This is a genomic window from Leptospira tipperaryensis, assembly GCF_001729245.1.
GTDB lineage: Bacteria > Spirochaetota > Leptospiria > Leptospirales > Leptospiraceae > Leptospira > Leptospira tipperaryensis.
In genome coordinates, this window is sequence record NZ_CP015217.1 from 2,563,034 (window position 1) to 2,620,704 (window position 57,671).

Genomic DNA, 57,671 nt, shown 5'->3' on the forward strand with positions numbered 1-57,671 from the left:
CACAAAGTAAAGTCTGACTTATTGACAAGAATGTGGGCTTAAACTGGAAAAGCCCCTCTTTTCAGAGAATTCTTCTAAGGGCTTAGGCTTCCAAAGTCAACTTTGGTTGAAGGAGAAAAGTTGGAATTCTTTAAGAGACCGGCGGGTAATCCAAAAGAGTTATTTCCGGATTCTTCTTTTGAAAGTATCCTTTGTCCCATTCCGTATCAAAGAGAAGCGCGGCGCGACCGCCCCGATCGGAGACAAGATTCGCCGAAGAAGGAACTTTCGAAAGATCTTCCTGCGCAATCCAACAAGAGATCGCATACGGAAGAATCGTGATCGTGGACGGTGCGTTGTATTCGTCCATAAGTCTTCTCTTAAAAACTTCGAACTGGAGTTGCCCCATCGCTCCGATGATCGGCAATCCTCCACCGACGGTCTGCGAAGAAAAGAGATGCAGAATTCCCTCTTCCGCGAGCTGATCGATTCCTTTTCGAAAACTCTTCATACTCGCGGTATCGGAAGACGAAATCGTTGCAAAGAGTTCCGGAGCAAACACCGGAAGTCCTTTCAGATCCGGAACCTTGGAAGTCGCGACGATATCTCCGATCGCATAGGTTCCGGGATTTACAAGCCCGATGATATCTCCGGGATACGCTTCGTCGACCGTGTTTCGATCCTGTCCAAAAAACGCAAAAGAAGAAGAGAGTTTAACAGATTTTCCTAATCTTCCGTGAAGGACGTTGAGTCCTCTTTCAAATTTTCCGGACGTAACTCTTAAGAATGCGATTCGATCCCGATGTTGACGATTCATGTTCGCTTGGACCTTAAAGATAAATCCGCTAAAAGGAGTATGAATCGGATCGAGTTTGGATCCGTCTTTTAGCGGAAAAAACATCGGAGGTGGTGCGATTTTTATAAATTCATCCAAGAACAATTGAATTCCAAAGTTGTTCACCGCCGAACCGAAGAATACGGGTGTGATCTTGGATTCTAAAAAGTCTTCTTTGTTAAACTCGGAGATGCCGCCTTCTACGAGTTCTAATTCTTCTCGGAACGCTTTGATGACCCAATCCTCAAATCGAGAATCCAACTCGGGGTCGTTGATTCCGGATGTTTGGAAGGAAGATTTTTGACTTCCTCCGGGAGTTTTGTCATAGGTAAGAATGGATTTATCTTTTCGAGAATAGACTCCGCTGAAATCAACTCCAGTTCCGATCGGCCATACCATCGGAACCGCTGCAATTCCGAGAACCTTTTCGATCTCATCCAAGAGTACAAAGAGATTCTTTGTAGGTCTGTCCATCTTGTTGATAAAGGTTACGATCGGAATTCCTCTGTCTCTACAAACCTTGAAGAGTTTGATCGTCTGAGGTTCGACCCCCTTTCCGGCGTCGAGTACCATCACTGCAGTATCCGCTGCGATGAGAGTTCGGTAGGTATCTTCGGAGAAGTCTTCGTGACCGGGAGTATCTAAGAGATTGAGAACGTGTCCGCTGTATTCAAATTGAAGTGCGGCGGATGTGATGGAGATTCCTTTCTCTTTTTCCATCTCCATCCAGTCGGAAGTAGCGGCCTTCCGATTCTTTCTTGCCTTTACGGCTCCGGCGAGTTGGATCGCGCCTCCGTAGAGGAGAAGTTTTTCAGTGAGGGTTGTTTTCCCTGCATCCGGGTGAGCGATGATCGCGAAGGTTCTTCTTCGCCGGGTTTCTTCTTCTATGCTTTGATTTTGTTTCTGCGCTATCGTCTCGCTCATAGAATTTGCCCTACCCAATTCCAGATTTTTCTTTCAAATCGGAGTGTCAGCAACTAAACTCCGATTCGAAACAAGCGAACTTTTATTGGATAGAAGGTTTGAAAGAATCAGAGCTTGTATTCTAAGAGTGGCACATTGTCGTAGTTCCGACGCTCCTCCGTGAAAGACGCGGGCCCCACCCGCGTGGGGTGGAGGAGGAGAGGTGGCGGGAAAAAATCGGGAGACTTTCCTCTATCACAAAAAAGCAAGTTCTGCAACCAAATTTCGAACCTCAAAGATTTTGTCGGAACTCCGACAAAATTCTCCAACAGCGCTTTTCCATTCTTAGAAGCACCTTTCTGATTTCAACTCCCTCGATTCTTTCAAAGAATTTCCAATGCCGACTTTTCTTTTTTTCTCACGTTCGTATTGATCGGGTAAATCGATTGTAACAGGAATCGACTACATTCTTTTTTATCTTACAAAGACAAAGGTGTTTTATGGAAGGGATTCCCCTCACTCCATCCAGAGTTCTCAAAGGATTGAAACTTCATATCGACGGACTCGAAGAATCTTTCGATATCTTAAAAATCAGAGAAGACGGAATCACGATCTCTTCTCAGAAAGAGTTGAACCTCCTCGTCGGATCTCCCTTGAGCGGCCAGATCGCTACCCCCAACTTAAACCTTCAGTTTCGATTTCACGGAAGTTTACAAAGACAGGTTCTCAGACCGGATCAAAACGGATTTATCTTAGGAATTCAATTTCATCAAACCACAAGATATCCGGATCTCCTCATCGCACTGGAACTGGCTTCCTAGTTTCCTTTTTTCTTTTTTGCATTCGTTCCCGACAAACCATGAACCTTAAAGGGGCGTTTTTGGCCCCGTTTTTTTAATCCCAACCCCCTAAACTGCCTCGCTCCCTACGGGCAAGTTCGGCGTATCCACATTCATCTATTTTCATTTACGAAACAACTTCCGTTTTGTTTTCTGTACATATCTCGTATGTCTGAAAGTAACGTGAAACATCTGATTTCCTGGGAAGACTGGTCGGATTCTGAAATCGTCGATTTGCTCAACTTTGCAATTCATGTAAAAAAGAATCGGGTCAACTACGCGGGTCATCTCAGCGGAAGAACTCTCGCGATGCTCTTTCAAAAAACTTCCACAAGAACCAGAGTTTCCTTTGAGGTCGCGATGACCGAGATGGGAGGTCATGGAATCTATCTGGATTGGATGGCGTCTAACTTTCAACTTTCCGACATCGATCTGGAAGCGAGATATCTTTCTAGAAACGTCTCCGTCATCATGGCTCGTCTCAAAAAACACGAAGACCTCTTGGCGATGAGAAACGGATCTCAGGTTCCGGTCATCAACGGTTGCGACAATATGTTTCATCCTTGTCAATCCCTCGCCGATGTCATGACGATCGCCTTGGACAAACCGGATCGTCCCTTAAACCAAGTAAAACTCACTTACATCGGAGTTCACAACAACGTAGTCAACTCCCTCATCGGGATCACGGCGGCCTTGGGAATTCATCTTACCCTCGCGACTCCGATCGCGGAAAAAGAAAACATCCACGAAGGCACCGTGGAAAGGGCCAAGTCAAAAGGAACCCTCGCTTGGGAAAAGAATCTCGAGAAGGCAGTGAAAGACGCGGATTATATCTACACGGATACCTGGCTCGACATGGAATTCTTCAACGATCCTTCTTACGCCGATAAGAAAAAAGAAAGAATGGAACTCATGATGCCGTATCAGATCAATTCTTCTCTTATGGAAAAAACAAACGCAAAGGTCATGCACGATATGCCGATCCACGCAGGTTATGAGATTACAAGAGACGTCGTCTTGAGTCCAAGATCCATCATCTTTCAGCAGGCAGAAAATCGTCTGGACGCTCAAAAAGCAGTCATTCTAAAACTTCTCGAAGCGTAACCTTTCCGAAAATCGGTTTACCAGAGGCCTGTGCTTCCGAAACCTGTATTTAGAGCCTTTTCACCCTCACTTGCGGGCTCGAATAAGAATTAAAGGTATCTCTATGTCTAAATTGACTCATCCAAGAGAGGCGCTCTTCGAAGGAGAAAAGCCTTTCCCTATCATTCCTGCCTGCGAACACTTCGCCGGTTCCGAAAAGCTAATTACAAAAGCCCTTGAACTCCAGAACAAACTCGGCGGTCTCTTCGACATTACAATGGACTGCGAAGACGGAGCTCAAACCGGGAAAGAAAAAGAACACGCAGAATTGATCGTTCGTCTTCAGAACAGCGAGCTCAACAAACACAACATGAGCGGCGTGAGAATTCACGATTATACAAACGCATACTGGAAACAAGACGTAGACATCATCGTTCCGGGCGCTGGCGCAAAAATCGCATACATCACAATTCCAAAACCGACTCGCGCGGCCCAAGTGGAAGAGATGATCTCTTATATTCAAAAAGCGGTTCAGAAAGCGGGAATCAAAAGAGAAATTCCGATTCACGTTCTAATCGAAACCAACGGAGCCCTTCAAGAAATCGAAAAGATCGCGGCCCTTCCTTGGTTGCAAGTTCTTGACTTCGGTTTGATGGACTTTATCTCGGGACACCACGGAGCGATTCCGGCTTCCTGTATGAAAAGCCCTGGTCAGTTCGACCACGAACTCTTAAGAAGAGGAAAGGCTAACTTAGTGGCAGCCGCTCTTGCAAACGGAGTAATTCCAGCTCACAACGTAACCCTGGATTTGAAAAATCAGTATCAAACTTACAAGGACGCAAAACGCGCCCACGACGATTTCGGCTTTTTAAGAATGTGGTCCATCTACCCAACTCAGATCCAAGCGATCCTCGACGCGATGGCTCCGGATTACAGCGAAGTGCAAACTGCGTCTGAAATTCTCATCCAAGCTCAAAATGCAGAATGGGGACCGATTCAGTATGCGGGCGATCTTCATGACCGCGCGACTTACAGATACTTCTGGGAAATTCTTCAAAAAGCAAAATTGACCGGAATTCCGGTTTCGGAAGAAGCTTCCAAAAGATTCTTTAGCTAATCGGATTTTACAAAAACCGATATTCAAAAAGCCGCAAGTGATTGCGGCTTTTTATTTCTTGGATGAGGTTTGGAAAAAGAGAAGCGGGATGGAATTCTTTACTGATTATTTAAGGAACTTTTCCAAAAGTTTAGCGATCAGTTCGTTTAAACTTTTTTCAACGTAATCCCAGGATTTTTTATTCATGGGTTCGAGAGGCATTTTTTTATTGAGTTGTTTGAAACGATCAAAACTTTCTCTCGCGTATTCCAGATACTTTCTCGGGTCGATTCCGAGACGGTCGAGATGACCTTCGCTCTTATTATAGATTCCGGCTACTTTATCTCTGTATTCGTCTTCCAAAAAATAATAACGAATATCCAATTTGATTTCGTCCATTGCCTTATAAATCTTCATTCCCTGCCCTTCTTTTTTTTCTATTGGAGCAGTCTTATCATCGAAATTTTCCGAGCCTGAAGATTTCTGATTTTCTTTCGAACCGGCGACCTTGGAAGCGGAGTTTTGATTTCCCTTAATCAACTTCTCAAGTTTTTCACGTTTTAAAATATCAAATAAAGCGCTCTTCTTATGCTTAGTCACGATCAAAACCTATCTCTTGCTTAATTATGCCGACCCAAAATCAGATCTAAACCTTCGATAAAACCAAAGGTCGGATTCCGTTTTTAGGAAAGAATCTATTATTCTTATCGGAAGATACACGTATCCCGTCCATTACTAACAGTTCATGAGACGTTTTTTATTATAAAAAACGAAGGTTTTCGGAGGGAACAACAAGTTTGAAAGAATTGGAAACAATTAATTCCCTGAATTCTGCTCCATTTGATTCCTTCTCAGCGCGCAGTTTGGTAGCCACTCGCAACGAAGACAAAAAGGATCTTCCGGTTGAAAAGTCGGCGGAGGACACAAATTCACGTTCGTTTGTTGCAAAGGAGTCAGAAATGTTTCCTTCTCGGAAAAGGAATTGATCTTTGCCAGTTCGCCTAACAAATCACGATTCTTTCGACTCTGAGTATCCAAATCCTCGGTCATCGAACGTGCCGTTGGAACGGACGACGGAGCGGATTCTCTCTGAGTTTGTTTTGGAAAGATTTTTCCAGCGTCCAAAAGATTTCCTTTTAAGATCCAAGGCGCGACCAGAGTCGCACCGATCGCTCCGCCTAAGTGACAAGAGTTGCTGATAAAAAATGGAGAATGAAAATAATACATGGAAATGAGGTCCGCTGTGTAACCCACTCCGACGATGATCCAAGGCGCATAACGGGCTTTCATTCGAAAGAAGATCAGAAAGACTTCGGTCTCAGGAAATAAAATTCCAAAAAGAACAAGAAGCCCCGTGATTCCACCGCTCGCTCCCAAGGTCATCGTTTGAAAAAGATCCATCGGATACGGAATTCCTAAAACCTGGAGAAGAACCGGAGCCAACGCAACCGTAATACCGCCGACCAAAATCGAAACCGTATAAATGACAGAGAATTTCCAAGCGGGAATGTATTTGCAGATCAAACCGCCAAACATCACCAAAACATACATATTTAAAAAAAGATGAACGAAAGGAGTTCCATGAACGTCGTGTAAAAATCCGTAAGTGAAGATCTGCCAATATTCACCGTGAAAAAAACGGGCGGGAGTCAGTGCGAAATAGTATTCAAGAATTCCAGTTCCACCCGCAAAAAGTTGAAGAATGTATATGAGTACGTTTGCTAAGAGGAACAGATTGATCGGATGAAAAATGGAATAACCGAAAAGCGAGATTCCGTTTCGGTATTTTCTTTTTGCCATATAGGATAGAATACGAACTGTGGTCAGAGAGTCAAGCAGGCAAAGCCGGGGCAAAAAATCACCCCGGGTTTCCCCATTCTCCGGGAGAAAGAGAATGATTTTCAATCACTCTCTTTAAATCGAAAAAAAAGCCCCCATCCTTTATAGCCGGCAACAAAAAAATGCAAGAATCAGGATTAAAACCAATTCTTTGGAAAAACCGAGAACTCACCCTTTTGGATCAAAGAGTTCTTCCCGGCACGACATCGTTTTTGATCGCGAAAACGATGGAAGATTGTATTTTTGCAATCCGAGAAATGGTAGTCCGAGGAGCTCCGGCCATTGCAATTACGGGGGCTTTTGGAATCGCCCTCTATCTCAACGGACTTTCTTCCAAACCTACTCTTTCCGAATTGAAAAAAAAACTCGGAGATCTCTTAGAATCAAGACCGACGGCAGTAAATCTCAGACTCGCGATCGAAGAATTTTTATCCCGCTTTCCGGAAACTGAATATTCCTCTTTTCAGTTGGAAGATCTACAAAGAGGCGCGGAAAAGTTCGCGCTCTTTATGCTCGAAGAAGATTTGAATAACAATCTCGCTCTTTCTAAAAATGCGCTGAGTCTCTTTCCAAAAAATCCTTCTTCCTTAAACATCATCACTCATTGTAATACCGGAGCTCTTGCAACGGCGGGTCATGGAACCGCGTTAGGTGTTATACGATCTCTCCGAGACGCGGGACATTCTCTCACAGTATATGCAGATGAAACCAGACCTTATCTCCAAGGCGCAAGACTTACGGCCTGGGAACTCAAAGAAGAAGGAATTCCTGCGTATCTGATCACGGATAGTATGGCCGGCTGGGTCATGGCGTCTCGTAAGATCGACGCGGTCGTAGTCGGCGCCGATCGAATCGCATCGAACGGAGACACCGCGAATAAGATCGGAACTTATCCTTTGGCGATCGTCGCCAAACATCACGGAGTTCCTTTTTACGTAGCCGCGACGGAAAAGAGTATGGATTTTAGAATCCCAGATGGAACTCATATTCCGATCGAGATGAGAAAGGAAGAAGAAGTAACTTCCTTTGGATTTTTAAAAGACGCGGATGGAAAACCTTTTTTGAGCGAGGGTGTCATCGCTCCCAAAGGAATGCCGGCCCTCAATCCTTCTTTCGACGTGACACCCGCTTCTTTGATCACGGGGATCATCACCGAAAGAGGAATTATCTCTCCGGTTACGGAAGAAAATCTAAAAAAAGTTTTCGGCTCTTAAGAATCGCTCCCGCTTTTTAAAGTTTTTGATTCTTTCTAAAACAATCTTTAAAAGAATACTCGTCTTTTAAAAAATAAAACTTCATTCTTCTAATTTGAATTCTTCCATCGAAAGAGAATACAATCCCCTCGACGTTTTGTCGAAGGTAGGAAAATAAACCCGACCTTCAAAGGGAACTGCGACCGAAATATCCGCGATCTTAGAACCGTCGTGCATCGAATAATACAAAGCTCGTTTTGCCTTCGAGTCCAAGACAAGGATTCCCGTTTTTTTGGAGATGGGTAAAATTCCCTGAGGAAGAGACAAAAGAAAAGATTTGATCCAAGGGTTTTTATGAACGAAGTTGATCAGTCCCGATCTTCGTTTAATAATTCCCACCCAGATTCTTCCCTTCTCGTCTCTTTCCAATCCATCAGCTAAACCGGGTAAATTTTCAAAAAGGACTTCCGATTTTCCTTCGTTTCTTCCCGATAAAAAAGCGCGTAAGATTCTAAACTTGGTGGTTTCGGTAAAAACGACGGACTCGTCTTCTTTTGTTTCTCCTTCTTCCAATAGGATTCCGTCCACAAACGTAAATCCGCCTAACACGAGTGTGATGGACTCTTGTTTCCGGTCATACATCCAGAGTTTTCCGTGGGGGTAGAGTCCGATCGCTTCCGGAACCGCTCCGCTTCCCATGCCCGCGTCGTCCCGTTCAAAGGGTTCGCTGATATAGATACGATTTCCGTCCTTAGATATCGCAAGATCATTGCAAAGAGAGAACGGTCTTGAGTTCGACGGATTTAAGTCCTTTAAAAGAATGGTCCGCCTTTCGGAAAGAGTATAAACTTTTTCGAATATTTCTCTTTCTGTTTTTGGGAGATCGACGACCAAAGGTTTGAGATTTTTTGTCGCGATATCGATCTCATACAAACCGACTCGGTCTTTTTTGTCATACGATTCTCCGCCCAATCGGGAAGCACATACAAGAATCTTGTCCTTTTTTTCGTTTGTGTATTGCATCCCCGCAGGATTGACCGGAGGACGAATCCATTGTGACGCCTTTCCCGTGTTTGTATCTAGTTTCCAAATCCAGCCGTCCATTCCGGACGCGTATCCGACCTTTTTTACGGAATCAAAGATCAGATCGTCGTGACCGGGAAGATCGTTCGTCTCGACTTTCAATCCGTCCAAAAAAGGGTCCTTCTTTGCCTCGACTTCTAAGATTTTTGGAGAAACTTCTCCCAGGAAAACCGCCCCTCCAATTTTTATTTTTCCGGGATTACAACCGATAGATACAAAAACGATTAAGAATATTAAAATAGTATGATTTACTTTCATATTGAATTCTGTAATTTCCTTTCTCTTTTTACGTGAGGAACTTCTTCGTCCAGCCAATAGGCCCTGTCTTTTTCGACCACGAGAATCTCTTCGAATTTAAAACCGGTTTTTCCTCTGCCGAGATGCGGCTCGATCGCCCACAATCCGATTTTATCTCCTTCGTGGTCCGGAGTTAGGAGTTCCGGTAGGACTTTGTGCGTCAGGAATTCGTATGACCCTTGCAGACTAAACCAACTCGCAAAACTGACCGGCAACAGGGGAAATGAAAAATTGGGAAGATGCACTTTATAGACTCGATGCCCTAAAACCGCAAACGGATATAAAGAATGTACGTTATCAAAGCCGTTCTCTTTTGCGTCCCGATCGATCTTCCACCAAATTTCCGACGCACTCATAGACGATGAAAAGTATTCGGGAATTTCTTTTCGAAGTTTGAGAAGATATTCCATTCCCAAATCCAATTCCTGATTTGGGACCAAGGAAGAAGAATAACCTATATCTCCGATGTAACCGTTGACTACCGGCGAAACGTCCAGAATAAAAGATTCATGAGACGTTAGTCGCTTCTTTCCAGGATGAAACTGGGTGAAACGTTTGTAACCGTCAAACCTCGCGTGTTCTCCGAACCAAGCAAAGGGCCGGTGAAGAAAGGCCTTAACTCCGTGGTCTCTTAAAAATTCTTCCATCCGTTTTGCGGTTTGAAGCTCGGTCCATCCTTCCCGCATTTCTTTTTCAGTTTCGGTCACACATTGATACGCCAACCTTTGAGCTTTTAAAAAACCCGCCTTCTCTTCCTCGTTCGGAGTTTTAATCGACTCGGAATTGTATCTGGAAATTTTGGAGGAAAGTTTGGATAAGAATCCCTTTTCTGTTTGTACTGGCATAATTTCTTCCCTAGGTTCGATGGAGAAAAGACTAACAGATTTGAAAAGGTTTGGATTGAATGATTCCGGTATCCGTGATTTTTTTTCGATTCAACAATCAATCCGACTCGCAGAATCTGACTTCGATCGATTTCAAATGACCGAAAAAGAGAGAGGGAACAAATCCGAAATTCTCCTTAAACGTTCGAGTGAAATGCGCCGAATCTGAAAAGCCGGCCGCGTGTGCCGCTTCGGTTAAATTTTTTCCTTCTTTTAAAAGTTTTACCGTGCTCAAGATCCGAACCCAGAGCAAATATCTTCTAAGAGGAATCCCCAGATTTTCTTTAAAAAGACGAATCAGTCGGTCTTCGGAGATGGAAAAGTCTTTTCCAATCTCTTTCATACGAATGCTATCGGGAAGTTCGGTTCGAATTTTATACGCGATCCTTCGGATTCGGTCATCTATGTTTTTTTCCAGTCTTCTAAAAGGGAACACACACTGGAGAAGATCCAGATGTAAATCCCAGGCTTCTTCGTTGTTTAGATTTCCGTTATATAGATATTGCAATCTTTCCATCAAGGGAAGAAACGCAGCGATTTCCAATCGTTTGACTTCTCCCGTTTTTACAAAATCGGAAATGGATCCGTATTCATACGTTTCCGGATCGATGAGTAACGCGATCATTTCCACTCCGGGGGAAATCGTTCTATGATACGTGTTCGGTCCTACCAAGGCTACGCGATATTCTTCCTTTCCGAGTTCGGTTTCGATCGTGATATTTTTTTCCAAGGTGATCGCCAAGGTCGCCGCGTAGTGGACGTGAAAGTCAGTCTGCATCGCGTTCGTCGCATACATCACCCTGCTATTCCAAAGATAAAGAATGTCCTTATGAAAAGAGTCCAATTACTTCGAGTACCGGATCCTTACTTTGAATTTCGAAAGAAAGGATTCGTTTCTTATCTTAGAATCCGAAGCGACGCTTCGAGATTGAATGTCGGTTATTAAAATCGATTCTTTGCACATTCCGGAAAATGATCTTTCAACGGAATTTTACTTTATCAAGAGAAAAATCGGAATTCTTCTAACCTTGTATTTCTTTTTTTAGATCGGATAAGGAATCACATTCAATCCTTTGTAATTCTTTTCATAAACCGAAAGAAAAATTCTTTTTTTGCCGGGAACCACGACGATGAGCGTAGAAAATAGAGAACCGTTATGCATAACGTAATACAGAGGTTTTGTTCCGTCTTTTGATAAGACGAGCAATCCGGTCTTTCGAGATACGGGCTGAAGATTTTCGGGAATATATAACACGATCTTTTTCCAAAATGGATGATTGTGTAACCACGTGATCAATTTGGATCTTTCCACGGCTAAGGCGATCCAGATTCTTCCTTGAGGATCCCGATCCATTCCGTCGGGAAAACCGGGCAGACCTTCGATTACGATTTCATCTTCACCGGACCTTTCGCCTAACAAGTGCAAACGAATCAATCGGAACTTGGAAAGTTCGTTTACAAGGATCGAAGATTCTTTTGTACGATCGGGCGAATATTCGAGTAAAATTCCATCCAGATACGAATAGTTGTGAGCGACCAGACTCGCGGTATTTTCTTTTAAATCAAATTTCCAAAGATTTCCGTTTTTGCCCAAGGTGAGAGCCTCGCTCCGTGATTGTACGCTCACTCCTAAGATGGCACCCACGTGATCGTAAGGTTCGGTAAAGTAAATTCTTTCTCCGTCGTTACTGATAGCGAGATCGTCTGACTTTTCAACGGCCCTGCTGTTCTCGTTCGTCATTTTATCAAAACGCAAAGACGGTTGTTTTTCGGACGTATAGAATTTTCCAAGAAGACTTTTTACATTCTTCTCATCCGAGTTCGGAATTTTAGGAACTCGGGTTCCGATCTTTCGAATTTGTTTATTAGAAATTCTTAATTCATAGATCCCGGGACCGTCCGGATCGGTTGAATCGTTTTTATTTCCGCGAGACGCACAAAAATAAATCAGATCCGGATTTTTCGGATTCGCGACCATTCCGCCCGGCAGCAAAGGGGTTTTTACAAAAGGTTCAGCCTGATTCGTTTTTAGATCCACGATCCAAATAAAACCGTCGATCGAAGCTACAAAGGCGCGGTTCAGTTCTTCTTGTAATAAGATCTCGTCCTGAGCCGGAACGTTTGAATTCAAAGTTTGAATCCCTTTTGCCGCGAGATCCTGAGAATCCTTGACCTTTTCGATTTCCATATTATTCGGAAAATCGATCGGTTCTTGAATTTGTTTTTTAAAATGATCTTCGGGAAAGACGAGAGTATTCCACAGTACGATTCCAAAAAGAATCGGGATCGAAAGGAAGAAAGTTTTTTTACGGTTCATAAAAGGAATCGTAACCTAAAATACCGAAACTCGCTTGAACGAATCCGGTATTTGACTTTTTTAGAAATGAATTTTTGAAAAAGAATCTGAGCGCGATTATTTCTGAAGAGAGACCATCATTGCCTTGTCCTGACCGGGTTCAAAAACCATCATAAACGCGGATTGAAACTTTGTGATTTTTTCGATCTGCCTTCTATAATGGATCACCGCACCGGGATGAGCTCCTTTCTGGACCGCCAGACGAACCGAACCCGGATTAAAACGGGCTCCCTTCAGCGTATCCTGTTTGAACTTGAGCATATTCAAAATTTTTAATTTCTTATTATAGTCTTCGAAGACGGATTTAAAAGCCGCTTTTTTGTCTTCGGGAAGATTCCCTCTCGAACGTTGAACTAGGTGTTTGATCTGTTGGATTTTCGGAAGTATCTTTTCCATCTCCTTCTCACCGAGTTGAATCTTACGGGTGATATCTTGAAAGGAACGATCGTTTTTAAAATGGAAACCGAGTTCGATGTTCACGTCCAATTCCGCATTCGAACCTAGGGAACTCAAAGAAATTCCCTCGTTCGTTCTGACCTTACTGGACACAAGGTTTCCGTTCGAACCGTTTAGGATGATAGAACCCAGAGTATCGATCGTCGAGTTGAGAATCGCCCCTTCGATGATGATATCTCCTTCCGTTTCCAAGCGTGCGTTTTCAATGAACTTAGCCTGGACCCTTCCTATAACTTGGATGATGTCCTCGCTTCCTCCTTTGATCCCGCCGTGAACAATCAGATCTTGACCGACTTTCACAGTATTACTTTCTAAGTTTCCGTAGATGACCAAGGATCCGGAACATTCCACAACGGAGCCCGGTTCGATATCTCCTCGAACAATTACGTTCCCGTCGAATTGAATGTTTCCCGTAGAAAGTCCGACGTTCCCGGCGATCTGCAATTCGGGAGAAACATTGATGGAAGATTCCGTGACAAAGATAACTCCGTTGGTCGTCGCGTGATATTCTTGAAGTTCTTTACCTTCTTCCGTAACATTTCGTTCTTCTATATTATTCCCAACTACGAGCTTGGGTCTTTTGATCGCAGGAGGAGGAATGATATTTCCAAAGACGTCGAAGCCCGGTGTTCCGGGAGTTCCTTCAAACTTAGTCGCGAGTTTTTCACCGATCTTGACGTTGATGTATCGATCGATGTTTCTAAAATCCGCCCTTCCGTCTTCGAGGAGTTTAACACGTTTTGCCATCGGATGATAAAAACGAACCCAACCGTTCTCTCCCGGAGTGGGAGCGACACCTTTAGCGACTTCCACTTTGATCGGAGTAAAATCATTCTTCTTACCCGCTTCATCCAATAGAGTAAGAATCCTTCGAATTTCGTCGGTTAACATTCTTTCTCTATGGATCCCCCACTCCATGATGACACTCCAGAGTTTATCCTTGGATACGGTTTCACCTTTGAGATTGTAAGGTCTTACTGTAAGGATCGCGGAAAGTTGATCGGGAGAAATCGCAATGCTGATTGCCGACTCCACCGAAATGGGTGAAATTTGAGATTCAGGCGTGGGTGTATTCATTGGTTCGTCGTTCGCATTCATAAATTTCGATCTTTGATCAAAGAGACCAAACTTCTTCTCTCTCTCTAATTTCGACTTAAAGAGAAGGAACTTAAATGTAGTATATAAAGTTCCCTTGAATTGAAACTTTTTTTTACTTATATTAGGATGAAATCATAAATAAAAAGAAGATCTCATATCAAGTAACAATTCGGACTCCGATTTCTTCCAAAAATCATATCACCTTTCCGCGACATTGCGAGCAAGTATTCACATACGAAAATTAGAATTAAAATCGATTTTGCCGGCTATGAGACGTAGTCGGATCGAACAATCCACGCCTAAATTTGGTTAAATGCGGAAAAAAGATAACTTCCCCAGAATTCAGCCATAGGAAGAATCTCCGTCAAACGCGAGTAAAACGGTAAATGATCGCCATGGGTCAAAAGGCTGGTTTCGAGAAAGACTGCGGGAACCGTTTGATTCTTCCAAATTAGATTTTGAAGATCCTTTGATTCCTGGGTGGATATGACCGGATCGTTGTCTCCGTGAAGCAAAAAACAGGGTTTGATACAACGATTGGCAAAAAAGGCGGGAGAAGTTTCTTCTATAAAAGATTCGGGAACCCTCGATCTCAATTGTTTGGCGGCGTTGATTCGAAACTCGGGATTCTCCAGAAAGTCTCTTACAAACTTTCGGTCGTCTGCGTTGAGAGCCTGAAAAATCCGAGGACCTTTTTTCAAACCTTCCTCTCTCGAAAGCCCGTTGTCCAAGGCGGATTCAAAAAAATATTCTTTCAAGAGTTCGGCGTTCGAACGGATGAGATGAACGTAATTGAACATCATCACGTTGACCGCGTAACTTTCCTTTTCGTAATTCTTAAGAATATAAGGAAAGGTTTGTCCGAAGTTTGCGTAAGAGCCGACCAAAAGTATCGAAGAAAGAATTTTCTGACATTCCGAGTTTGCTAATGCGACAAAGCCCATTCCCGCGGAAAAACTCGCGGAAAGATACGATATGGGACGTTTTTCTAACGCGTGGATTTGTAAGAATGCGGATCGTATGTTAGAGACGGTTTCTGCGGTCATGATCAGAGATTTTACTTCGGGGAGTTCCGGAAGATAAACCCGAAAGCCGCGATTGGCGAGGTTTGTTCCGAGCGCGAGAATTCTCGGATCGTCGATGCCCCGGGCGCTCATTCCGTGTTGAAGATAGATGATCGGAGCGGAAGGATTGTTTTCCTTTTCCAGAATTTTCGTTCGCAGAGAAAGAGAATTCGGAATACTCAGAGAAATTTCCGTTATGCGCGCTTCCTTCGGAGTTTTGAAACCGGAGTAATCGATTAAAAACGGAAGGCCTTTCCAAAGGTGTAAAGAACTCATTCCAAATTAAGGTTTAAGGAGCGGTAAAAATCTCTACAAAAATTTTTAGTCCCGGAACGGATTTTTTAAATCTTTCTCGAAAGATCCGTTGCTCGTTTTAAGAATTTGTATCCAAAATCCGCAGTGAAAACCTTTGGAAAAAAAGACTAGAGGCTTTATAAAATTAAGGCCCGCGCCTAAGAAAAGACTCGATTTGATTTCGGAGATTCAAACGTGATTCAAAACTTTTTCATCAGAAGGATGAGATAGATTCTTCCCAGATATTGTTTTTCGCGGGCGTCTTTTAGAAAGTAAATCAGAATGTATTGACGATAGGTTTCGAGATCGATCGAAACGAGTTTGTGATTTAGAATTTCGGGAGGAAGGAGTTCGGTTTCAAATCTTCCCAGACGCATCTCGGAAATCAAAGACCCGCAGATCTGATTTGCAAATTCCATAAGAATCGAAGGTGCGTCCGCTCGAACGGTGGGATCGATGTGAAAGGATCTTGCGATCATCGGAAGTAATTTCAACTTCGTATAACCGTCCATCGCAAGAAATAATTTTCCCTCGACCTCACCTTTGAATTCGACCATCGTACAGTTCTCGTAACAAAGTCCTTCGTTTTTGGAAGGTCCGAACGCTTCGCGTATTGCAGCGACGTTTAAGGTCTTATCCAGATATTCCGGAAAGATCTGAGAAATGGTAAGAATGAATTTCTCGTCGAGTAATGGATCGATACTCACAGACAAATATACCTATTCGGTCCTTGTTCGATCGACAGACCGAGAGCCTTTCTTGCGTTTGCAACCCATTCTTCTCGACTTTCTTCCAAGATGGAAACTCCGAGATTCAGATCGACAGGATGACTTTCCTTTTGTAAGGATTCGATGAGTTCTTTTAGGTTCTTGCTAAATTGTTCCCAGTCTTCCGGGGACAAAAAGAAAGCCACACGATCCTGACGGATTCTATAAAAACGAATTTGTTTTCTAAGAATTTTAGAAGTCCATAGAGACATCCATTTTAGAATGTAAGGAAGCGAAGAAGAAGTCGAGATACTTGCAAAAATTAGAATATTCTCTTGAATCCGAATCTTATCGACTTCGAATGCGTGGATATTTCCGAAACCGGTTTCCGAATCGGAAGATTCAAACTGAACCGAGACTTGTTCCTCGTATTCCTCTTTCCAGGATTGAAATTCTCTCGGATTCAAAAGTTTCCAATCCACTGAGGTAAGTTTGAGATATCCGAACGGATGAATTCCGGTCGAAAGAGGGATATAAGCAAATTCTTCCTGAAAGCCGATTCTTCCTTGATGGATCTCTTTCAAAGTTTTTTCGGAAAGATTCCATTCTTCCGGAGATTCAGGAAGATGAAAAACTCTTCCCCGTTTCGAAGCCAAAAGAAGGGAAACGTCCCCGCTTAAAAAATAGATCTCCGCGTTTTGAATCCGAGCGCTAAGTTGTTCCAAAAATTTTTGATGGGCGACGATCAACTCCGGATGTGTTGGAACTTCTCTCTTCCATGTGATCTGCGATTTGGCTTGTCTCGCCGAGACGTTGTTCGGATTTACAAAACGATCGACGGACCGTTCCGATAAAACCGCATTCTCCGATTGTGTTTTTGGTTGTATCACAGAAAAAGATTCGAGCTTCGTTTCCGAAGATCCGACCGGGTTCTTTTTTTCTTCCGGTTTGTGAACGCTCTCCTTGAGAACCAATCCGAAGAGGAAGAGAAGTGAAATCGAAATTCCTCCCAAAATCAAGGTGTCTCCCGATAAAAATTCCTGAGAAAGACTTATCTGTTTGGATTGAGCAAAAAGAGATCGATTAAAAAAAACGAAAATGATTCCGAAATGTTGGATTTTCATAAGCTGGGTGCCGTTAATATAGTTAACGGGCAGATTCCGATACCTCTGAACCAATTTTTATGAAGTTGTACAACGAACTCGCAGAATTCTACTTTGATATTGAAAAACCCGCTCGTAAGATCGATTCGGAAGCTAAGTTTTTAGATCGCCTTTTCCGCAAACACAGAATCATGACGATTTTGGATATGGGCTGCGGAACCGGAGAACACGTCCGTTACTTTCAATCCCTCGGCTACAGACCCAAGGGAATCGATTCTTCCTCGCGGATGATCGACGTCGCAAAAAAAAGATATTCTCACTGCAAGTTTGACGTTGCTCCCATGCAGAAGTATCAATCCGGTTTTCTTTTGGATTGTGTCATCAGTCTTTTCGGTTCGTTTAACTATCTCTTAACGAACGAAGAGATCGATTCCACTCTCAAGCTCATCGAACAAAATTTGAAACCGGCGGGTCTTGCCATTTTGGAAGTCTGGAACGCGGAGCCACTCCGAGCGATCAAAAGAAAACCGATCACTCCCGTGGCTCAGATCAAATCTCAGAACGCGACGATTCAGAGAAACAGAGGTTTTCGTCTGGTCAGGGCCGATACCTCGACGATGGTGGAAGTCAACTATATCTATCAGATCAATACCCGTGAAATCAGAGACAAACACGTTATGCGCGTTTTCTATCTTCCCGAGATCGAAAAGATGATCCTCAGACATAAATTCGAAATCATGCACGTCTACTCCGGCTTTAACGAAACCAAGTTTAAGAATTCCGCCGGAAGAATGATTCTGGTTTTAAAAAGAAAAAGCGCTTAGTTTCCTTTTCCTTGAAAATGTTCCTTTTCTTATTTTGGAATCGTCACTTCCCAACGATAGAGTTGCGATCGGATTCCAAGAAAGAAATAAGGGAAAATCCGATACGTGAACCCGATCGTAAACGGAAACGTCGGCCCCACGATTTTTCCCCAGAACGTATAAGTAGTCCCTGCTTTCAAATTATAGTATTCGGCGACTCTTTCGTCGTTTAAACTCGGATCTTCCCAACTCTCTCCGGTATCTCCCATTTCCAACGGTATCTTAAAAAGATATTCGAATTCTTTATCCGATTTAGAACCAATGGAGGTGATCATTTCTTCTTCCGCGATTCCCTCTTCCGAGTAATTGGATTTATAAATGGAAAATGTTGGCCCGGAACGATTGCGAGCGAATTCAAATTGCCTCTTCACTCCGGATTCATCCCAAGGAAATTCCTTTCTCAGTAAAGCATTTCCGATGAATACTTTGCGTTTCGGATTTCCTCTTTCGATCGGATAAAATTCAAAACGAAAAAAACAGTGGTGACCTTTGCATTCTCGTTTGTCCAAAAAGTCGATATCGGTGATCAAACGAAAATAAAGATTGTTCGCTTCTTTTCGTTCCAATTTTACGGAATGAATTTTGAATTCGGTTGTGGCGCAGTTTGTTAAAAGTAAGAGAAGAATCGCAAAGACGATTTTTAGGATCGCAAGCGTTTTCCGTTTTTTTGGATTGAGACCTTTTTTCAATCGATTCTCCCGTTTCTATCTCGCATCGAATTCCGATTCAAATAACAAGTCAAGATTCGAGATCGACAATTGTTTTCACTTTTCTCCGAAAATAAAATGCTCCGAATTCATCCAAAAAAATAGAATTCTTTCTTTTCGAAAAGGAAGAAGAGGATTCGATTCTTTCAAAAAGTCCTTGCCCAACGTAGAGAAAGACTCATCTAATAACTCGGGAGAATTTTATGCCAGAATCCTACGATCTTACCGTCATCGGAGCGGGGCCGGGCGGTTACGTCGCCGCCATCCGAGGCGCTCAATTGGGAATGAATGTTTGTATCATCGAAAAGGAAAGACCGGGAGGAATCTGCCTCAACTGGGGTTGTATTCCCACGAAGGCTCTTTTGGAATCGGCTCATCTTTTGGAAAAAATGCATTCGGCGAAAGAATTCGGGATCGATTCAAACGGAGCCAAACCCGATTTTCCAAAGATCGTACAACGTTCCCGGGACGTAGCCGACACAATGGCCTCGGGTGTGGAATTTCTTTTAAATAAAAATAAGATCACAAGAAAAAAGGGAACCGCCGTATTCAAAGATTCGAATACGATTTGGCTGCCCGATACTTCCAAAGAAGAAATCGTCTCCAAGTATTTTATCATCGCGACGGGTGCGAGAGCCCGCGAACTTCCGGGTCTTCCTTTCGACGGAAAGACGGTTTTATCTTCGAGAAGCGCGATGGTGTTGGAAAAAATTCCCGAATCCCTTTTGATCGTCGGAGCCGGTGCGATCGGGGTCGAGTTCGCCGACTTCTATTCCGCGATGGGAACCAAAATCACGTTAGTCGAAATGCTGGACCAGATTCTTCCCGTGGAAGATAAAGAGATTTCGACATTCTTAGAAAAGTCCTTTCTAAAAAGAGGCATCCGTGTTTTGACCGGAGTTGGAGTTTCCAGTCCGGAACTAAAGGACGGAAAAGTCAAAGTTCTTTTAAAGGGAAAAAATCTTCCGGAAGCAGGAGAAATCTTAGAGGCTGAAAAAATTCTCGTTTCGATCGGTCTTATTCCTAACACCGATTCGATGAACTTAGAAGAAATCGGAGTTTTTTTACAAAAAGGTTTTGTAAAAACCGATACAAAATACAAAACTAGCGTCTCTCATATCTACGCGATCGGAGACTGCAACGGCCCCCCTCTTCTCGCACACGTCGCTTCCATGGAAGGAATCAAGGCCGCCGAAGCGATTTCGATCCACGCAGGAAATCCGCATAACCTCAGTTATACGCCCATCGATTACAATGCGATCCCCGGTTGTACGTATTGTCATCCCGAAGTCGCTTCCATAGGATTCACGGAAAAAAAAGCGATCGATCTCGGTTATACGATCAGCGTCGGTAAATTTCCGTTTATCGGAAACGGCCGCGCTCGAGCGATGGGAGACGCCGGCGGTTTTACAAAAGTAATCGTGGATAAAAATTCCGGAGAAATCTTAGGCGCGCATCTCATCGGCCCCGGTGTGACGGAACTTCTTCCGGCGGTCGCTCTCGGAATCACTCAGGAATTGACGGCGAAGGAAATCGCTTCTACGATTTTTGCCCATCCCACACTTTCAGAAACCGTAATGGAATCCTTCGGAGTGGCGTTGGGAGAAGCGATCAATCTTTAGGATTAGAATCCAGATTTCCGGTAAGCAAGATGTCGGTCTTGTTTACTTGAAACTGTGATGGAAGATGAGAACTGAGAGAAAGAAGAGAAGGATCGATATCGTGAAACTTTCCGGAAGCCTCGTCAAAAAAATGATAGTGATCCACGATATTACTGTCGTAGACCGACTTTCCAAGACAGGAGAATTTGAATTCTCTCAAAAGTCCCGCGCTCACAAGAATGTTTAACGTATTGTAGACGGTCGCAAGACTCATCTTAAAAGAACGGCTATCCACCCATTCTTTTACTTCTTCTGCCGTGGGGTGATCTGCTTCACAGAGAACATACTGACAGATCGAAATTCTCTGCATCGTCGGCTGGATGGAAACAGACTTCAATCTCTGTTCGATCTCGGTCGGGGTCAGACAGGCTTTCTTTGTAAACAACGCTTCCATTCTTTTTGTAATCCCTTCAAAGGGAGAACCTTCTATCCATCTGACATCCGCAAACTCCGTTTTTGCACAATTTATTTGCGGAGTTGCTTAAGAAACCATTCTCTTTCTTGAAAAATTCTGCAATCCAAAAAAGTTCGCAAAATGGAATGCCACAAAACGGAAAAAAAAGACAAAGAGATTCTTTTTCCTTTTACTCTTGCTTCTGAATCCTGAAAATGTCTAAAAATTCTTCAGATGATACGAACTATGAAACAAAAACTTACATCCGTCCTTCTGGCGATCCTTCTTACTCTGCCCGCAGTGGCGCTCTTGGCCGACGAACCGACTGGTGAAACACAACCTCAGGTTCAGTCTTCCGAGAATCACGATTCTTCCCATGACGAAGCGGCGACCGGCGGTCATCACGAAGCTCAAGGAGAAGACCTTCCGTATTGGAGTGTGATTCCCTTTGTTCTGATTCTTCTGAGCATCGCGCTTCTTCCGATCGTTTCTCACACGACTTCTCATTGGTGGGAGAGTAACACGAATAAGCTGATCTTGGCTCTGGCCTTGGCCGCGGTCTCCTTTGCGATCCTGGTTTTCCACGGTTGGTTTGGAAAGATCGTTCACACCCTCGTTTTTGAGTATGTGCCCTTTATCATCCTACTCGGCGCGCTCTTTTATATTTCGGGCGGAATCCGTTTGAAAGGCGATATTGAAGCGACTCCTGTAAACAATACGATCTTTTTGATCATCGGAACCTTCCTCGCTTCCTTTATCGGAACGACGGGAGCTTCTATGCTTCTGATTCGTCCGATCCTAAAAACAAACTCGGAAAGAAAACACGTGGTTCACACCGTTATCTTTTTTATCTTTCTTGTTTCGAACATCGGGGGTTCCTTGACTCCTCTTGGAGATCCTCCTCTTTTCTTGGGTTATTTGATCGGAGTTCCGTTTACTTGGACTTTCAAGCTTCTTCCGGAATTGCTCGTAGCGGGAACTCTTCTTCTCGTCACGTATTTTATTTGGGATACGATCGCTTACAAAAAAGAAGAAACAAAGGATATTAAAAAAGATCACGCACACAAACATCCGATCAGCCTCGAAGGTCAGGTGAATTTTATCTGGCTCTTGGGAGTTGTCTTGTCAGTTGCGTTTATCAACCAAAACTACATTCCTGAAATTGCAGAGAATCCCTATCTCGCGTTTATCAGAGAAGGAGTTTTGATCGGAATCATTGTGGCTTCTAAGTTGACCACGAGAGGACACGTAAGGGAACACAACAAGTTTACCCTTCATCCGATCCAGGAAGTCGCGTATCTTTTTATCGGGATTTTCATTACGATGATTCCTGCTCTGATTCTTTTAGAACACCACGGAAAAGATTTGGGTGTTACGGAAACCTGGCAGTTCTTTTGGGTAACGGGTTTGTTCTCGGGGGTTCTTGACAACGCACCGACCTATCTCACGTTCTTATCTTTAGCGAAGGGAACTCTGGGAATGACGGACGTCGCACAAATCTTAGCGGATCCTCACGCGGAAAGTATTTTGAAATCGATTTCAGTGGGCGCCGTATTTATGGGAGCGCTTACTTATATCGGGAATGCGCCTAACTTCATGGTGAAATCCGTCGCAGAAGAAAACAACGTAAAGATGCCGAGTTTCGGAGGATACGTTCTGTATTCCTTTTCGATTCTGATTCCAACGTTTATTCTTCTTACGTTTATCTTCTTCCGTTAAAAAGATTTTTCTTGATTCCCCTCTCGTTTTTGAGAGGGGTTTTGTAGGAGTTCCTACGCGGGAATTTTTTCTTGCAAAATTAGAATTTTGTGATATAGAAAAGTTCGCCGATTTTTTCCCGCCACCGCTCCCCTCCACCCAAGTTCAGGGTGGGGCGCGCGTTTCACGGAAAGACTGTAGGAGTTCCCACAAAAAATCGAAGAGAGAATTCTACTTGCGAAAAGTTTGATTTTCTGATAGAGAAAAGTCACCGCGAGGTTTTCCCGCCACCTCTCCCCTCCACCCAAAATTTGGGTGGGGCCGTCTTTCACGACAAAGTCTGTAGGAGTTCCTACAAAATAAATTTCCTCAAAAAAAGATTATTTTCGGGCTGAAAGTCCGCATCCGGTAGAATCACCGCAAAGTGTTTGCTTTCAAAAAGACAAAGACTCGATCCAGCGTTCCAACTCCAAGAACGAAGAAACAAATTCCAAATTTTCTTTTTGAAAGAGCTCCGCAGATGAATCTTCGTGAGCCATCCCTAAGAACTTCAAACCGGCGCCAATCGAAGCGGTAGCATCCCCGATCGTATCTCCGACATAGAGAATCTCAGACGAATCGAGCTTTCTCTTCTGCGCTTCTTCCAAGATGGGAAGAAATACTTTTGGATTTGGTTTGTGGACGTTTGTGTCTTCGGCGGTTTGAATCGCAAAGAAAGAATCTTTGGGAAAAGAAAAGCCTTCGATCTCTTTTAAAACCCTTCTTCCGCTGGAAGAGGAAAGAATTCCAAAATGAAAATGTGAGTTGTATTTTTGTAGGAAGTCCTCAACGCCCGGAAACGTAAGATTCGGATCTCTTTCGCAAAATGAATTGTAAACTTCCCAGAGACTCTCCAAATCTTCGGAATATTTTCCATAGACCCTTCTTAAAAAATCGTCTCCGGGTAAACCCCAAGCCTCGTCGATATGAGAATCCTTCAATTCAAACTGAAACTTTTCTTTGGCAAGATTCTTCAGAGTTCCGTAACGAACCTTTCTTGTCTGCACCAGGGTATCGTCGTAGTCAAAAAGAATGGCTTTGATTTTCATTCTTCGAATTTATTTTTCACTCATTCTTTGCACATTCGAAAAGGATAATTCTATATTAAAATAATATCGCTCTCTTATTTTTTCACTTCGTCCGGCGGAAGAAAGATCACAGAATCGATCTTCTTTCCTTTTTCCGAATCGATATAATTGATCTCGATCTTTCTCTCCGAAGCGGGTTTATACATGATCAAAGCAGAAATCATATCGTAGACAGTGAGAGAATAATCGATCGCAGTTACTACCGCTTGAAAGACAAGAAACCTCGACTTCGTCACCGGTTTGACTTCTCTCTCCTTTCCGGCCGCCATCCATTTGTAGATTCGAGTGGAACGATTTACATTCTTCATATGATCAATATCTAATTTGACTTCGGGAAGAATCGCCTCCGTCTGACGAAAGGAAACCTTAACGGGAACTTTCTTCTCCCTAGATTCTTTCAGCGCCTGGGAAAGTTGTAAGTCGAATGTATCGTCGTCCAGATATTCGATCTCATTGCAATTTGCAAAAACGGTATCGCAGATATCGCCGTATTTACGATGAACAAAATAAACGAGAAAGATGTTAAGAGTTTCGGGATGATACAAAACCTTCGCGTGATAATCGGAAGTTCTTCTATAATAGACCTTTTTATAGATTCTCTTGAAAACGTCCCAGCCGACAAGACCGACGTCTTTTAGAAAAGGAGGTTCCGGAATTTGAAAAGAACGAATCGCGATATGCAACCTTTCGATCGCAACCTTACCGTCTCTCTTGGAAATTTCTTCCAGAACGGTTCTGATATCGTCCAAATCTTCCGAATCGATTTTGCGCGCGGCCCCGGAAGTATCGATCAGAATCTTTCCGGCGTTCTCGGACATCAACTGAGAGATCTTCGACTTCACGCCTTCTGTGAGAATGTCTTCGAGTTTTAAGGAAATACAATCGTTAGGATGACAAGAGATTTGTTCTTCATAGACCGCATCCGGATCGGGCGCCGAGACGGGTAAGCTCTCGGCTTCTAAAAAAGAATCAAGTGAAAGAGAAACGATGATCGCGGAAAGAAAAACGGTCCGAGCGGAAAATTGGTAACGCATTCTTTTGTTTGTCCTAAAAGGATTATCCGGAGGATTCTCCTTTTCAGACAGAGAATGGAAAGATCTTTTTTTAAGAAATCAATTGATTTCGTCTCTGTAATCCATCACAAGATACATCAGAGTTTCCTGATCGGTCGGGTTGGAATATTCGTGCGGAATGTCCGCTCTAAAAAAAACGGAATCCTTTGGTTCGAGTTCCACGACCTTTTCTCCGACGCGAAGACGAAGTTTCCCGGAAACTACCACGATGTTTTCCGTGGTTCCCGATTGATGCGATTCCGCAACCTCGATCCCACCAGGTTTTAAAATGAGTTCATAAAATTCAGTCTTTCGATTTCCGTTATAAGGGAAAAGTGCGCGGCTGGAAAAGACTTTGGAACTGGAAAACAAAACCTTTGTGTTTTCAGCCTTCATCACGATAATCCCTTCGGTTCCCTTCTCTTTTAGAAGTTCACTAAAAGGAACATTCAGACCGTTTGCGATCTTCCAAAGAACGGAAATTGTAGGAACACTCTTTCCTTGTTCGATCTGAGAAAGCATAGCCCGACTGACTCCGCAACGGGAGGCGAGTTTGTCTAAGGAAAACCCTTTCGTATGGCGGATGAGTTTTAGATTTTCTTTAACGACTTCAGTGATGTGTTCGCTGGAGGGAAGATCTTTCCCTGCTTCCAATTCTTCCGTGGCTGGGTTCATTTCTCTTTTTTTGTCTAATATAGCAGAATTCTGTCAATCCAAAACTCCCTTCAGGAAAAAAATAGACTTGAAATTATAATCACGATTATAATAATTAAATTTATAATTAAGAATGAGGAACAAAATGAAACGTATCCAACACGAAGAAATCACAAAGGCCAGTCCGACCCAACTCTGGAAAGTCTATCAAGACGTTTCCAATTGGAAAACCTGGGATCACGAAATTGAAGAATCTTTTTTGAAAGGAGAATTCAAAGTCGGAAGTAAGGGAATGCTCAAGCCAAAGGGCGGACCAAAAACTTGGTTTCGATTGATGGAAGTAAAAGACAAAGAATTATTTTCCGATCTTACAAACCTTCCCCTCTGCAAATTAGAATTCAGACACGAACTGATTCCTACAAATTCCGGAACTAAGTTTGTCCACACGGTAACGTTCTCTGGACCGCTTTCCTTTTTATTTTCCAGAGTGATCGGAAATAAAATTCGGGAAGAATTGCCTGGCGCAATGAAGAATCTCGCAAAACTCGCAGAAGCAGCTTGAACAAAGCTTGGAAATGGATTTCAGAGAAAAAAATTCTTCAATTTGTTTTGGCTGCGATCGACAGAACCGCCGGACCGGGAATTCCACTTTGAGTGATTGGAATTAATTTCCAATCGCCCGGAAGCCCGGTGGAAGAAACCGCAAACGTGGAAGGATTGCTTCCACCGGTCCCCGTGGAACCCAAGGCGAACAATTTGAGTTTTGCGTTGTAAGTCGCGGCGCTCCAGTGTAAACCCGAACAACCTCCGACAATGATCGGAGTTCCTGAAAATCCAATCCATCCTGCAAGACCGGTAAGATCGGAAGTGTAATCCAAGGTGCAGGCGTTTCCAAATGCAAAGATCCGATCACTTCCTTCGGCCATCACGTTGATTTTGGAAGAAGTTGTTGTGGCAGTCTGCCCGCCCCAAATCGTTCCGTTAAACACACTGAGCGCTCCGCCGCCGTTTGCATCGTCTCCGTAAGAAACTACGTTTCCAGAATTCAGAGCAAAGACGTTCTTCTTGCTGCTTGCGAGGTTCGGAAGAATATCTCCGTCTCCGTTTTGAGACCAAGAGCTCGTCCCAACCCGAAACTTGGAAATGTTTCCGGTGACCGAATTCGTAAAACCGAAATAAGCGATCGAATTTACGGAATCAAAGGAAGTAGTACTTGCAAAATCTGGAATATTGTTAGCACCTCCCGTATCGATCGGAAAGTATTGCCAAGAAATTCCATCCGTAGATTTCAATCCGTAAAAGGAAACGGTGGTCCCCGCCCCTTCTTTGTCTCCGCCCACCCAGAAGGTTCCGTTTCCATAAGCCACAGAGTAGAGTTGAAAATTAGAATTCCCGCCCCCATTGTTTGCACAATTGGAACGAGTCCAGGTTTCTCCGTCCTTACTCGACCAAAGCCCGCAACCGGCGCCGGAAGTTAAAGTTCCTACGGCAACCCAGGTTCCATTTCCGTAAGCAACGGAATTGATGTCCCCTGCGTTGCAGGAAGGAAAACGAGTGGAGCTGTAAGACCAATCGTTTCCGTCGACCGAATACCAAGATGCGCAAGAGGCTCCGACTGCGACGAAAGGATATTTCAGATTGTTTGCGGCCGCGAGACTCCAACCAATCTCTCCTAAAATCGCAAGAGGATTGGAAGAATCAAAACTGTATTTATGCGCTTCGGCGCAGGAAACCAAAGAAAGAAGAATCGAAATCAGAATTGAAACATATTTTTTATAGGTCATCGTAAAATCAAAACCGCAACATCCCAAAATAAACAAAATAAAGAACTAAGAATCAATTTCAAAATCTATTTAGTAGCAATTCCTAATATACTCGGGCCGGGGGAACCAGCGTCCGCCTGAGCGACCACGGTCCAATCCGCGGGAAGACCGGTTTTGGAATAACTAAACGCAGTGGGAACACTTCCGGTAACTCTGGCCCCCGATACAAACAAATCCAAAGTCGAATTGTATGCGGAAGACATCCAGTCCAGACGAGAACAATTGGACATTTCAGGAGCCGGAGAACTTATCGGAGGATGCCAAACCTGAAGACTGAGGCTGTAAAAATCCAATGTACATTGATTTCCAAAGACTACGATCTTATCTTTCCCTTCGACCGCGGTATTGATAAAACCGGGAACCCCCGTATTCAAAATCGAACTGGCACCGATCCCCGGAGCCGTAGTTGCCATTTTTGTAATACTCGCAGTCGGATTTGTATCGTCGTCTCCGCCGAAAACTAAAATTTTTCCGGACTTGAGCGCGAGAATCCCCGTTTTAAAAGTAGAAGCCGTCGAAATGGAAATCGAAGAACTCGCGGTCGAAGGAACCGACATCTGAACGATTTCCGGATTCACATTGTGAAAACCGCTAAAATAAACTTCCGAATGTACGGAACTGTAAGAACTGGAAAAATAATAATCCGATCCGATATAGGTCGATCCATCCGGGATCGAAAGAAATTGCCAAGCGCTTCCGTCACTCGAGATCTGTCCGTAAAATCCGACGCCGGTCTGAGAGGCGATATGTTCCCCGGCGGCAAAAAAGAAACCTCCGCCGAAAGTGACTGTGTAAAGATTCTTAACGACTGAGGTTGGGGTTCCACTGATCGAAACCAAGCCGGCCGCACAGTTGGACCTTGCCCAGGTTTCTCCGTCCTTACTCGACCAGATCCCGCAACCACCGTTTGCGGTAAGAGTTCCCACAGCGACCCAGGTTCCATTTCCAAAGGCAACGCTGGAAACGGCTCCGTCAACACACCCGGAAAAACGGGCATTACTATATTTCCAGCTGATCCCATCGGAACTGGTCCAGGAAGAACAATTGCTTCCCACAGCCACAAATTGAAGACCGGTTCCTGTGTTCGCAGGAATGGATCCCAAGGTCCATCCAATCTGACCCAGAAGCGCCAGGGGATTGGAAGAATCCATACTAAACTTATCCGCTTGGGCGCAGGAAGAAAGTAGCAGAATCAAAAATATAGTCGGTATCTCTTTTCTCATATCCGCCTCTTATAAGATAACAACACTCCGATTCCTTTTCTCAGGGAAATTTATAAAGTAACAAGCGCAGATCAGACCTTTTTGACCTATTCCAAATAAATAGAATTCTATGGCAAGAATTCAAATCCGAAAAGCATGAAACACAAAAAATCAGGACCGAAAGAAAAAAAGGATTCGAAAAACCTCTGGAAGACGTTTCGATTTCCGATCCTTGGTCCAAGAATTCTTACTTTTTACTTCCGGAGAATTCGTTCGAAAAAGACATACAATCCCACTTTACAACCCGAGTTCAAAAATTAGAATGAAACTGGTAAAAAGAAGATTATGAAATCCAAATCCATATTCAAAGAAGAACGGGCGGAAGAAAGTACTGGCTTTCTATTTTGGCAGATCACAAATCTCTGGCAGAAAAAAATCCGGGAAGATCTTCTCACCCTGGACCTAACGCACGTTCAATTTGTGCTCCTCGCGAGTTTGGCTTGGTTTGAAGAAGCAGGCCAGAAAGCCACGCAGGTAAGACTCGCCGAACACGCAAAAACGGACGTGATGATGACTTCCAAAGTTCTTAGGAGTCTGGAATCAAAAAAACTACTAACGCGAAAACCGGATCCGGAAGACTCCCGAGCCAATTGCCTTTTTCTTACGGGAGAAGGAAAAGAACTCGTAGCAAAGGCGGTTCATATCGTGGAAACCACCGATCGAACTTTTTTTTCCATTCTCAAAGACGAAAAGAATTTCAGAAGTTCTCTCTTGGATCTAAGACAAAAGAATGCCTGAAAAACATTCCAATTTTAGAATATTCTACAAATCGGATTCTTTTCTTTTTGCCGAAAAACCCGCCGGGATTCCGGTCCACGCAACCAAAGATTCCAAAAGAGAAAACTTCTCCGATCTTCTTCAAAATCAACTCGCTCTTCCTTTTTTAAGAACCGTAAATCGTTTGGATTTGGATACGAGCGGCCTCGTATTCTTTTGCACCGACCCGGAAAAAAACAAAGAAGCGGATCAGATTTTAAAAACGTCCACAAAGATCTATCTCTGCATCGCGGTGGGAATTGTTTCCGAGGATCGTTTTACGGAAAACTGCTATCTCAAAGACGGAAATAAAAGAGTAAAAAAAGTATTCTCCGGAGGTGACAAAGCGGTTACCGAGTTTATAACTTTAAAACGAAATCCAAAAGAAAACTATTCCGTGCTTCTGGCAAAACTTCATACGGGAAGAAGGCATCAGATCCGATTTCATCTGAGTGAAAAGGGTTATCCGATCGTAGGCGATCCAGTTTATGGAATGTCCGATAAACTATCGTTAGGCGGTAAAAAAATTCCACAATCAAAACGCTCGCTTTTGCACGCACTCGGAGTTTCCTTTCAAGAAAAAGAAGGAGAAGAAGAACAAATTCTTTGTCCTCCTCCGGCCGATTTCAAAAAATTCTTGGACGAAGTTTGGATCGACCCTTCTATTTTTTCTAAATTCTCCATAAAATAGAAAGACAAAGAACACTTCTTGAGGACTATCTCCTGCGAACGGAGATTTTCATGTCAAAAAATGCACTCATCATCGGGACGAGCGGAGTCGCCGGCCAAAGCGCGGTGGAAGCCGTCCGAGAATTCGCAAAGAATAAAAAAGAGAATTGGAAGATTGTCGCCACGACGAGTAAGGACACGGCCCTTCCCGAAGCGGATCTTACGATTACGAAGATCAATCTGGACGATCCGAAAGCATCATTAGAACTTTTGTATGAAGGTTTGAAGAAGAACGGGATCGATAAGATCGATCTTTTTGTTTACACTCCCGCAAGAGGAAACCTGGGTTATCCGGTTTCGGAAACACCCGAGAGCGACATCAAAGACGCGCAAAAATTTTGTTTAGATCCGATGCTTGCAATCGAAGAAAAACTAAAACCCACTCTGAGTGTAGGTTACTCCGCTTACTATTATAGACCTCACCTTCAACCCTTTTACGGTTCTCTTGCTTTTATCAAAAGAAAAATGGAAGAATGGGCGATTCAAAAACCGTCTCATCGAAAGATCATCCGCGCGGGTTCGTTTTTTAGCCAGAGCGTTCGGGGAATTACGATCATCCTTCAGAGAATGGGAAAAAAATCTCAAAACAAGGATCTCCAAGATCTCATCCAACTTCAAAAAGAATCCGGCCTGAGTTTTCCCGACTTCTTTCTCCAATACGTCGCAAAACAAGAAGAATCTTCTTTCTCCTCTCGGTTCCCGAACATTCCGTTTCGACTCACGTCACAGAACGATCTCAAAAAAGCGTTAGTCGCCATCTTAGATGGAGAATCGGCCCCTATCGTTTCGCTTGTCGGAGACTGGGTTTGGACGGAAAATACTTTGCCGGAGATGCCCGAGTATTTAAAGAAATTCTAATGCTTTGAGACCTCAAAGCCCCTCATCTTTTTCGTCTATCGAGGGGCCTTTAGCAAATCCCAGTTTTTTCCAAGATTCGTTTCCAGTCGGATTGGAAACGCTTCGAAACAATCTTTCAATCGATCCCTTTCTTCAAATAAAGCTCCGATAGGAACAAAAAAAGAATCGAATCCGCGTGAGAAAATAAACCGCCTCTAAAGTTTGTTTTGTAAAAAACGATAACTTACTTATGAATCGACTTCCAATTTACTTAGCATCTTTATTCTTATTCCTTACCTCGGGAATAAACTCGCAAGAAGATCCGAGTGATCCCACCTTGAGTCAAGATGAAAGAAACAAAATTTTAACAAAACAAGAAGAGCGTTGGGAAATTTCCAAATCACCTTCGAACCCCGGCGCTTTCGGATTTTCTATTTTAAAACCGTTCGTACAATCTTTTCTTTCCTATCAGGAAACCGTTATAGACGCCGGAAATTTAAGACTCAAAATCCCCGCGGGAACGTTTTACAATTCTAAAAAAGTGGAAACAAGAATCACAATTCTAAACAAACACGCGGATTATTTTTTTGCGGGAATTCCCACACAGATCGGTTCGAATCTTCTTTTAGAATCAACGGGTATGTTCTATCTCGCTTTTTATGACGAAGAAGGAAAACGAATCGAACCCAGAAAATCTCTTACCGTTGAAATGGAAGCTTTGGCGGATCCTACCGATTCCAATGTGTATCGTTTTTCAAAAGGAAATTGGAATTTGGTTTCAACCGGTACCGATACGACTCGCCCGAGGAAGGAAGTTATGGAAATGGAAAGCGAATCGTTTCTTCCTTTCCAAATTTATCCCGAAATCCAATCCTCCGGTTGGTGGAATTTCGATACGCCGAAACCGGAATTCACTTGTCTTGAGGGAAAAGTAGATTTAAAAAATGGTCAAAATTTTTCGGCACAAGCGATCGGGCTCGATTACTACGGAACTAGTTATGCAAACGTGGATCCAAACGGAAATTTTAGAATCAACGTTTTAAAAAATAAAAAAGTAAAAATCCTAATTATAAACTTTAACAGTGCAAAGACGGGTTCCAAACAAATCGGCTCTTTACCTGCCATCCAAACTCAAAATGCGACCGCGTTCTCCTCGAAACCTTCCGATCGCTGTCAAAAAATTTCAGAAATTTTCCCGTTTCCGATCACCGAATCCATCTTCAACGATCGAGCCTCGTTTTTAAAAGCGATAGATATGCCTGACTTATAATATTCTAAATTTAGAATCTAATTTATCGTTTTGTCAGACGCAGAAAAATCGAAACCGGAAAGATCTTACTTTTTGTTTTTATGTTTTTGAGAATTCTTTTTAGGAAACGATTTTGGAACCGTCTGAGACGCAGGTCCCCCCTTTTTCTGAGAAACGACGATCACAGGATTTCCTTTCGGAAGAGAATCCAGAATTTTCAGAAGTTCGGAAAGTTTTCCGCGAAATTGAAATTCGGATTCTAAGGTAAGATCCAAACAAAGAAAAACGTTTCGATCTTCCTTTGCTTCTTTCAGAGCAAAGTCGAGGTCGTGAAGGACGGCCTTGTAACGATAAGGAGTTTCATAGAAGACGAGCGTATGTCCGAATTTCAAATAACGACCCAATTCTTTTCTACGCTCCGGAGATTCTCTGGAAAGAAAACCGCAGAACGTAAACGGAGAAATTTTGAATCCGGAAATACTCAGGGCCGCTCCAAAAGCGATGGCGCCGGGCGCGCTCTGCACCGTCCCTCCTCTTCTCAAAACTTCTTGGACGAGTTCCCGGCCCGGGTCTTCGATTCCGGGAGTGCCCGCGTCCGAAATCAAAACGGTCAGATCCGCGCCGATGACCTTTTCTCCCAAACTTCGGATGTCTTCGGGAGTGGAATGTTCGTTACAAAGTAAAAATTCTTTCCGAACGGAAAGGGATTTGAGAAGAGTGGAAGTTGTTCTGGATTCTTCCCCTATGAGTATATCAGAATGTTCTAATAGTTCTTTGGCTCTCTGTGTTATATCGTCGGGATTTCCGAGAGAGACGGAAACAAGAACCAAAACTCCTTTCGGATCCGCATTCATACTTCAGATCGAAACTCCTTCGAGAACGTTCCATCCTCGAAGACTTTGGATCCTCGTTCCCTGCGGAGGGACGCTTCCTTTTTCTCGATCCAAAAAAACTCCGAGCTTCGCAGATTCCAAAAGAGGAAAGTCGTTTACGGAATCTCCAAAGGCGAGATCGGGCAACGCACCGACTGCGTTTTGAAAACGTTCCACCTTCCCCTTTCCATACGTAAACGGTTCTAAAATTTGAGAAGAATGAATTCCATCCCGAAGTGAAAGTTGCATTCCTAAAACCTTCTCTTCCGGAATTTCAAAAAGGGTCGAAACCGATTGTATGATTTCTTGAGGAGAAGCGGTCACGATCCAAACGTCCCAACCGGAAGATTGTAGGTGACGTACCAATTCTTTCATAGGTTCGTAGATCTTTACGGAAAGTGAATCGGAATCCGTAGAGTGCTGATTCCAGAGGGACCGAGAAATCGCCTTTAATTCCTCGGGAGAATGTCCGGAAAAGATCCAGGAACTCCAACGATAGGAAGCTTCCAAACCCGACTCTCTTTGGATCAAGTCGTATTCTTCCAAGACGAGAGAACGGAACAAAAGAGGATCTTTGAATCTTGCGGAGAGAATTCGTTCCCGATTCTTCTCCGAAAAAAAAGATACGATGTCTTCCCGATAAGCCGGAACTCCTTGCGAAAGAAAAAGCTCCATCACGGCTTCCCCGAAATCGTTTCTTACAAGAGTATTATCAAAATCGAATGCAGCTTTCCCGGGAGAAAGCCGGGAAAGAGTTTCGTAGAGATCCGGATTCCAAAAATCCCGGCGAATGGACACTTTAGGGTTCGATTGTTTCCCGCGCGATCGCAACACGACCCTCGGAAGATGATTGAAAGACCGGAAGGTAGTGTTCCGGATTTAAAACTACGTTTTGATAGCGAACTTCGAAGTGAAGGTGAGGACCGGTTGTATGTCCCGTGTTTCCGGAAAGAGCGATGATCTGCCCTTTTTTGACCTTATCCCCTTCCTTTACATAAAGAAGAGAATTGTGAGCGTAGAGAGTGTTGATCTGATTGATTCCGGGATGGGAAAGAAGAATTTTATTTCCATATCCCCCATCCTTTTTGGATTCCAGAACCACTCCGTCCGCCGCCGCGATGACGATCGATCCGGTAGGACAGGCGATATCCACTCCGGAATGCATCGCGTTCCATCTTCTTCCCAGACGAGAAGTTACGAAAGAATGTTTGAAGCTGATCGGCCAGATAAATTCTCTCTGATCGGTACGAAGAATTTCTCTTCCTTTGTCTTCGAGGAGCAAGCTCCGGGTAAAATTATCATTGTAAGGGAAGAATACGGGTTCGTTGACTGGAATTCTTTCGTTGTCCGGGATTCCGTTGACCCGTTTGATCTCGTGTTCCGTGGTTCCAAAGTTGTGAACCAGGTCGCCAACGGATTCCTTCACACGATTAGGAACGATCCAGATCCCCTCAGAACCTCTGTAGGTCTGAAGATACTGATTGTCCAATTTGATTTCTTCTAAATTTGTATTGGCGAAGGATTTGATGCTGAACAGTAGCCCAAGAACAAGCAATCCCGCCAGAATGTAGCCAGTTTTTCTTTTCATATTGTAGATTCCCAAATATGTCGCCAACAAAACCTCGGAGCCCGAGGCCTATTCCAAAGGTCGGCAACGGAAAACAACTTCTGAAGTCAGTCTTCTCGTTTGGGGATTCCATTCAAGAATTTTTCGGCTCGATTCCCAAAGCAAGAATGAACGATAAAGAAAGATTCTACCTATTTTTTAAAAGAATTAGAAGAATTACGTCCAATTTGGGTAAATTGGCTCCTTTTTCGGCTCCGCCTCCCTGCTATTGAGATTTGATTCTTAATTAGGAAAGAAGGAGTTCCTACTTTTCTCTCCGACCTTCCTGCTTGACAAGGGAGAAAAAGAAATTCTTCCCGAGGAAGAAAAAGAAAAACGAAAAAACACCCCATTCTTCTTTTTGAATTTATGCGTTGCAAAAAGAACGAGACAAGCGTTCTGTTTTTAGGATTCTAAAAAGCGGGATTTGTATTCCGGACTCGGAATTCTACAGGCTTCGCTCTTTCCAAACCACCGATACCGATTTTTTGCGATCCAATCATAGACGACGTCCCGTAAAGACGCGGGAATCCATCGAAAGATCGGGGCCAGGTTCCAGGGAAAGGAAAGATGAATCGCGATTTTCAAAACCGCAGTCGACTTTTCATAAAGAACCCCATTCTCCAAAAAGAGAACAGAGGATGGAGAATCGTTCGGAAGAACTTTTTTTCCAAGAATGTGTTCCGCCGTCTTCGATTGAAGACTCGCAAATCGAAGGTTCTTTTCGGGGTTATGATCCAAGAAGAATAAGACGGCTCCGTTGCAGAGATTGCATACACCGTCAAAGAATACGATCGGAGTTTTTTGTTTCTCGAAAATGGAATCCATCATTCTTTAGACTCTTTGCAACTCGCTTTTCGTTGTCAATGGGAGAATCAAGTCGCTTCTTCCTTGGATAATTATACCAAGGTTTCTACTTTTTTTGAAAGCTGAGACTTCCGTTTTCTATAATCAGGGTTTGATCCTTGATTTTTTGATTCCATCTTTCTTTTCCAAAAGAAATAGAATCGAGTTCCATACTCAGACAAGAAAGGGTCGTTCCCGCCTCAATCACCGCCGTAGTCATCGTTTGAAATTTTTTCGAATCGTTCTCCCGAGAAAGAATCCGAAAACCTTTTACGTTCTCCCTCAGAGAAACCGGGACGATTCCGTTTTTCATTGCCTTGGTCGACTTTCTCACAAAACAGATCTTAGAAGACGGGCTCATACTCTCCGTATAAACGATCGTATGAGATACTTTGTCTCGATTGATCAAGTGAACTCCGGTTCTAAATTCCTGAGCAGACAATACGGAAGAAAAAAGAATGCATAAAAAAAGCGGATTCTTATAAAAACCTATCCAAAAATCGGGACCGAACTTCTCGATTGAATTTCTCATACAAAATGAATTCAATTTTTTGAATATTCTATAAATCGATTTCAACAAAAAACCTCGATTTTACGGATTCTTTGTCTAATGATCCGACTGTTACCTTTGTTTTTCGTTTTCATTGTTTATCGTCTGAAAGGAAGAAGCGCGTTTTTCAACTTCGGAAACCAAGTTCCATTCTTCTTTAAAAAGATCGCGGGACTACCCAAAGGACTTTCCACCTCGATATCTTGTCTGCCCGTAAAAATCTTTCCGGTCCAGAGATGTTCCCATTCTCCTTCGGGTAAATAACCTTCCACGGAAGATTCTCCTTTTTCTAAAACCGGTAAAACCAAAAGATCTTCTCCCAATAAAAATTCGTTTTTGATCTCGTGTGTTCGGAGGTCGTTTGGATAGTGTAGATACAACGGCCGAACCACGGGTAGTCCGGTGAGAGAAGCTTCTTTTACGAGGGCTTGCAGATATTCTTTCAACACAAAGTGCATCTTTCCATATCTCGCAAATTCTCGAATCGTTTCTTCGTCGCTGAAGGCCTGATGGTTTTTTTCGGGACGATTTCCTTCGTGTGTTCGAAAGACGGGACTAAAGACGTTCAATTCCGCCCAACGCAAAAACAGTTCCTTGGAGCGGTGATAATTTTTTAGAGGATTGTTGATCGTCGTATAACCGCCGATATCGCTGTGATTGAGAGAAATTCCGCTAAGGCCCCCGGATAAAAGACCCGTAAGAACGGAGATAAGACCGTCGTGTTCTCCCCAACTCACCATCTGATCCCCTTCCCAAAAGAGAGTGGAATGTTTCATCGATTCGCTGTAACCGGCTCTTGTAAAGAATACGATCTTTCCTTCCTTGCCAGCTTGCCGGATCGCTTCTCGATTGATTCGGGCCCATTCGACCGGATACACATTATGATAGCTTTCAGCGTTTACGCCCGAATACAAAACCGCGTCGAGAGGCAACCATTCTCCAAAATCGGCCATCCATCCTGAAAGCCCGGCTCCGATCATATTTTTTTGGATGATTCCCTGAATCCATTTCACGGCTTCCGGGCTTGTAAGATCGAGCAAGTAAGCCGGAAATCCCGCAGTCGCGATCTCATAGTCCTTTCCGTTTTTGTTTTTTACGAGATAATTCTTTTTAACCGCCTCTTCGAAAAGAGGTCCTTCGTTTGCCAAAAAAGGATTCAAATATCCTAATACAGAAATTCCTTGTGCGTTTAAGTCAGAACAGAATTTTTTAAAATCGGGATAGGACTTTTCATCCGCGATCCATTTCCACCAGAGCTGGGAACCAAAACTCGTTTTTCTTCTTCCCACCCAATCCTGAATCCAAAGAGCCGTGATAGGGTTTCCGGCTTTTTTTGCCTCTTCGATATGTTTTAATACGACTTCCTTTCCGCCTTGGACTCCAAGCCAAGTTCCATAGGCCCAATCCGGAAGTATCGGAGCCTTCCCCGTTTTCAGAGTAAATTTCTGAACGAGTTTTACGGGAGAAACTTCTTTCCAGATCGTTCCGTTGAGACCGTTCTCTCGAAACGAGATCGTGATCTCTTCGGGTTTAGAAAAATCGAATATAGAATACGAAGTGTTTTCAAAATAAAGAGAACGATTTTTGGAAGTCAGAAAGAATGGAATCGGGGTATAAGTGGAATATTCGTTTCCTCCCGCACCCGCCATCAGATTGGCTCCTGCGGTGATGGGTTGATCTCCCCTTCCCAAACCTTGTTCTTCGGTAAACAAAAACGGAGTTTTTCCCTTTAGATTAAAATGGGAGAATTGTTCTCCGAGTCCGAAGATATTTTCAGTCTCTTCCGAAAGGATCCGTATGTAAGAACGATTCAAAGAAGAATCCGAGAATACTACCTTAAATTCCAGGGCCGTTTCGTCTAACGGAACAAAACGAATCTCATAGTCGCTCTTACAATTTTCTCCTTCGAGTTTTCCGGAAATTTTGAGTTCCTTTTCATTGGAAAAAATCGCATCGATGCTCTGAGAATCGCAGCGAACTTGGATTTGATCTTTGATTTCAAAAGAAGCAAATTTCGATTTTACTTTTTGTTCTCCCTTGGCCGCGGATAAAAAAGGAGTTTTTAAGGAGAGTTCGAGAAAGATTCCTTGAGAAGAACGAATTTCCAAAACGTCTTCCCTTTGGTTCGCTTGGAATCCCTTTCCAAAGGAGAACGACTTTTCAGCAGGAAGGGAGAGTTTTGTATAATTTGCAAAAGGACTATTACAAAAAGAGAAACAAAAGAAAAGCGTGAGAATCCAAAACGATCGTAAGAACATGAAAGCTCCCTACTAAAAAGATACTACCTGAAGTAATGGATCTCGCTTAAAAATCCAGTTCTTATTTCTTTCCAAGCTTCGTTTCCAAAAGGTCCTTGATTCCAAGAAAGAGGATCCATTTTCAATACCGAGTTTAGGATGAGCGATGACAACGATAGAATCAAGAAACACGCAAAGACATAAAATTCTTAAAAAAAAAGGATTCGTTTCCGAATCCCTTTTTACTTTTTTATAATACGTCAACGCGAGGAAACTTTTAGCTCGCTCGAAACGTTCTTAAAAAATTCTTCTTAGGATTTACGATCGGTTCCGCCCACTCGAGGAGCCGCGGCGCTGGATCCGCTTTGTCCATAAACCGAAACCGCTTGTTTTGGAAGACTGGATCTTCTCCATTCAAACCAAGAACCTTGATACGTGTGAACGTCCAGATAACCGACTTCGCGTAACATCAGAGCGAGGAGGGAAGATCGAGCGCCGTTGTAATCATAGATCACGGTCGTACGTTCCGGCATGAATGGAAAGGATCTGAGTTTTTTATTAAACTGAGTTTTTTCGATCAGATTGCCTTGACCGTCGTAGAGAATTCTCCAATCCCAAAGAAAGGATCCCGGAAGACGACCACACAAGGAACCCGGTTCCGGCGCGGTGAGTCTGGGAAGTTTTCCTTCATATTCTTCTTGAGTTCTCGTATCGAAGATCTGAAGACGCGTTAGATTCTTTTCCAAGAAGGCTTTGTCTACGACACCTTCGAGTTTTTTCGGTTTGTCTCCGGGGCCGAGTTCCATTTCTTTAGAACCTTTTTCCAGAGCCACACCTTGAGAGGGCCAACGATTCCCATAGAGAAACGCGTTTTGATATCCCGCGGCTCTCAAAAGGAAAACCATTCTCGAAGCGAACATTCCCATCCCTTCGTCAAAGACGATGACACGGGTCGCTCCTTCTTTCTGTATGAGTTTCAAAATTTCTTCTATGGGACCGGTCATCTTCTTTTGCGATTCCGGATCCGACGCAAACGCCTTCTTAATAAAAGGAAAGCTATACGCACCTCTCAGAGTAGATTCTTGATAACCCGCCGACGAGCGACAATCGATCAAAAAGTCTTTATCGTTGAGATCTGTTTTAATAAAATTCCAGCTGGACAAGCTAACCTACCCTATCTATCGAAATGAGTCTTATTCTTTGGATTTAACCATTATTTTTAGCCTGAGATTTCCGATGTACTTTTTTTTAAAAAAGATCAGAATTTTGGGACATAAGAGTAAAATAAAAATCGACCTCGTCTTTGCTTCCTTGGAAACAACAAAGGGGAAGAATCTAAGAATTCTTTTCTAAAAAAAGAATCGGAAAGCGATTCGACGTTCTCTTTGTCCAAGAGGATTTAACATCCGGGGGTGCAAAGACCGATATTCTTAACAATGATAAGAGAATTCAGGAAAGACTGTACTCAGAGATCGTTTTTTTCGAAAATGTTTCGGAAGAAATGCGTCCTCCTCGTCTGGATTCTCTTCTTTCTCGTTCTGAGCTCGGGAAGAATTCCCGCCGAGCCGGATCCGACACGATCCGCACAGGAGGAATTCAAACTCTTTCTCAAAGAATTTCAGAAAAGCCCTTCGGAGTTTTTAGCTATATCTTTTCGAAGAAAACACAATTCAGTTCCCGTAAGTCCTTGTGTCTTTGAAGAATCCAGTCGTTTTGAAAAAGTCATCTATCTTACTTACAGTTGCAAAGAAGAAAAATTTCCGGGTTTTATCTATCTCGGTTCCCAGTGGACTTCTTGGAAAAACAATCCCGAAAGAATTTCTCTGGGTGAAGTTTTAAAAATCGGTAAGAAGGTCTATCTCGAAGTAAAACCTTCCTATGACCTGGGAGTGGAAGAACATTCTTCTTGGGATCCGAAAAAGAAACCCAACAAAGAAACTCATTCTGAAAAAAGCCGTCCTCCAAAAGACTATAAGGACAACTTCGGGCTTCAGTATTTTCTAAGCATCGCCAAACATCCGGCGAAACGAAGCCTGGATTCCGGCAAAGAAATCTTCTTTGATTCTTCCTGTCCTCTGATCTTTTTAAAAAAGGATTCCGACTTTTACTGGGATAAGGCGACGTATTATTCGTTTCAGGCGAGTTGTATTCCTTCTTCTCCGTATTCTTACATTCGTATCAAATCGGATTTTTTAGGAAAGATTCGTTTGGACGACAAGGATACGGATCAGATTCAGGAAGGCGCGAAATATCTCGGAAAATTGAAAATACATTCCATCGAACCGGACAAAATCGTCTGGCAAGAAGCGGAAATCTACAATGAATAAAATTACATTTCAGAATATTCTACTTTTATTAAGTATCCTTTCGGGTTCCTCCGTCTCGGCTCAAAACGGAAACTCCGCGGATCTCAAGGCTCTCCTCGACAGCGTCGTGATCATACGTAGCGACACTTTTTCCGAAAAGGAAGAACCGTCCGGTTATTCCGAAAAGTCCATCAATCGAGACGCTGGAACCGGTATGGTAATCGCGGGGAATCGGATTCTTACAAACGCTCACGTGGTTTCCAACTCGAGCTATCTCAAGATAAAACATTTTAATTCCAGCAAGTTTTACAAGGCCAGCGTTCAATATCTCGGCTTCGACTGCGACCTCGCGATCTTAAAAGTCGAGGAGGAAGAATTTTTTAACGGAATCGAACCCTTGGAAATCGCAGATTCCTCCCCCGCTCTCGGTAGTAATCTTCTGATCCTCGGTTATCCCGGAGGCGACGATAATATTACATTAGAAAACGGGAATGTTTCCAGAATCGAAAGGGTGCGTTATTCTTTTACAGGTTTGGATTATAGAAAGGCGATTCGAGTAAACGCAAACATAGTTCCCGGTTATTCCGGAGGGCCCGCGATCCAAAACGGGAAAGTTTCCGGTGTGACGTTTCAAATCAGTCAGTCTCAAGGGAACGTTGCGTATTTGATTCCTCCGGAAATCATAAATCATTTTTTAAAAGACGTGGAAGACGAGACCTATCACGGATTTCCTTTTCCGGGTTTTAGTTTTCAAAACGGTTATTCCTCTTCTCTAAAAAACTATCTCAAGATTCCGGAGGGTTTGAACGGAATTCTCATCAATACAGTGTATCCGGATTCTTCTTTTTCGGATCTTTTAAAACCGGAAGACTTCGTCTATAAAATCGACGAAGCGTATCTAAACGACGAAGGCGGAGTTTTGGATCCGAGCGGAATTTTTATCGGAGAGATGATCGAGAACAAGTTTATCGGAGATCCGGTAAAAGTATTCTTTTATCGAAACGGAAAAAACTATAAAGTGGAAGGCACTCTCAAACAAGTCCCTTCTCTGAATCTTTACAGACAACAAGGAAGTGTTACAAGTTTTCTTTCCGCCGGTTTTTTGTTTCAACCCGTGAACCGCGCCTTGGCGGGTGGAGATTCGAGACGTCTGGAGAGTTCTCTTCGTTATCACTACAGTTATTATATCCAAGACGAGCTCTATCGATTTACGGATCGGGATATCATTCTTTCCGGGGTTTATCCGGATCCGCTGAACTCGAAATACGCGGGTTATCGTTATAAAATTTTAGAGTCGATCAACGATCGAACTCCTTCGAGTTTGGAAGATTTTAAATCTCTCTGGAAAAAATTCTACGGAGGAACGATCAGTCTGAAGTTTCGAGGGATCAACCTTCCCATCGTTCTCGATCAGGAAACCGTGGATAAGATCAATGTTCGCATTAAAAAACGCTTCGACGCGGAGGCGGACGAATGATGGTATCGAAGTCTTTATTCTTATTTTTACGCGGAGGAATTTTACTCCTACTTTTTTTATCCCCATTCTTCGGAGGACCGTTACGCTCCGAAACGATCCTAGTTCACTTCCGTAAGTTTTCACACCAGAATCCGTGGCAGAAGGGAACTCACTATGAGAAAAAAGTTCCTGCGATCATAGCAAATTCGGATTTTATTCTCGCGCTACTTCCTCCGGGAGAACTTCCTCTTTTTTCGGAGATGAATCCGGAGACGGCTCCGGGAACTCGTTTGTATATTTTCAAACACGATCCTGAAACCGGACTCGCCCTTTTTTCTCACAGAGGAAAGTTTTCAGGAAAACGGAGGGTTCATCCTAATTTTGCCGGCGCGCACCAAGCCGGCTGTTCTCATTTTTTTCCAAAGTTAGAATGGGCCAATCCTGACTTTTCCAATTCGATCCTTCGTATGAGCAAACACCAAAGGGAAGAATCGAGTGAAAGAAAGTTCTTATATTCAAAAAATATAATCTGTGGATATTCCGACGGTAGATGGAACGTGCCCGCGGAATATCTTAGTTATTTTCTCCACAGCCCTTCGAGTAATCCGATCACTCATCCGGGTTTTTATTTCGACGACGCTCTTACGGTTCCGGAAAAGAATTTCTATTTTCCGGATTCTTCTTACGGGATCGTCGTTTCGGAAGTGCTTCCAGGAATCGGGCCGGTTCATAATTTATTTCCGGGCGACGCGATCTATAGCATCAACGGTCAGGGATTTTCCTCACCTCCGAGTCGTCAGGAAATCTATTCGAGAATTCTTTCCCACAATCATCACCATTCTCCTCCCGGAACTCAAGTCACCTTAGGAGTTTTTCGCGCGGGAAAAAGAAGAGAAATCTCCTACGGTTTAAAACCGTATTCCGAAGAATTCTTTTTTATTCCTTCCAAGTCGGGGACCAAACCTCCTTCGTATCTTATTTCCGGCGGTCTATTTTTCACCGAACTTACCGGTGCGTATTTGAAAGAATCCGGTGATAAATACAGAGAAAACTCGGATAAAAAACTTCTTTATCTCTACGAATCCTACAATAAAAAATCGCATCCCGAAAAGAACCGTCTCGTCTTTATCAGCAGAGTGTTTCCGGACGCGGAAAATCAGGGATTTCACGATTTTCAAGATCAGATCTTAGAGTCCGTAAACGACAAACGTGTGCGTTCTCTTACGGATTTAAAGGAAATCTTAAATGAGAGTAAAGACGAATATGTTGTCTTCCGTTTTTCGGGAAATCGGATCGCGACGTTCCAAAAAGAACAATTGCGAACCCTAAATCAGAAAATTATTTCAAACTATAATCTGGACAAACTCAATAATTTGGACTGATAATCTCTTGACGGATCTATTCCGAAAATGTAATTTTTGATTCCGGAATAATCCCATGCGAATCCTATTCTTAGATGATGAAGAAGTAATCCGAGATCTATTTCGAGAAATATTCGGTTCCTTGCATGATCTGACTTTGGCGGGAACCGCCGAAGAAGCCCTCGAAATCTGCAAAAATCACGCTTTTGATCTGATTGTTACCGACGTACGCCTTCCTAAGATGAGCGGAATCGACTTCATTTCCAGACTGAGAGACATGGGAGTGGACACTCCTTTTATCGTTATCACAGGAAACCAAGACATCGACGTTTCCATTCGCGCGCTTCGTCTCGGAGCCGTTGACTTTTTTATCAAACCGTTTCGAATGGACGCGATCCGTCATTCTCTTCAGAAGTTTGAAAATCTTTTTATCTCCAGCCAGGAGTTGATCAGTAAGAATCACTTTCAGCTTACGGAATCCAGACAACAATTTGCAATCAAACCCAGTCTCAAAAATCTGAATCAATACGTGAATCTCGTAATGCGTTCCATTTCCTTGATCCCCGGAATTCATACGGACGATATTTTAGGGATCAAACTCGCGTTGTATGAACTCCTCGGCAACTCGATCGAACACGGGTCCGCGGGAATCAACTACGAGAAAAAATCCAAACTCCTCTCGTCCGATATAAACTACTTCGATCACGTGGATAAGATCTGCGACGCCCTAAACGAAGTCGTGCAGTTGGAAATCAGTTTTGAAAATCAGAAAATTTACGTTTCTCTCAAGGACCACGGCGCCGGCTTTGATCCTTCTAAGGTTCCGGATCCTGTCACCGATCCGAACGCGAGTCACCTTTCCGGAAGAGGAATTTTTTTGGTAAGAATGAACGTGGACGAATTGATCTATAACGAAATCGGAAACGAAGTTCGTTTTAGCAAAACCTTAAAAAAAGCGATCGAAGCCAAATCAAAAGTAAACACCGGCTGAAAGATAGATCCGAGAATATTCCTTTTTGTCGGCTTTTTTTGCCCATTCGTCGAATAAAATCTTTTCCTGTCTTTGAGGATCCACAACCGCATAAGATAAGCTTATTAGAATATAAGAATGTTCTGATTGAAATCCGGCGGTCCCAATGCCTTCCCATCCCCTTCCCAAAGGAGAAGAGGAAGTGAGGATCATCGCCTGAGCGGTCCATCGTTTTTCCCAGGTTTTACGGGCGCCCGCTTGAAAGAGTTGAATCCCTTTGTTTTCGTAGTTCGGTCGGGAAGTAGTTCCGTCCTCGTGGAACACGGTTCCTTCTTGGAGCAAAAGACTCTCCATCAAAAGAAAGGAAGTTTTCCCTCCGTATCCTCTCGGGTCGGTTCGAATTCCGGAATATCCGTTCGAGTCAGAATCCGTTCTCAGATTTGGATCCTTCGAGGTATAAAGGCCTCCAAGGAAATACGTCGCTTCCGGTCTTTCCCAGTTTAGCTTCGATCCGAGTAGAGTTCCAAAAGTCGACAGAGAAGTCCGGTAACTCTGAAACGCGTTGATTCCGTATTCTCGGGAACCGCTCACTGCAATTCCGTCCAGGTCCAGACTCAATCCGAAAACTTTCGCCGAGGAAAACTCAAATCCATAGTATTGATAACGACCGCCGGGACGAAACGGACTTTCTTTCAGAAACAAGTCCCCCTTGACGGAATCTTGTCTCGACTCTTGATACAAATAGTAGAATATTCTAAAATTCTCAAGTCCGTATTTTTCGCTGATGGAAAGGCTTCCTCCGGAGATCCTTCGCGCCGATTCGTCGGCATTTCTTTCGGAATACAAAATCGAATTCTGCATCTGGGCTCCGATCGCGGAAAAGGAAAGTCCCATCGGTTTCCACTGCGCTATAAATTCTCCGTAGTTTAAAAATCCTACGAAAAGAAATCCGTTTCGATCCAGTCTCTGATATCCCCTTCCCGCTTCCATTCCGAGTTTCCAGAAAGGAGTTTCCCATCCGCTCAGATACAAAAGTTCTCCGTCGGCGCCTCTCGTCGTCGTTTTTGTTCCGATGATGGATTCCTCGTATTGCAAAAAGGGCGAAATTAGAATCTGTTGATAGAATCGTTCTCCCTTTTGAGACCAACCAAACTCCGGACTTGCAATTCCCCTGGAGAAACTTCGATCGGCCTGTTCCTCTCTCTTTCCTCCGTTCTGAGTCAATCCCCTGTAGAGCAAGGTAGCGTTTACATAAAAAGAAGAAGAATCGGAAGTTTCTTTTTTGGGAAACGTAAATCTTCCCTTTCCTTTGAGATCTCTTTTTCCTTCCTCTAAGAGTAAAAGATCATCCAGCCGGTATTCCGGAAAGGATTCCGCAATCGCGGTTGCGATCGGTGAAACGATACAAAATAGAAAGATGAGTTTTTGTAAAAATCGTTTTCCGTTTTTTTTTCGCGGTAGGGATCGAGGCGGGATCAATAAATTGATTTTTAGATTCAGATTCTCTAAATTAGGAATTTTGAATTTATTGATCGGAGCTGAGAGCCCGGTCCGCGAAGCGGAACCGCCCCGAACCTGAACTTCTCTAAAGGTCCGTTTTTCATCTTCGGAAGAATGCAAGGAAGTATCCGGTCAATATGAGCCAGGATACGATCTGACCCAAAAAATAAGAAGAAGCCGCGCCCGTCGGTCCGTATTCCGGAATCAATAGATTGGCAAGAACAAGTCCGCAGACCAATCGTAATAACGCCAAAAACGCGAGCATCCTGGGTTGTCCAAGCGCGAATAACGCAATTCCCAAGGGGGAGAATACGAGCTGCAACATATAATTCGGATACAATATCTGGAAAACTCCGATCGAATCCGCATACTTTCCCCGAAACAATAGATTTAAGATCCATTCCGCGAGAAAAAATCCGGGCGATAATAAAACCGCCATTCCAACCGCGAGGAGCATCGACTTCCAGAGAAACTTTGGAAATTCTTCCGAATCTACGAGACGTGATAGTTTTGGATAGATGAGAGAATTGATCACCGAAAATAAGATCACGAATCCGCTGAACAGCTGTAAGGCGGTTCCATACACGGCCGCCGATTCCTGGGAATGATACCACTTTAAAAAGAAAATTTCCATCCGATCCGAGATCATCGCAAAGATGGACGCCAAAAAAGCGTATCCGTTAAACGAAGTCAGCGTGGACGTCATCTCTTTGACCTGATCTTTCGCTCCGCTCCAGTAGAGTTGATTTCTCGGAAACACAAAGAAGAACAATACCAATACAAAAAGCGGAGACGCGGTAAAGATCGCGAGTATGTCCAGATGTCCGAGCGCCCTTTGTGAGAGATGATCCGCCGCATACAAGACAAGGAGTCGAATTAGATTCGGAAGAGGATTCCAAAATGAAAGAGAGATATAATTTCCAAAACAGATAAAGATACTTTCAAAAAAGGAATTGAACGAGAGAACAAAACTTCCTAAGACCAAAAGTGCGACCACGATCGAACTTTCTCTCAAAAGTACAGCTCCGATCAGACTGATAAGCGCAAGCGCGCCCAAGGCCCCCAGCTTGATCCACATCGATGAGGACAAAAGAACTCCGATCTTTTGTTTGTCTCCGGTTACGGGCGCGAGAAATTTTACGAGAGCGGCGGGAAGTCCGAATTCTGCGATCGCGAGAAGCACGGGCAAAAAGCCGGCGTAGTATTGAAAGAGTCCGTTCTCGCTTTTTGTGAGTATGTTTACGGAGTAGACCATAAACACGAGATTGAGTAAGGAAGAGATCGCTTTAGAGATGCTCACAAACAGGGAAGATTTGAACATTCCGGATCTCCGGAATTGAACCAAGAGGTTCGAAACTTTTTTCAACTTCCCCGAAAGTTTTAACATTCTATTTTTTGAAATCTGTTTTCTCTCTCCAAAGCGACAGTAGATATACGGAGAAAAAACCGATGTAACTGCTAACGATCCCGTACCTAAGGTATCTTGCAACCGGATTTTCTGGTAAGAGTTTTTGCACGAGATAACCCGGTAAAAAGTAAAAGAGCAAAACTCCCACGATCAAGATTCCCGCTCTTTTTAAGCTTTCATCCAGAGTCTTCATCGGCTTCCAATCCAAGGAATGATATTTTGAAATGAGAATTCCGATCGCAAAACCGGCGAGCGCTCCACAAGCCGATATCACCTGCTCATAGGATTTTGCTTTTTCGATTCCGATCCTATCCGAATGCAAAAGAACCGAGGGAAGAGTTACTACGACGATGATCAAAGAAAAAGTTTTTGTGTTGGAAAGATTCTGTCCCGGAAAAGGATGCGAAGCTTCGATCTCGGGAACGTATCGAAACAAAAGTTGAATCGATAAAAGTCCGAGAAGTCCCAGCACAAATCCTCCCAATACGTCTCCCGGGAAATGAACTCCCGCATACATTCTGGAAAAAGGCATCAGAAGAATGATGATTCCCGCGAGCCATCGAAGCGGTCTCGATTTTGCATTTAGAAAAACGAGTCCCCATATTACGACCGAAGACTGCACATGACCCGATGGAAATCCGTATGCAAATTCCGTTAAACTTCCGGGACCGTTCCAAGCAAGCAACGGCCTCGGACTTTCAAAAAAAGCTTTCGCCAATCCATTCACGATGCCGGATGTTAAGAGTCCAACTCCGAGTCGTATCCCGAGTTTACGATCCCAAAAAATATAAACGCTGGAAAGAAGAATCATAAAGAAAAGATTCCCGCCCAGATGATGAAACAATAGACTCGTCCAACCCAAGACCGGATCCAGAGAGGTTCCACGCAACGTTTCTAAAAAGCCATTCCCAAACCAAAAGGAGTCTTGAAACCAACTCATATTTTCACCCTTTCTCCTAACTTACTTATTATAAAGAACAAGTCTCCGTAAAAAATCCAACTTGATGGATTCGATTCCATTCGGTACAATGAATTCTAAATCCTATAATTATTGAACACTTGTTCGAAAAGCAGACTTTGCATGGAAACCCAAACAGAATCCGACCTTCTTGAAAGCCTCTTTCTCATTCCCAGAGAATCCGTAAAACAATTCCTAAAAACATTGCTTCACCTCGTATATTCCGTGGAAGTTACGGGCCTTGAAAATATTCCGGAGACCGGCGGAGCCGTTCTCATTTCGAATCACACGGACAACCTGGATGTAATCGTACAAGGGACGTCGGTTTTAAGAAAAGTGATTTATCTTGGAAAATACGAATTGTTTCATCCCCAGGAAACCGTCCTCGAACTTCTAAACGATCCCAATTCTCCCTTGAACACTTTCCCTTTAAGTCTGATGAAACAAACCCTCGTGGTTGCACTCAACGCGCTCGGAGATATGCAGGGAAAACAACTGATGCACTGGGGAGGTCATCCGATCCTAAGAGCGCATAACGTGAAAGACGCGAAGTCCGCCGCGCTGTATTATGAAGAGTTGGAAAACTATATGGTGGAGCTCATCCAAAAAGGAGAACTCATTTCGGTCTATCCTCAGGGAACGAGAGTTGAAAACGTGGAGCCGGGATCCTTCAAAGCCTTGTCCGCAAAACTCGCGATCCGCGCGGGTGTTCCGATCATCCCGAGCGGGATCAAAGGCGCCTGGAGAATGATGAAACCGGAAGCCTTTCTCACCGGAAAAGCCTTCGGCTCCAAGATCACTTACAATATCGGAAAGCCCATCTTTCCGGATCAGTTTCCAAAAGAACCTCTCAAAAAAGCGGCGAAGATGGTTACAGAAGAATTGGAGAACCGCGTGAGAAAACTCATCGATTCTCCCGAAAGCTAAATTCAATTTTTTGAATCTATTATAGAAGAATCAATATGGAAACACAAATCTACACTCCCAAATACAAGGTTCGCTTTATCACGGCGGCCTCCCTCTTCGACGGACACGACGCGTCGATCAATATCATGCGGAGAATTCTTCAGGCCTCCGGAGTGGAAGTCATCCACCTCGGGCACAACCGTTCCGTAAAAGAAATCGTGGAGTGTGCGATCCAGGAAGACGCGCAGGGAATCGCAATCACGAGTTATCAAGGCGGTCACGTAGAATATTTCAAATATATGATAGACCTTTTGAAAGAAAAAGGCGCGGGTCATATCAAGGTATTCGGAGGAGGAGGAGGAACCATTCTTCCATCCGAGATCAAAGAACTCGAAGCCTATGGAGTCACGAGAATTTATTCTCCGGACGACGGAAGAGAACTCGGATTGCAAGGAATGATCAACGACCTCATCTCCAAGTCCGACTTCATTCCTCCCCTCACCTTCAACGGAACCCTACACGCATCTCTCAAAGAAAAAAATCCATTAGCAATCGCGCAAACGATCACCTTGGTCGAGAACACTTTTGAAAGAGAAGGATTGGAAAAGTCGGCTCTCACCGAAAAACTTCAGTTTCCTCCTACCTCAAAAAAAGTTCCGATCCTGGGAATCACCGGAACCGGCGGTGCGGGAAAGTCCTCTCTTACGGACGAACTGGTTCGAAGATTCTTAATCGACTTTCCGGATAAAACGATCGCGATCCTTTCCGTGGATCCTTCCAAAAGAAAAACCGGAGGGGCACTTCTTGGGGATAGGATTCGAATGAATTCGATTTCTCACGAAAGGGTTTATATGAGATCCTTCGCTACGAGAGAAGCAAACATTGCGCTTAACAAAAACGTTAAACGAAGCATCGAAGTTTTAAAAAGTGCGGGTTTTGATCTGATCATCGTAGAAACCGCGGGGATCGGTCAGAGCGATTCCGAAATCACCGAGGTCGCCGACGTCTCTCTTTACGTGATGACCCCCGAATACGGAGCCGCTACCCAGCTCGAAAAGATCGACATGATCGACTACGCGGACTTAATCGCGATCAACAAGTTCGACAAACGAGGCGCACTCGACGCGATCCGAGACGTAAAAAAACAATACCAAAGATCCAGACAGTTGTTTCAAGAGAACGTGGATACGATGCCCGTCTTTGGAACCATCGCTTCTCAGTTCAACGATCCGGGAACAAACAGCCTTTATAGCAACGTCATTCACGCGGTTTCCGAAAAGTTAGAACTCGGATGGACGAGCACCTACGGAAAAGAAGCGGGAATGAGCGAAAAGATTTTTATCATTCCTCCGGATCGCGTCCGTTATCTCGCGGAAATCAGAGAAGAATGCAATCGTTACGATCAGATGACCGAAAAGGAATCGACTAAAGCGAGAAAACTCTTTCAACTCGCGGGCGCCCAGGAAGTTCTAAAATCCGCAGGTCAGGACACAAAAATTATAGAATTAGAATATTCTAAAATTGAAAGTTCTCTGAGCGCGGAGGCAAAACAGATTCTCGCGACATGGGAATCCAAACTGAAAAACTATCAGGGAGAAAGTTTTACTTATAAGGTCCGAGACAAAGAGATCAAGGTCGCAAACAAAACGGAATCTCTGAGTCATTTAAAAATTCCAAAGGTGGCGACTCCTAAGTTCAAAGACTGGGGAGAAATTGTTCGTTGGTCGTTTCAAGAAAACTTCCCCGGAGAATTTCCTTACACGGCCGGGGTCTTTCCTTTTAAAAGAACCGGAGAGGATCCGACTCGTATGTTTGCGGGAGAAGGTGGTCCCGAAAGAACAAACGCCCGTTTTCACTACGTAAGTTTGGGAATGCCCGCACAACGTCTTTCCACCGCCTTCGATTCGGTGACCCTCTACGGAGAAGACCCGGGAGAAAGACCCGATATCTATGGAAAGATAGGAAACTCGGGAGTGAGCATCGCGACGCTCGACGACGCTAAAAAACTCTATTCCGGTTTTGATCTCTGCAACCCTACTACTTCGGTTTCGATGACGATCAACGGTCCGGCTCCGATGGTCCTCGCATTTTTTATGAATACCGCCGTCGATCAAGCCTGCGAAAAATATATCAAAGCGCAAGGAATCGAAACGGAGGTTCGTAAAAAGATAGAAACTATCTATAAAGAAAAAAAACTTCCGGTTCCTAAATACAACGCGGTCATTCCCGAAGGAAACGACGGACTCGGTTTGATGCTCCTCGGAGTCACGGGAGATCAGGTTTTGGAAAAGGAAGTTTACGAGAAGATCAAAGAAGAAACTCTCAAAGTAGTCAGAGGAACGGTGCAAGCCGACATTCTCAAAGAAGATCAGGCTCAAAACACTTGTATCTTCTCGACGGAATTTGCGTTGAAGATGATGGGAGACATTCAGGAATTCTTTATCACAAAACAGATCAGAAACTTTTATTCGGTTTCGATCTCGGGTTATCATATCGCGGAAGCGGGAGCCAATCCGATCACTCAGGTAGCCTTCACGCTCGCAAACGGACTGACCTACGTCGAATATTTCCTGAGCAGAGGAATGAAAATCGACGACTTCGCCCCGAACTTGTCTTTCTTCTTTTCGAACGGGATCGATCCGGAATACGCGGTCATCGGACGAGTTGCGAGAAGAATCTGGGCTAAGGCGATGAAATACAAATACGGAGCCAACGAACGTTCTTCGATGCTCAAGTATCATATTCAGACATCGGGAAGATCCTTACACGCGCAGGAAATCGCGTTCAACGATATCCGAACCACCTTACAAGCGTTATACGCAATTTTCGACAACTGCAACTCCTTACACACGAACGCTTATGACGAAGCGATAACGACCCCGACCGAAGAATCGGTTCGAAGAGCGATGGCGATTCAGCTTATCATCAACCGGGAACTCGGACTCGCCAAAAATGAAAACCCGGGACAAGGCGCCTTTATCATCGAAGAGCTGACCGACTTGGTTGAACAAGCGATCCTGGAAGAATTCCATAGAATTTCGGAAAGAGGCGGAGTTCTCGGAGCGATGGAGATGATGTATCAGAGAAACAAGATCCAAGAAGAATCTCTCTATTACGAATCTCTAAAGCACAACGGAGAATTCCCCGTAATCGGAGTAAACACGTTCTTAAGCAAGGAAGGTTCTCCTACGATCATTCCCGAAGAAGTGATTCGTTCGACCGACGCCGAAAAACAGGACCAGATCAAGGCACTGAGAGAGTTTCAAGATAGAAATAAAAACGTGAGCGAGTCCCGTCTGGAACAATTGAAAAAAGCAAGTCTTACCAACGGGAATATATTTCAGGAATTGATGGAAACCTCCAAAGTAGCGTCTCTTGGTCAAATGACCCATTCTCTCTACGAGGTCGGCGGACAATATCGTAGAAGTATGTAAAAAAAACTACGAACCTACCGATTTCGCACAACGTTTGTCAGTTGGTTTGTTGTAAAAGGAACGCCTTTTAAAAAGAAATTTTCGATCTTTTGACAAGGCGATTTCCAAGGACCACCCTTTCTATGCACCGAATCATCCTATTCTTATCCTTACTGTTGATTGCAATTTCTTCGATCACATCCGAAACCGAAAATTCAAAGATCGAGGAAATCATTCTCAAAAGAAACGAGCTCTTCGCTAAACAAGGCCATAAGTTTAAAAACCAACGACTCGACGCGTATTTTAGAAAATTTGAATGGTATCATCCCAAGGCGAAACCGGTCCAATTGTCCAAAAAGGACCAGGATCTCGCCGATCAATATTTACGTTTAGAAAAGGAAACCTCTCTCCAATACTCCGAATTTCTATCCAACCGAATTCTCTGGGACGATTCTAAATTAGAATATTATGAAAATGTGGAGAGAACGTTTTTAAAAAACGGATCGGTTCAGAATCAAATCGAAAACGGAACCAAAGACATCCACTATCGTTCCGAAGAAATATTCATCACGGGAGTTCGTATCTCCGGTAAATCCAACGATGCAAAACTACTCGAATCGATTCGATTGGCGAAAAACGGGGATATCGAATTCAAACGATACTATACGGTCACACCTTCCCAAGATAAACGTTTTTATAGAATTTTGGATTGTTCTGTAGACTCGATCAATCAGGAAATTTGCTCCACACAATACGTTTTGGAAAATGAAAAACTAATTTCTGCTTCACAATCCGTTCCGCAGACCAGTTACGTTTCCGAATGGATTTATATCTATGTCGATGGAAGTCTATTTAGCACAAGGTTCTACTTTAAGAGTATGGGAAAAGTGGAAAAGGAAATCGTAGTCAACAACGACTGACGCACTTTTATTCGTTTTGTTCTCGGGTAACGATTTCTTTTAAAACGTCCTCAAATTCTCCCTCGATCAAAACTCCACTACTTTCGATCGCATACTGCAACATCAGGTTGAGAGAATTGCCAAAGTCTTCGTTTAGCAAATAGCCTTCCTTGTCGATCTCATACCCGGAAGAATGAGGCGAAGTGAAAATCGATCTTTTGACGTTTTCAGGCAAAGGAAGAAGGGATTTCGCATAACCGTAAATCTTTTTTCCAAGCGAGTATGCATAACCGATCTCAAACGCGGTTCCGTCGTCCACGAGCGGCCCTCGAAACGAATTACAATTGGCTAATACGATATCGGATCTTTGAATCAATTCCAAATTTCCAAAAAAGATTTTCCGTGCGAGATCCTGATTTCTTTCCAAGTCGTTCTGGATTTCGGAATCAAAAGGAGAAAGTGCCATAAAACCTTTGGCTCTACAGAGAGACTTTCTCTCCTGCAGAACCGAAATCGCTTCGGGTAAAAAAACTTCAGGTCCTGCGAGATAGATCGTTTTCAAAGCAGATTCGTAATCGCTCCGTTAGTCGCCGATTGGACCAACTTCGCATACTTGGCAAGCACCCCGGATTTATATCTGGGTTCAATCGGTTTCCAGTTTTTAAGTCGTTTATCAATTTCTTCCTGAGAGATTTCGACTTGAAGCAGATTTTTCGTAGAATCGATGGTAACGCTGTCTCCGTTCTGAACGATCGCGATCGGACCGCCCTCGAACGCTTCCGGAGAAATGTGTCCGACCACAAGACCGTGAGTTCCGCCGCTAAAACGACCGTCGGTCATAAGTCCCACGTCTTCTCCGAGTCCCTTGCCGACGAGGGCCGAAGTCACGGCGAGCATCTCTCTCATTCCGGGACCGCCCTTTGGACCTTCGTAACGGATGATGATCACGTCACCGGCCTGAATCTGATTATTCATGATCGCGTTAAAACAATCGTCTTCGGATTCAAAAACCTTAGCGGGTCCGGTGATCGAAATTTTTTTAAGTCCGGAAATTTTTGCAACGGCTCCGTCCGGGGCCAGGTTTCCTTTTAAAATTACGAGAGGACCGGAAGGATGAAGAGCTTCCGATTTCTTCTTAACGATCGTTTGACCGGCGACGAGATCGGGCATATCCATTAAATTTTCTGCAAGTGTTTTTCCGGTAACGGTCAGACAATCTCCGTGAAGCATTCCCTCTTTCAAAAGATATTTCATCACTCCTTGAACTCCGCCGACTTTGTCGAGATCGGTCATCGCGTATTTTCCGCCCGGTTTTAAGTCCGCGAGGTGAGGAGTTTTTTTGCTGATTCTATCAAAGTCTTCCAAGGTCAGATCGACTCCGATCTCTTTTGCGATCGCGATCAGGTGAAGAACCGCGTTCGTAGAACCGCCTAACACGAGAACAACGGTGATCGCGTTTTCAAACGCCTTTTTTGTAAGAATCATTTTCGGAGTGATATCTTTTCGAATCAATTCGATCAGCGCTTTCCCGGCCTCGTAACAATCATTCGATTTTCTGGAACTCACTGCGGGCATAGAAGCGGAACCGGGCTGACTCATTCCCAACGCTTCGATCGCGGAAGACATCGTGTTGGCGGTATACATCCCTCCACAACTTCCTGCGCCGGGACAGGCGTTCTCTTCGATCCTGATAAATTCTTCTCTTGAAATTTTGCCTGCGTTGAACTTACCCACTGCCTCGAAGATCGAAACGATATCCACGTCGTGACCGTCGCAATGTCCCGGAAGAATCGTTCCTCCGTAAACAAAGATGGAAGGAACGTTGACTCTGCAAAGAGCCATCAAACAACCGGGCATGTTTTTATCACAACCGCCGATCGCAATCACTCCGTCGTGTCTCATCGCGTTGGAAACGATCTCGATCGAATCCGCGATCACTTCTCTGGAAGGAAGAGAATAATGCATTCCTTCGTGACCCATCGTAATTCCGTCCGAGACCGTGATCGTTCCGTAAATTTGAGGCATCCCGCCGGCGGCGCGAACTCCTTCTTTGACTTTCTCGGCGAGTTTATTGATATGAATATTGCAAGGAGTGACTTCGCTCCAAGTGGAAGCGATACCGATCATCGGTTTACGAAAGTCTTCGTCTGTAAATCCGACCGCACGGAGCATCGCGCGATTCGGCGCCCGATTGTCCCCATCCGTAGTCATGGAACTTCTCTTTTTTAAGTTATCGCTCATATTGTGGATCCTATAAAAACCTATCTCTTGACCGTAAGAAAGCTTTCCGTTCTGTATGAATCAAAAAAAGATTCCGAGCTTGAGACCGGTTATTGTAATTACAGTTTAACGAACTCTATCTTGAGTCAAATGGAAAAGCTCGAAAACGATATCAGTATTTCCGATTCTTAAATATTGAGTCTTCCGTTTAAAAAAAGAAATACAGACTTCGAGGAGTCAAAAAGATGTTTCCGAAGGATCCGATCCATCGAGACAAAACGCTTTTGCGAAAAATAAATTTTTACGGATTTCAAAAACGATCTTAGAATCATACGGAGAATCTAACTTGGAAAATATGTACAAAGTGTTTGGAATGAAAGTTTCCGGAAATTGCCATAAAGTAAAATCCATTCTCACGCTTTTGGATCTACCTTTTGAATGGATCGAATTGGACACTCGAAAGGGAGAAACTAAAACTGAAGAGTTTTTGAAGATCAATCCAAACGGAAAGATTCCGGTTCTTCAATGGAACGACGAAATCAACATTCCGGAAAGTAACGCGATTCTCTATTATCTTGCAAGGGATACAAAATTCTTTTCCCAGGATCTTTTGGAACAAACTCGAATCTTAGAATGGCTTTTTTTCGAACAATACAGCCACGAACCTTTTGTAGCGGTCAATCGCTGGCTTCTCAAATTTACTTCGGGCGACGTCGATCCGCAACAAATCAAAAACAATCATACAAAGGGAATGAAGGCGTTTTCCGTAATGGAAGCCCATCTAAAAGATAAGAATTTTTTTGTGGGAAACCGTCTTACGATCGCAGATCTTGCGTTATACGCCTATTCACACGTCGCCGAAGACGGGGGGTTTTCCTTGGAAGATTTTCCTTCAGTCAGCAAATGGCTTCATAACGTGAAGTCTTATCCAAAAATGATTTCTATCGAATCCGAGGAGTAACTTGAATGCCGACGATCATGACTCATACCGCGGTTCCCATTTCGCTCTGGATCGCATTTGGTAAAAAGACGATTCCTTTTAGAATATTGATTTTGGGAATTATCTTCTGCGTTCTTCCCGACGCGGACGTAACCGCTTTTAAATTAGGAATTCCTTATGAAGCAGATCTGGGTCACAGAGGTTTCAGCCATTCCATCCTGTTTGCATTTTCACTTTCCATTCTCGCCTGCATTCTCGTCCGATGGTTTCAAGTAAAGGGCCGCGTTCTCATTCCGTTTTTATTCATTTCGATTCTATCTCACGGACTCTTGGACGCGATGACGAGTGGAGGTCTGGGCGTCGGATTTCTCGTTCCCTTTTCTTCGGAAAGATTTTTCTTTGATTATAGACCGATCCGTGTTTCTCCGATCGGAATCAAAAACTTCTTAACTGCGAGAGGACTTGTGGTTTTACGATCGGAACTTCTTTTTGTCTGGATCCCATTGTTGGGCGCCGCGTTTGTTATCTTTCTAACACGTCTTCTCCGAACCAAAAAGAACAAGGTAAAATCCTAAATGGAGTCGGAAGTTTTTATTAGAAAGTTTTAAAATTCTATCTCATTAAAACAATGGACACGAAAGAACATTTCTAAATTTTGAAATTGTAATTGGAGATTTTTTTAGGAAACAAAAATGAAACAGTTTATCGTAGTCCTCCGCTATCTCACTCCCATCGAAATCGTAGACCAACACGTCATCGAACACAGAGCCTTTCTTTCCAAGGGATACGAACAAAAAATTCTTCTCGCATCCGGACCACAAGAACCCAGAAGCGGCGGGATTTTAATCGCAAGAGCAGAATCAAGAAAGGACCTTGAGGCATTCTGCCATCAAGATCCCTTTTATCTAAACGGAGTTGCCGAATACCAAATCATAGAATGGAATCCGGTAAAATATCAGAAAGAATTCGAATTCTGGCTTTAGAGTTTCGCCAATTCGTAAACGTCCACCGGCTCTTCCCTTCCCTTTACGTGAATGGAAGAAAGATGTCTTCCCGGAACCTTCTCTTTTACATTGTCATACACGGCCTGTGTGACTAAAAACTTGGTTCCGAATTCCTTATTCAATTGCTCGACGCGGGACGCAAGGTTGACGACGTCACCTATGATCGTATATTCCTTTCTCGCTTCGGAACCTACGTTACCCGTCATCGCCTCGCCCGAATGTAAACCGATGCCGATATTTGTCTCCGGAATTTTTCCCTCCAAGTTGAGCTGTTCCACTTTTTTAAGAAGAGCCAAGG

At 43.6% G+C, this 57,671-nt stretch carries 53 protein-coding genes (1 of these 53 cut by a window edge); 22 read left to right on the forward strand and 31 right to left on the reverse strand.

Annotated elements, in window-relative coordinates; all coding sequences use genetic code 11:
* Positions 1-130 precede the first annotated feature (130 nt).
* Positions 131-1,738: a peptide chain release factor 3 gene (locus A0128_RS12075; protein WP_069607746.1), complete on the reverse strand. Its 1,608-nt coding sequence runs from the start codon at positions 1,736-1,738 to the stop codon at positions 131-133.
* Positions 1,739-2,217: 479 nt separating this feature from the next.
* Here A0128_RS12075 and A0128_RS12080 point away from each other — a divergent pair, with 479 nt between their 5' ends.
* From A0128_RS12080 to A0128_RS12090, 3 genes are all read left to right on the forward strand, one after another.
* Positions 2,218-2,538: a hypothetical protein gene (locus A0128_RS12080; RefSeq protein ID WP_069607747.1), complete on the forward strand. Its 321-nt coding sequence runs from the start codon at positions 2,218-2,220 to the stop codon at positions 2,536-2,538.
* 186 nt (positions 2,539-2,724) lie between these two features.
* On the forward strand, positions 2,725-3,660 hold the full coding sequence (locus A0128_RS12085) for an ornithine carbamoyltransferase (protein WP_069607748.1): 936 nt from the start codon (positions 2,725-2,727) through the stop codon (positions 3,658-3,660).
* A 103-nt stretch (positions 3,661-3,763) separates the two neighbouring features.
* Positions 3,764-4,756: an HpcH/HpaI aldolase/citrate lyase family protein gene (locus A0128_RS12090; protein WP_069607749.1), complete on the forward strand. Its 993-nt coding sequence runs from the start codon at positions 3,764-3,766 to the stop codon at positions 4,754-4,756.
* 105 nt (positions 4,757-4,861) lie between these two features.
* Here A0128_RS12090 and A0128_RS12095 read toward each other — a convergent pair whose 3' ends face one another.
* Positions 4,862-5,341 carry an LIC11177 family protein gene (locus tag A0128_RS12095; RefSeq protein ID WP_427854306.1) on the reverse strand — a complete coding sequence of 160 codons (480 nt, stop codon included), beginning with the start codon at positions 5,339-5,341 and terminating at the stop codon, positions 4,862-4,864.
* 210 nt (positions 5,342-5,551) lie between these two features.
* Positions 5,552-6,535: a rhomboid family intramembrane serine protease gene (locus tag A0128_RS12100; protein ID WP_245667149.1), complete on the reverse strand. Its 984-nt coding sequence runs from the start codon at positions 6,533-6,535 to the stop codon at positions 5,552-5,554.
* A gap of 161 nt (positions 6,536-6,696) precedes the next feature.
* Here A0128_RS12100 and mtnA point away from each other — a divergent pair, with 161 nt between their 5' ends.
* A complete protein-coding gene (mtnA, locus tag A0128_RS12105) occupies positions 6,697-7,788 on the forward strand; it encodes an S-methyl-5-thioribose-1-phosphate isomerase (RefSeq protein ID WP_069607750.1) in 1,092 nt (363 codons plus the stop codon).
* Positions 7,789-7,869: 81 nt separating this feature from the next.
* Here the strand turns inward: mtnA and A0128_RS12110 are convergent, their stop codons facing one another.
* From A0128_RS12110 to A0128_RS12145, 8 genes are all read right to left on the reverse strand, one after another.
* The gene (locus tag A0128_RS12110; protein WP_069607751.1) at positions 7,870-9,108 is read right to left on the reverse strand and encodes an SMP-30/gluconolactonase/LRE family protein; all 1,239 of its coding nucleotides are present in this window, start codon (positions 9,106-9,108) and stop codon (positions 7,870-7,872) included.
* The gene (locus A0128_RS12115; protein ID WP_069607752.1) at positions 9,105-9,992 is read right to left on the reverse strand and encodes a M24 family metallopeptidase; all 888 of its coding nucleotides are present in this window, start codon (positions 9,990-9,992) and stop codon (positions 9,105-9,107) included. Before A0128_RS12115 ends, A0128_RS12110 begins: the two co-directional genes overlap by 4 nt.
* 97 nt (positions 9,993-10,089) lie before the next feature.
* Positions 10,090-10,827: a helix-turn-helix transcriptional regulator gene (locus A0128_RS12120; protein WP_069607753.1), complete on the reverse strand. Its 738-nt coding sequence runs from the start codon at positions 10,825-10,827 to the stop codon at positions 10,090-10,092.
* A 246-nt stretch (positions 10,828-11,073) separates the two neighbouring features.
* Positions 11,074-12,348, reverse strand: a complete 1,275-nt coding sequence (locus A0128_RS12125; protein WP_069607754.1) for an SMP-30/gluconolactonase/LRE family protein — start codon at positions 12,346-12,348, stop codon at positions 11,074-11,076.
* A 96-nt stretch (positions 12,349-12,444) separates the two neighbouring features.
* Entirely contained in the window at positions 12,445-13,941 is a 1,497-nt protein-coding gene (locus A0128_RS12130) for a flagellar assembly protein A (RefSeq protein ID WP_069607755.1), read from the reverse strand.
* A gap of 299 nt (positions 13,942-14,240) precedes the next feature.
* Positions 14,241-15,281, reverse strand: coding sequence for an alpha/beta hydrolase (locus A0128_RS12135; protein ID WP_069607756.1), 1,041 nt, complete (start codon positions 15,279-15,281; stop codon positions 14,241-14,243).
* Positions 15,282-15,499: 218 nt separating this feature from the next.
* Positions 15,500-16,012, reverse strand: a complete 513-nt coding sequence (locus A0128_RS12140) for a chemotaxis protein CheX (RefSeq protein ID WP_069607757.1) — start codon at positions 16,010-16,012, stop codon at positions 15,500-15,502.
* A complete protein-coding gene (locus A0128_RS12145; protein WP_069607758.1) occupies positions 16,003-17,130 on the reverse strand; it encodes a hypothetical protein in 1,128 nt (375 codons plus the stop codon). The genes A0128_RS12140 and A0128_RS12145 overlap by 10 nt, the downstream gene beginning before the upstream one ends.
* A gap of 59 nt (positions 17,131-17,189) precedes the next feature.
* Between A0128_RS12145 and A0128_RS12150 the strand changes: the two genes are divergently transcribed.
* A complete protein-coding gene (locus A0128_RS12150) occupies positions 17,190-17,933 on the forward strand; it encodes a class I SAM-dependent DNA methyltransferase (RefSeq protein ID WP_069607759.1) in 744 nt (247 codons plus the stop codon).
* 29 nt (positions 17,934-17,962) lie between these two features.
* Here A0128_RS12150 and A0128_RS12155 read toward each other — a convergent pair whose 3' ends face one another.
* Positions 17,963-18,661, reverse strand: coding sequence for a hypothetical protein (locus A0128_RS12155; protein WP_069607760.1), 699 nt, complete (start codon positions 18,659-18,661; stop codon positions 17,963-17,965).
* Positions 18,662-18,882: 221 nt separating this feature from the next.
* Here A0128_RS12155 and lpdA point away from each other — a divergent pair, with 221 nt between their 5' ends.
* A complete protein-coding gene (lpdA, locus tag A0128_RS12160; RefSeq protein WP_069607761.1) occupies positions 18,883-20,301 on the forward strand; it encodes a dihydrolipoyl dehydrogenase in 1,419 nt (472 codons plus the stop codon).
* Here lpdA and perRB read toward each other — a convergent pair.
* Positions 20,291-20,734 (reverse strand): peroxide-responsive transcriptional repressor PerRB, encoded by a 444-nt coding sequence (perRB, locus tag A0128_RS12165; protein ID WP_069607762.1) that lies wholly within the window; start codon positions 20,732-20,734, stop codon positions 20,291-20,293. The genes lpdA and perRB overlap by 11 nt on opposite strands.
* 246 nt (positions 20,735-20,980) lie before the next feature.
* On the opposite strand from perRB, the gene A0128_RS12170 reads away from it, so the two are divergent.
* The gene (locus A0128_RS12170; protein ID WP_069607763.1) at positions 20,981-22,453 is read left to right on the forward strand and encodes a sodium:proton antiporter; all 1,473 of its coding nucleotides are present in this window, start codon (positions 20,981-20,983) and stop codon (positions 22,451-22,453) included.
* 413 nt (positions 22,454-22,866) lie between these two features.
* Here A0128_RS12170 and A0128_RS12180 read toward each other — a convergent pair whose 3' ends face one another.
* The 3 genes from A0128_RS12180 to A0128_RS12190 all read right to left on the reverse strand — a co-directional run bounded on the left by A0128_RS12180 (position 22,867) and on the right by A0128_RS12190 (position 25,286).
* Positions 22,867-23,520: an HAD family hydrolase gene (locus tag A0128_RS12180; RefSeq protein ID WP_069607765.1), complete on the reverse strand. Its 654-nt coding sequence runs from the start codon at positions 23,518-23,520 to the stop codon at positions 22,867-22,869.
* Between the two features lie 74 nt (positions 23,521-23,594).
* Positions 23,595-24,593, reverse strand: coding sequence for a hypothetical protein (locus A0128_RS12185; RefSeq protein WP_069607766.1), 999 nt, complete (start codon positions 24,591-24,593; stop codon positions 23,595-23,597).
* 78 nt (positions 24,594-24,671) lie between these two features.
* Complete coding sequence (locus tag A0128_RS12190) at positions 24,672-25,286, reverse strand: helix-turn-helix domain-containing protein (RefSeq protein ID WP_069607767.1); 615 nt, start codon at positions 25,284-25,286, stop codon at positions 24,672-24,674.
* Between the two features lie 124 nt (positions 25,287-25,410).
* Between A0128_RS12190 and A0128_RS12195 the strand changes: the two genes are divergently transcribed.
* On the forward strand, positions 25,411-25,827 hold the full coding sequence (locus A0128_RS12195; protein ID WP_069607768.1) for an SRPBCC family protein: 417 nt from the start codon (positions 25,411-25,413) through the stop codon (positions 25,825-25,827).
* 37 nt (positions 25,828-25,864) lie between these two features.
* On the opposite strand, the gene A0128_RS12200 is transcribed toward A0128_RS12195, so the two are convergent.
* Together A0128_RS12200 and A0128_RS12205 are read right to left on the reverse strand one after the other, a co-directional pair.
* Positions 25,865-27,049 carry a hypothetical protein gene (locus A0128_RS12200; RefSeq protein ID WP_156781831.1) on the reverse strand — a complete coding sequence of 395 codons (1,185 nt, stop codon included), beginning with the start codon at positions 27,047-27,049 and terminating at the stop codon, positions 25,865-25,867.
* A gap of 65 nt (positions 27,050-27,114) precedes the next feature.
* Positions 27,115-28,311 carry a hypothetical protein gene (locus A0128_RS12205; RefSeq protein ID WP_069607770.1) on the reverse strand — a complete coding sequence of 399 codons (1,197 nt, stop codon included), beginning with the start codon at positions 28,309-28,311 and terminating at the stop codon, positions 27,115-27,117.
* Between the two features lie 324 nt (positions 28,312-28,635).
* Between A0128_RS12205 and A0128_RS12210 the strand changes: the two genes are divergently transcribed.
* The 4 genes from A0128_RS12210 to A0128_RS22360 all read left to right on the forward strand — a co-directional run bounded on the left by A0128_RS12210 (position 28,636) and on the right by A0128_RS22360 (position 31,942).
* On the forward strand, positions 28,636-29,088 hold the full coding sequence (locus A0128_RS12210; RefSeq protein WP_069607771.1) for a MarR family winged helix-turn-helix transcriptional regulator: 453 nt from the start codon (positions 28,636-28,638) through the stop codon (positions 29,086-29,088).
* On the forward strand, positions 29,081-29,797 hold the full coding sequence (locus tag A0128_RS12215; protein WP_069607772.1) for an RluA family pseudouridine synthase: 717 nt from the start codon (positions 29,081-29,083) through the stop codon (positions 29,795-29,797). The genes A0128_RS12210 and A0128_RS12215 overlap by 8 nt, the downstream gene beginning before the upstream one ends.
* A 50-nt stretch (positions 29,798-29,847) precedes the next feature.
* Positions 29,848-30,693 carry a hypothetical protein gene (locus A0128_RS12220; protein ID WP_069607773.1) on the forward strand — a complete coding sequence of 282 codons (846 nt, stop codon included), beginning with the start codon at positions 29,848-29,850 and terminating at the stop codon, positions 30,691-30,693.
* Between the two features lie 316 nt (positions 30,694-31,009).
* Complete coding sequence (locus tag A0128_RS22360) at positions 31,010-31,942, forward strand: hypothetical protein (protein WP_245667150.1); 933 nt, start codon at positions 31,010-31,012, stop codon at positions 31,940-31,942.
* Positions 31,943-32,007: 65 nt separating this feature from the next.
* Here A0128_RS22360 and rsmI read toward each other — a convergent pair whose 3' ends face one another.
* The 7 genes from rsmI to A0128_RS12270 form a co-directional block, all read right to left on the reverse strand.
* A complete protein-coding gene (gene rsmI, locus A0128_RS12230; RefSeq protein ID WP_069607775.1) occupies positions 32,008-32,775 on the reverse strand; it encodes a 16S rRNA (cytidine(1402)-2'-O)-methyltransferase in 768 nt (255 codons plus the stop codon).
* Positions 32,776-32,778: 3 nt separating this feature from the next.
* On the reverse strand, positions 32,779-33,591 hold the full coding sequence (locus A0128_RS12235; RefSeq protein ID WP_069607776.1) for an HAD family hydrolase: 813 nt from the start codon (positions 33,589-33,591) through the stop codon (positions 32,779-32,781).
* Position 33,592: 1 nt separating this feature from the next.
* A complete protein-coding gene (locus A0128_RS12240) occupies positions 33,593-34,381 on the reverse strand; it encodes a M23 family metallopeptidase (protein WP_069609273.1) in 789 nt (262 codons plus the stop codon).
* Between the two features lie 423 nt (positions 34,382-34,804).
* On the reverse strand, positions 34,805-35,230 hold the full coding sequence (locus tag A0128_RS12250) for a thiol-disulfide oxidoreductase DCC family protein (protein ID WP_069607778.1): 426 nt from the start codon (positions 35,228-35,230) through the stop codon (positions 34,805-34,807).
* An 82-nt stretch (positions 35,231-35,312) separates the two neighbouring features.
* On the reverse strand, positions 35,313-35,777 hold the full coding sequence (locus tag A0128_RS12255; RefSeq protein WP_069607779.1) for a hypothetical protein: 465 nt from the start codon (positions 35,775-35,777) through the stop codon (positions 35,313-35,315).
* Between the two features lie 116 nt (positions 35,778-35,893).
* Positions 35,894-38,053, reverse strand: coding sequence for an alpha-glucosidase (locus tag A0128_RS12260; protein WP_069607780.1), 2,160 nt, complete (start codon positions 38,051-38,053; stop codon positions 35,894-35,896).
* Between the two features lie 290 nt (positions 38,054-38,343).
* The gene (locus A0128_RS12270; RefSeq protein ID WP_069607782.1) at positions 38,344-39,195 is read right to left on the reverse strand and encodes a sulfurtransferase; all 852 of its coding nucleotides are present in this window, start codon (positions 39,193-39,195) and stop codon (positions 38,344-38,346) included.
* Between the two features lie 273 nt (positions 39,196-39,468).
* On the opposite strand from A0128_RS12270, the gene A0128_RS12275 reads away from it, so the two are divergent.
* From A0128_RS12275 to A0128_RS12290, 4 genes are read left to right on the forward strand one after another with little or no spacing between them, the layout of a single operon-like run.
* A complete protein-coding gene (locus A0128_RS12275) occupies positions 39,469-40,359 on the forward strand; it encodes an LIC11113 family protein (protein WP_069607783.1) in 891 nt (296 codons plus the stop codon).
* On the forward strand, positions 40,352-41,815 hold the full coding sequence (locus A0128_RS12280) for a S1C family serine protease (RefSeq protein WP_069607784.1): 1,464 nt from the start codon (positions 40,352-40,354) through the stop codon (positions 41,813-41,815). The genes A0128_RS12275 and A0128_RS12280 overlap by 8 nt, the downstream gene beginning before the upstream one ends.
* Entirely contained in the window at positions 41,812-43,176 is a 1,365-nt protein-coding gene (locus A0128_RS12285) for a S1C family serine protease (protein WP_069607785.1), read from the forward strand. Before A0128_RS12280 ends, A0128_RS12285 begins: the two co-directional genes overlap by 4 nt.
* Positions 43,177-43,231: 55 nt before the next feature.
* Positions 43,232-44,146, forward strand: coding sequence for an ATP-binding response regulator (locus A0128_RS12290; RefSeq protein WP_069607786.1), 915 nt, complete (start codon positions 43,232-43,234; stop codon positions 44,144-44,146).
* Here A0128_RS12290 and A0128_RS12295 read toward each other — a convergent pair.
* Genes A0128_RS12295 through A0128_RS12305 form a run of 3 tightly spaced genes read right to left on the reverse strand, consistent with a single transcriptional unit; the run spans position 44,126 to position 47,973 of the window.
* Positions 44,126-45,745 (reverse strand): hypothetical protein, encoded by a 1,620-nt coding sequence (locus A0128_RS12295; RefSeq protein ID WP_069607787.1) that lies wholly within the window; start codon positions 45,743-45,745, stop codon positions 44,126-44,128. The genes A0128_RS12290 and A0128_RS12295 overlap by 21 nt on opposite strands.
* Positions 45,726-47,012 carry an oligosaccharide flippase family protein gene (locus A0128_RS12300; protein WP_069607788.1) on the reverse strand — a complete coding sequence of 429 codons (1,287 nt, stop codon included), beginning with the start codon at positions 47,010-47,012 and terminating at the stop codon, positions 45,726-45,728. Before A0128_RS12300 ends, A0128_RS12295 begins: the two co-directional genes overlap by 20 nt.
* A gap of 1 nt (position 47,013) precedes the next feature.
* Entirely contained in the window at positions 47,014-47,973 is a 960-nt protein-coding gene (locus tag A0128_RS12305) for a phosphatase PAP2 family protein (RefSeq protein ID WP_069607789.1), read from the reverse strand.
* A gap of 141 nt (positions 47,974-48,114) precedes the next feature.
* Here A0128_RS12305 and A0128_RS12310 point away from each other — a divergent pair, with 141 nt between their 5' ends.
* The 3 genes from A0128_RS12310 (at position 48,115) to A0128_RS12320 (ending at position 53,230) form a co-directional block, all read left to right on the forward strand.
* On the forward strand, positions 48,115-48,918 hold the full coding sequence (locus A0128_RS12310; protein ID WP_069607790.1) for a lysophospholipid acyltransferase family protein: 804 nt from the start codon (positions 48,115-48,117) through the stop codon (positions 48,916-48,918).
* A 35-nt stretch (positions 48,919-48,953) separates the two neighbouring features.
* Positions 48,954-52,331 (forward strand): methylmalonyl-CoA mutase family protein, encoded by a 3,378-nt coding sequence (locus A0128_RS12315; RefSeq protein WP_069607791.1) that lies wholly within the window; start codon positions 48,954-48,956, stop codon positions 52,329-52,331.
* 122 nt (positions 52,332-52,453) lie between these two features.
* Entirely contained in the window at positions 52,454-53,230 is a 777-nt protein-coding gene (locus A0128_RS12320; RefSeq protein WP_083244116.1) for a YARHG domain-containing protein, read from the forward strand.
* 7 nt (positions 53,231-53,237) lie between these two features.
* Here A0128_RS12320 and A0128_RS12325 read toward each other — a convergent pair whose 3' ends face one another.
* Positions 53,238-53,771, reverse strand: a complete 534-nt coding sequence (locus tag A0128_RS12325) for a nucleoside 2-deoxyribosyltransferase (protein ID WP_069607793.1) — start codon at positions 53,769-53,771, stop codon at positions 53,238-53,240.
* Complete coding sequence (gene ilvD / locus A0128_RS12330; RefSeq protein ID WP_069607794.1) at positions 53,768-55,450, reverse strand: dihydroxy-acid dehydratase; 1,683 nt, start codon at positions 55,448-55,450, stop codon at positions 53,768-53,770. Before ilvD ends, A0128_RS12325 begins: the two co-directional genes overlap by 4 nt.
* Before the next feature lie 334 nt (positions 55,451-55,784).
* Between ilvD and A0128_RS12335 the strand changes: the two genes are divergently transcribed.
* The 3 genes from A0128_RS12335 to A0128_RS12345 all read left to right on the forward strand — a co-directional run bounded on the left by A0128_RS12335 (position 55,785) and on the right by A0128_RS12345 (position 57,352).
* Positions 55,785-56,390 (forward strand): glutathione S-transferase family protein, encoded by a 606-nt coding sequence (locus A0128_RS12335; protein WP_069607795.1) that lies wholly within the window; start codon positions 55,785-55,787, stop codon positions 56,388-56,390.
* A 5-nt stretch (positions 56,391-56,395) separates the two neighbouring features.
* On the forward strand, positions 56,396-56,944 hold the full coding sequence (locus A0128_RS12340) for a metal-dependent hydrolase (RefSeq protein ID WP_069607796.1): 549 nt from the start codon (positions 56,396-56,398) through the stop codon (positions 56,942-56,944).
* A gap of 117 nt (positions 56,945-57,061) precedes the next feature.
* Positions 57,062-57,352, forward strand: coding sequence for a YciI family protein (locus A0128_RS12345; RefSeq protein ID WP_069607797.1), 291 nt, complete (start codon positions 57,062-57,064; stop codon positions 57,350-57,352).
* Here A0128_RS12345 and A0128_RS12350 read toward each other — a convergent pair.
* Positions 57,349-57,671, reverse strand: the 3' portion of a protein-coding gene (locus A0128_RS12350; protein WP_069607798.1) for an adenylate/guanylate cyclase domain-containing protein. Its footprint extends 1,003 nt past the window's final position; the window shows 323 of its 1,326 coding nt (coding positions 1,004-1,326); its start codon lies off the right edge, out of view; the stop codon is at positions 57,349-57,351. The genes A0128_RS12345 and A0128_RS12350 overlap by 4 nt on opposite strands.

Excerpts from the sequence above, each read along its gene's own strand:
- A0128_RS12185 (WP_069607766.1), bottom strand. The coding sequence starts at position 24,593 with ATGCGTTACCAATTTTCCGCTCGGACCGTTTTTCTTTCCGCGATCATC.
- ilvD (WP_069607794.1), bottom strand. The coding sequence starts at position 55,450 with ATGAGCGATAACTTAAAAAAGAGAAGTTCCATGACTACGGATGGGGAC.
- rsmI (WP_069607775.1), bottom strand. The coding sequence starts at position 32,775 with ATGAATGCGGATCCGAAAGGAGTTTTGGTTCTTGTTTCCGTCTCTCTC.
- A0128_RS12315 (WP_069607791.1), top strand. The coding sequence starts at position 48,954 with ATGGAAACACAAATCTACACTCCCAAATACAAGGTTCGCTTTATCACG.
- A0128_RS12150 (WP_069607759.1), top strand. The coding sequence starts at position 17,190 with ATGAAGTTGTACAACGAACTCGCAGAATTCTACTTTGATATTGAAAAA.
- A0128_RS12200 (WP_156781831.1), bottom strand. The coding sequence starts at position 27,049 with ATGACCTATAAAAAATATGTTTCAATTCTGATTTCGATTCTTCTTTCT.
- A0128_RS12170 (WP_069607763.1), top strand. The coding sequence starts at position 20,981 with ATGAAACAAAAACTTACATCCGTCCTTCTGGCGATCCTTCTTACTCTG.
- A0128_RS12240 (WP_069609273.1), bottom strand. The coding sequence starts at position 34,381 with ATGAAAAGAAAAACTGGCTACATTCTGGCGGGATTGCTTGTTCTTGGG.
- A0128_RS12125 (WP_069607754.1), bottom strand. The coding sequence starts at position 12,348 with ATGAACCGTAAAAAAACTTTCTTCCTTTCGATCCCGATTCTTTTTGGA.
- A0128_RS12300 (WP_069607788.1), bottom strand. The coding sequence starts at position 47,012 with ATGTTAAAACTTTCGGGGAAGTTGAAAAAAGTTTCGAACCTCTTGGTT.
- mtnA (WP_069607750.1), top strand. The coding sequence starts at position 6,697 with ATGCAAGAATCAGGATTAAAACCAATTCTTTGGAAAAACCGAGAACTC.
- A0128_RS12275 (WP_069607783.1), top strand. The coding sequence starts at position 39,469 with ATGATAAGAGAATTCAGGAAAGACTGTACTCAGAGATCGTTTTTTTCG.
- A0128_RS12145 (WP_069607758.1), bottom strand. The coding sequence starts at position 17,130 with ATGAAAATCCAACATTTCGGAATCATTTTCGTTTTTTTTAATCGATCT.
- A0128_RS12205 (WP_069607770.1), bottom strand. The coding sequence starts at position 28,311 with ATGAGAAAAGAGATACCGACTATATTTTTGATTCTGCTACTTTCTTCC.
- A0128_RS12210 (WP_069607771.1), top strand. The coding sequence starts at position 28,636 with ATGAAATCCAAATCCATATTCAAAGAAGAACGGGCGGAAGAAAGTACT.
- A0128_RS12215 (WP_069607772.1), top strand. The coding sequence starts at position 29,081 with ATGCCTGAAAAACATTCCAATTTTAGAATATTCTACAAATCGGATTCT.
- A0128_RS12130 (WP_069607755.1), bottom strand. The coding sequence starts at position 13,941 with ATGAATGCGAACGACGAACCAATGAATACACCCACGCCTGAATCTCAA.
- A0128_RS12180 (WP_069607765.1), bottom strand. The coding sequence starts at position 23,520 with ATGAAAATCAAAGCCATTCTTTTTGACTACGACGATACCCTGGTGCAG.
- A0128_RS12310 (WP_069607790.1), top strand. The coding sequence starts at position 48,115 with ATGGAAACCCAAACAGAATCCGACCTTCTTGAAAGCCTCTTTCTCATT.
- A0128_RS12135 (WP_069607756.1), bottom strand. The coding sequence starts at position 15,281 with ATGAGTTCTTTACACCTTTGGAAAGGCCTTCCGTTTTTAATCGATTAC.
- A0128_RS12250 (WP_069607778.1), bottom strand. The coding sequence starts at position 35,230 with ATGATGGATTCCATTTTCGAGAAACAAAAAACTCCGATCGTATTCTTT.
- A0128_RS12285 (WP_069607785.1), top strand. The coding sequence starts at position 41,812 with ATGATGGTATCGAAGTCTTTATTCTTATTTTTACGCGGAGGAATTTTA.
- A0128_RS12190 (WP_069607767.1), bottom strand. The coding sequence starts at position 25,286 with ATGAACCCAGCCACGGAAGAATTGGAAGCAGGGAAAGATCTTCCCTCC.
- A0128_RS12085 (WP_069607748.1), top strand. The coding sequence starts at position 2,725 with ATGTCTGAAAGTAACGTGAAACATCTGATTTCCTGGGAAGACTGGTCG.
- A0128_RS12110 (WP_069607751.1), bottom strand. The coding sequence starts at position 9,108 with ATGAAAGTAAATCATACTATTTTAATATTCTTAATCGTTTTTGTATCT.
- A0128_RS12305 (WP_069607789.1), bottom strand. The coding sequence starts at position 47,973 with ATGAGTTGGTTTCAAGACTCCTTTTGGTTTGGGAATGGCTTTTTAGAA.
- A0128_RS12115 (WP_069607752.1), bottom strand. The coding sequence starts at position 9,992 with ATGCCAGTACAAACAGAAAAGGGATTCTTATCCAAACTTTCCTCCAAA.
- perRB (WP_069607762.1), bottom strand. The coding sequence starts at position 20,734 with ATGGAAGCGTTGTTTACAAAGAAAGCCTGTCTGACCCCGACCGAGATC.
- lpdA (WP_069607761.1), top strand. The coding sequence starts at position 18,883 with ATGCCAGAATCCTACGATCTTACCGTCATCGGAGCGGGGCCGGGCGGT.
- A0128_RS12335 (WP_069607795.1), top strand. The coding sequence starts at position 55,785 with ATGTACAAAGTGTTTGGAATGAAAGTTTCCGGAAATTGCCATAAAGTA.
- A0128_RS12090 (WP_069607749.1), top strand. The coding sequence starts at position 3,764 with ATGTCTAAATTGACTCATCCAAGAGAGGCGCTCTTCGAAGGAGAAAAG.
- A0128_RS12280 (WP_069607784.1), top strand. The coding sequence starts at position 40,352 with ATGAATAAAATTACATTTCAGAATATTCTACTTTTATTAAGTATCCTT.
- A0128_RS12290 (WP_069607786.1), top strand. The coding sequence starts at position 43,232 with ATGCGAATCCTATTCTTAGATGATGAAGAAGTAATCCGAGATCTATTT.
- A0128_RS12100 (WP_245667149.1), bottom strand. The coding sequence starts at position 6,535 with ATGGCAAAAAGAAAATACCGAAACGGAATCTCGCTTTTCGGTTATTCC.
- A0128_RS12320 (WP_083244116.1), top strand. The coding sequence starts at position 52,454 with ATGCACCGAATCATCCTATTCTTATCCTTACTGTTGATTGCAATTTCT.
- A0128_RS12075 (WP_069607746.1), bottom strand. The coding sequence starts at position 1,738 with ATGAGCGAGACGATAGCGCAGAAACAAAATCAAAGCATAGAAGAAGAA.
- A0128_RS12340 (WP_069607796.1), top strand. The coding sequence starts at position 56,396 with ATGCCGACGATCATGACTCATACCGCGGTTCCCATTTCGCTCTGGATC.
- A0128_RS12255 (WP_069607779.1), bottom strand. The coding sequence starts at position 35,777 with ATGAGAAATTCAATCGAGAAGTTCGGTCCCGATTTTTGGATAGGTTTT.
- A0128_RS12120 (WP_069607753.1), bottom strand. The coding sequence starts at position 10,827 with ATGTATGCGACGAACGCGATGCAGACTGACTTTCACGTCCACTACGCG.
- A0128_RS12345 (WP_069607797.1), top strand. The coding sequence starts at position 57,062 with ATGAAACAGTTTATCGTAGTCCTCCGCTATCTCACTCCCATCGAAATC.
- A0128_RS12260 (WP_069607780.1), bottom strand. The coding sequence starts at position 38,053 with ATGTTCTTACGATCGTTTTGGATTCTCACGCTTTTCTTTTGTTTCTCT.
- A0128_RS12080 (WP_069607747.1), top strand. The coding sequence starts at position 2,218 with ATGGAAGGGATTCCCCTCACTCCATCCAGAGTTCTCAAAGGATTGAAA.
- A0128_RS12220 (WP_069607773.1), top strand. The coding sequence starts at position 29,848 with ATGTCAAAAAATGCACTCATCATCGGGACGAGCGGAGTCGCCGGCCAA.
- A0128_RS12195 (WP_069607768.1), top strand. The coding sequence starts at position 25,411 with ATGAAACGTATCCAACACGAAGAAATCACAAAGGCCAGTCCGACCCAA.